50 protein-coding genes and 1 pseudogene (2 of these 51 running past the window's edge) are annotated in these 56,612 nt (G+C 75.1%); 22 read left to right on the top strand and 29 right to left on the bottom strand.

Going from position 1 to position 56,612, the window contains the following annotated elements:
• From E1O70_RS01770 to E1O70_RS01740, 7 genes are all read right to left on the bottom strand, one after another.
• Window positions 1–695 carry the 5' portion of an AAA family ATPase gene (locus E1O70_RS01770; protein ID WP_061267920.1) on the bottom strand. The gene continues 2,437 nt to the left of window position 1, outside the view, so only the first 695 of its 3,132 coding nucleotides appear in the window; its start codon is at window positions 693–695; its stop codon lies off the left edge, out of view.
• Window positions 695–1,981, bottom strand: a complete 1,287-nt coding sequence (locus E1O70_RS01765) for an exonuclease SbcCD subunit D (protein ID WP_061267921.1) — start codon at window positions 1,979–1,981, stop codon at window positions 695–697. Before E1O70_RS01765 ends, E1O70_RS01770 begins: the two co-directional genes overlap by 1 nt.
• A gap of 65 nt (window positions 1,982–2,046) precedes the next feature.
• The gene (locus E1O70_RS01760; protein ID WP_021483854.1) at window positions 2,047–2,421 is read right to left on the bottom strand and encodes an STAS domain-containing protein; all 375 of its coding nucleotides are present in this window, start codon (window positions 2,419–2,421) and stop codon (window positions 2,047–2,049) included.
• A gap of 337 nt (window positions 2,422–2,758) precedes the next feature.
• A complete protein-coding gene (locus tag E1O70_RS01755; protein WP_061267922.1) occupies window positions 2,759–3,292 on the bottom strand; it encodes an aminoacyl-tRNA deacylase in 534 nt (177 codons plus the stop codon).
• A gap of 60 nt (window positions 3,293–3,352) precedes the next feature.
• The gene (locus tag E1O70_RS20280) at window positions 3,353–3,886 is read right to left on the bottom strand and encodes a DUF2087 domain-containing protein (RefSeq protein ID WP_061267923.1); all 534 of its coding nucleotides are present in this window, start codon (window positions 3,884–3,886) and stop codon (window positions 3,353–3,355) included.
• A 128-nt stretch (window positions 3,887–4,014) separates the two neighbouring features.
• Entirely contained in the window at window positions 4,015–5,754 is a 1,740-nt protein-coding gene (locus E1O70_RS01745; RefSeq protein WP_061267924.1) for an ABC-F family ATP-binding cassette domain-containing protein, read from the bottom strand.
• A gap of 270 nt (window positions 5,755–6,024) precedes the next feature.
• Window positions 6,025–8,100 (bottom strand): D-alanyl-D-alanine carboxypeptidase family protein, encoded by a 2,076-nt coding sequence (locus E1O70_RS01740; RefSeq protein ID WP_061267925.1) that lies wholly within the window; start codon window positions 8,098–8,100, stop codon window positions 6,025–6,027.
• Window positions 8,101–8,297: 197 nt separating this feature from the next.
• Here E1O70_RS01740 and E1O70_RS01735 point away from each other — a divergent pair, with 197 nt between their 5' ends.
• Together E1O70_RS01735 and E1O70_RS01730 are read left to right on the top strand one after the other, a co-directional pair.
• On the top strand, window positions 8,298–8,816 hold the full coding sequence (locus E1O70_RS01735; RefSeq protein WP_167496869.1) for a DivIVA domain-containing protein: 519 nt from the start codon (window positions 8,298–8,300) through the stop codon (window positions 8,814–8,816).
• Window positions 8,817–8,991: 175 nt separating this feature from the next.
• A complete protein-coding gene (locus tag E1O70_RS01730; RefSeq protein ID WP_061267927.1) occupies window positions 8,992–9,564 on the top strand; it encodes a hypothetical protein in 573 nt (190 codons plus the stop codon).
• Window positions 9,565–9,807: 243 nt separating this feature from the next.
• On the opposite strand, the gene E1O70_RS01725 is transcribed toward E1O70_RS01730, so the two are convergent.
• Window positions 9,808–10,617, bottom strand: a complete 810-nt coding sequence (locus E1O70_RS01725; protein ID WP_061267928.1) for a tetratricopeptide repeat protein — start codon at window positions 10,615–10,617, stop codon at window positions 9,808–9,810.
• Between the two features lie 197 nt (window positions 10,618–10,814).
• Here E1O70_RS01725 and E1O70_RS01720 point away from each other — a divergent pair, with 197 nt between their 5' ends.
• Entirely contained in the window at window positions 10,815–11,990 is a 1,176-nt protein-coding gene (locus tag E1O70_RS01720) for a GAF domain-containing sensor histidine kinase (RefSeq protein ID WP_232322677.1), read from the top strand.
• Window positions 11,991–12,002: 12 nt separating this feature from the next.
• Here E1O70_RS01720 and E1O70_RS01715 read toward each other — a convergent pair whose 3' ends face one another.
• From E1O70_RS01715 to E1O70_RS01705, 3 genes are all read right to left on the bottom strand, one after another.
• Window positions 12,003–12,515 (bottom strand): GNAT family N-acetyltransferase, encoded by a 513-nt coding sequence (locus E1O70_RS01715; protein WP_061267929.1) that lies wholly within the window; start codon window positions 12,513–12,515, stop codon window positions 12,003–12,005.
• A 28-nt stretch (window positions 12,516–12,543) separates the two neighbouring features.
• Complete coding sequence (locus tag E1O70_RS01710; RefSeq protein ID WP_082774499.1) at window positions 12,544–13,017, bottom strand: pyridoxamine 5'-phosphate oxidase family protein; 474 nt, start codon at window positions 13,015–13,017, stop codon at window positions 12,544–12,546.
• A gap of 145 nt (window positions 13,018–13,162) precedes the next feature.
• A complete protein-coding gene (locus E1O70_RS01705; RefSeq protein ID WP_081599919.1) occupies window positions 13,163–13,891 on the bottom strand; it encodes a response regulator in 729 nt (242 codons plus the stop codon).
• Window positions 13,892–14,104: 213 nt separating this feature from the next.
• On the opposite strand from E1O70_RS01705, the gene E1O70_RS01700 reads away from it, so the two are divergent.
• Both E1O70_RS01700 and E1O70_RS01695 read left to right on the top strand, forming a co-directional pair.
• The gene (locus tag E1O70_RS01700) at window positions 14,105–15,004 is read left to right on the top strand and encodes a universal stress protein (protein ID WP_167496870.1); all 900 of its coding nucleotides are present in this window, start codon (window positions 14,105–14,107) and stop codon (window positions 15,002–15,004) included.
• A 51-nt stretch (window positions 15,005–15,055) separates the two neighbouring features.
• Window positions 15,056–16,075, top strand: coding sequence for an arginase family protein (locus tag E1O70_RS01695; protein WP_061267932.1), 1,020 nt, complete (start codon window positions 15,056–15,058; stop codon window positions 16,073–16,075).
• 106 nt (window positions 16,076–16,181) lie between these two features.
• On the opposite strand, the gene E1O70_RS01690 is transcribed toward E1O70_RS01695, so the two are convergent.
• The 6 genes and pseudogenes from E1O70_RS01690 to E1O70_RS20055 all read right to left on the bottom strand — a co-directional run.
• Window positions 16,182–17,501: an amidohydrolase family protein gene (locus E1O70_RS01690; RefSeq protein WP_061267933.1), complete on the bottom strand. Its 1,320-nt coding sequence runs from the start codon at window positions 17,499–17,501 to the stop codon at window positions 16,182–16,184.
• Window positions 17,502–17,521: 20 nt separating this feature from the next.
• Window positions 17,522–19,228, bottom strand: a complete 1,707-nt coding sequence (locus tag E1O70_RS01685) for a urocanate hydratase (RefSeq protein ID WP_061267934.1) — start codon at window positions 19,226–19,228, stop codon at window positions 17,522–17,524.
• A 31-nt stretch (window positions 19,229–19,259) separates the two neighbouring features.
• A complete protein-coding gene (hutH, locus tag E1O70_RS01680) occupies window positions 19,260–20,873 on the bottom strand; it encodes a histidine ammonia-lyase (RefSeq protein WP_061267935.1) in 1,614 nt (537 codons plus the stop codon).
• Window positions 20,874–21,156: 283 nt separating this feature from the next.
• On the bottom strand, window positions 21,157–23,541 hold the full coding sequence (locus E1O70_RS01675) for an ATP-binding cassette domain-containing protein (protein WP_061267936.1): 2,385 nt from the start codon (window positions 23,539–23,541) through the stop codon (window positions 21,157–21,159).
• A gap of 238 nt (window positions 23,542–23,779) precedes the next feature.
• Window positions 23,780–24,190, bottom strand: a complete 411-nt coding sequence (locus E1O70_RS01670; protein WP_031316030.1) for a VOC family protein — start codon at window positions 24,188–24,190, stop codon at window positions 23,780–23,782.
• 226 nt (window positions 24,191–24,416) lie between these two features.
• Window positions 24,417–24,815 (bottom strand): annotated as a pseudogene (locus E1O70_RS20055) (helix-turn-helix transcriptional regulator); the annotation flags it as partial.
• On the opposite strand from E1O70_RS20055, the gene E1O70_RS01660 reads away from it, so the two are divergent.
• From E1O70_RS01660 to E1O70_RS01625, 8 genes are all read left to right on the top strand, one after another.
• On the top strand, window positions 24,814–25,632 hold the full coding sequence (locus E1O70_RS01660) for an IclR family transcriptional regulator (RefSeq protein WP_061267937.1): 819 nt from the start codon (window positions 24,814–24,816) through the stop codon (window positions 25,630–25,632). The pseudogene E1O70_RS20055 and the gene E1O70_RS01660 sit on opposite strands and share 2 nt — an antisense overlap.
• Before the next feature lie 162 nt (window positions 25,633–25,794).
• Window positions 25,795–26,763 carry a metal ABC transporter substrate-binding protein gene (locus tag E1O70_RS01655; RefSeq protein ID WP_061267938.1) on the top strand — a complete coding sequence of 323 codons (969 nt, stop codon included), beginning with the start codon at window positions 25,795–25,797 and terminating at the stop codon, window positions 26,761–26,763.
• Window positions 26,760–27,524, top strand: coding sequence for a metal ABC transporter ATP-binding protein (locus tag E1O70_RS01650; RefSeq protein WP_061267939.1), 765 nt, complete (start codon window positions 26,760–26,762; stop codon window positions 27,522–27,524). Before E1O70_RS01655 ends, E1O70_RS01650 begins: the two co-directional genes overlap by 4 nt.
• Window positions 27,521–28,393 (top strand): metal ABC transporter permease, encoded by an 873-nt coding sequence (locus tag E1O70_RS01645; protein WP_061267940.1) that lies wholly within the window; start codon window positions 27,521–27,523, stop codon window positions 28,391–28,393. Before E1O70_RS01650 ends, E1O70_RS01645 begins: the two co-directional genes overlap by 4 nt.
• A gap of 134 nt (window positions 28,394–28,527) precedes the next feature.
• Entirely contained in the window at window positions 28,528–29,028 is a 501-nt protein-coding gene (locus E1O70_RS01640; RefSeq protein WP_043658772.1) for a hypothetical protein, read from the top strand.
• A gap of 76 nt (window positions 29,029–29,104) precedes the next feature.
• A complete protein-coding gene (locus E1O70_RS01635) occupies window positions 29,105–30,769 on the top strand; it encodes a bifunctional phosphatase PAP2/diacylglycerol kinase family protein (protein WP_061267941.1) in 1,665 nt (554 codons plus the stop codon).
• Between the two features lie 170 nt (window positions 30,770–30,939).
• Window positions 30,940–31,239 (top strand): hypothetical protein, encoded by a 300-nt coding sequence (locus E1O70_RS01630; protein WP_061267942.1) that lies wholly within the window; start codon window positions 30,940–30,942, stop codon window positions 31,237–31,239.
• Between the two features lie 193 nt (window positions 31,240–31,432).
• Window positions 31,433–32,524 (top strand): LLM class flavin-dependent oxidoreductase, encoded by a 1,092-nt coding sequence (locus tag E1O70_RS01625; RefSeq protein WP_082774500.1) that lies wholly within the window; start codon window positions 31,433–31,435, stop codon window positions 32,522–32,524.
• Window positions 32,525–32,579: 55 nt separating this feature from the next.
• Here E1O70_RS01625 and E1O70_RS01620 read toward each other — a convergent pair whose 3' ends face one another.
• Window positions 32,580–33,635 (bottom strand): NAD-dependent epimerase/dehydratase family protein, encoded by a 1,056-nt coding sequence (locus tag E1O70_RS01620; protein ID WP_061267943.1) that lies wholly within the window; start codon window positions 33,633–33,635, stop codon window positions 32,580–32,582.
• Window positions 33,636–33,784: 149 nt separating this feature from the next.
• On the opposite strand from E1O70_RS01620, the gene E1O70_RS01615 reads away from it, so the two are divergent.
• Window positions 33,785–34,039: a type II toxin-antitoxin system Phd/YefM family antitoxin gene (locus tag E1O70_RS01615; protein ID WP_021483636.1), complete on the top strand. Its 255-nt coding sequence runs from the start codon at window positions 33,785–33,787 to the stop codon at window positions 34,037–34,039.
• Window positions 34,036–34,428, top strand: a complete 393-nt coding sequence (locus tag E1O70_RS01610) for a type II toxin-antitoxin system VapC family toxin (protein WP_061267944.1) — start codon at window positions 34,036–34,038, stop codon at window positions 34,426–34,428. Before E1O70_RS01615 ends, E1O70_RS01610 begins: the two co-directional genes overlap by 4 nt.
• A gap of 13 nt (window positions 34,429–34,441) precedes the next feature.
• Here the strand turns inward: E1O70_RS01610 and E1O70_RS01605 are convergent, their stop codons facing one another.
• Window positions 34,442–35,305: a siderophore-interacting protein gene (locus E1O70_RS01605; RefSeq protein ID WP_167496871.1), complete on the bottom strand. Its 864-nt coding sequence runs from the start codon at window positions 35,303–35,305 to the stop codon at window positions 34,442–34,444.
• Between the two features lie 105 nt (window positions 35,306–35,410).
• Entirely contained in the window at window positions 35,411–36,550 is a 1,140-nt protein-coding gene (locus tag E1O70_RS01600) for an epoxide hydrolase family protein (RefSeq protein ID WP_061267946.1), read from the bottom strand.
• A 140-nt stretch (window positions 36,551–36,690) separates the two neighbouring features.
• Here E1O70_RS01600 and E1O70_RS01595 point away from each other — a divergent pair, with 140 nt between their 5' ends.
• Entirely contained in the window at window positions 36,691–37,641 is a 951-nt protein-coding gene (locus E1O70_RS01595; protein WP_061267947.1) for a helix-turn-helix transcriptional regulator, read from the top strand.
• Between the two features lie 171 nt (window positions 37,642–37,812).
• A complete protein-coding gene (hrpA, locus tag E1O70_RS01590) occupies window positions 37,813–42,660 on the top strand; it encodes an ATP-dependent RNA helicase HrpA (RefSeq protein WP_061269284.1) in 4,848 nt (1,615 codons plus the stop codon).
• A gap of 42 nt (window positions 42,661–42,702) precedes the next feature.
• On the opposite strand, the gene E1O70_RS01585 is transcribed toward hrpA, so the two are convergent.
• The 3 genes from E1O70_RS01585 to melA form a co-directional block, all read right to left on the bottom strand.
• Complete coding sequence (locus E1O70_RS01585) at window positions 42,703–43,638, bottom strand: endo alpha-1,4 polygalactosaminidase (protein WP_051876524.1); 936 nt, start codon at window positions 43,636–43,638, stop codon at window positions 42,703–42,705.
• A gap of 82 nt (window positions 43,639–43,720) precedes the next feature.
• Complete coding sequence (locus tag E1O70_RS01580) at window positions 43,721–44,569, bottom strand: class II fructose-bisphosphate aldolase (protein ID WP_061269285.1); 849 nt, start codon at window positions 44,567–44,569, stop codon at window positions 43,721–43,723.
• Window positions 44,566–45,882: an alpha-glucosidase/alpha-galactosidase gene (melA, locus tag E1O70_RS01575; protein WP_034651592.1), complete on the bottom strand. Its 1,317-nt coding sequence runs from the start codon at window positions 45,880–45,882 to the stop codon at window positions 44,566–44,568. The genes E1O70_RS01580 and melA overlap by 4 nt, the downstream gene beginning before the upstream one ends.
• 142 nt (window positions 45,883–46,024) lie before the next feature.
• Here melA and E1O70_RS01570 point away from each other — a divergent pair, with 142 nt between their 5' ends.
• On the top strand, window positions 46,025–46,882 hold the full coding sequence (locus E1O70_RS01570; protein ID WP_174526039.1) for a DeoR/GlpR family DNA-binding transcription regulator: 858 nt from the start codon (window positions 46,025–46,027) through the stop codon (window positions 46,880–46,882).
• 12 nt (window positions 46,883–46,894) lie between these two features.
• On the opposite strand, the gene E1O70_RS01565 is transcribed toward E1O70_RS01570, so the two are convergent.
• The 6 genes from E1O70_RS01565 to E1O70_RS01540 form a co-directional block, all read right to left on the bottom strand.
• Window positions 46,895–47,830 carry a 1-phosphofructokinase family hexose kinase gene (locus E1O70_RS01565; RefSeq protein WP_034651590.1) on the bottom strand — a complete coding sequence of 312 codons (936 nt, stop codon included), beginning with the start codon at window positions 47,828–47,830 and terminating at the stop codon, window positions 46,895–46,897.
• Window positions 47,827–48,834 carry a carbohydrate kinase family protein gene (locus E1O70_RS01560; RefSeq protein ID WP_061269286.1) on the bottom strand — a complete coding sequence of 336 codons (1,008 nt, stop codon included), beginning with the start codon at window positions 48,832–48,834 and terminating at the stop codon, window positions 47,827–47,829. Before E1O70_RS01560 ends, E1O70_RS01565 begins: the two co-directional genes overlap by 4 nt.
• On the bottom strand, window positions 48,831–49,772 hold the full coding sequence (locus E1O70_RS01555) for a carbohydrate ABC transporter permease (protein WP_082774824.1): 942 nt from the start codon (window positions 49,770–49,772) through the stop codon (window positions 48,831–48,833). The genes E1O70_RS01560 and E1O70_RS01555 overlap by 4 nt, the downstream gene beginning before the upstream one ends.
• Window positions 49,772–50,692, bottom strand: a complete 921-nt coding sequence (locus tag E1O70_RS01550) for a carbohydrate ABC transporter permease (RefSeq protein ID WP_061269287.1) — start codon at window positions 50,690–50,692, stop codon at window positions 49,772–49,774. Before E1O70_RS01550 ends, E1O70_RS01555 begins: the two co-directional genes overlap by 1 nt.
• Window positions 50,689–51,987, bottom strand: a complete 1,299-nt coding sequence (locus tag E1O70_RS01545; RefSeq protein WP_240696560.1) for an ABC transporter substrate-binding protein — start codon at window positions 51,985–51,987, stop codon at window positions 50,689–50,691. The genes E1O70_RS01550 and E1O70_RS01545 overlap by 4 nt, the downstream gene beginning before the upstream one ends.
• A 129-nt stretch (window positions 51,988–52,116) precedes the next feature.
• Window positions 52,117–53,004, bottom strand: coding sequence for an SIS domain-containing protein (locus E1O70_RS01540; RefSeq protein WP_061269289.1), 888 nt, complete (start codon window positions 53,002–53,004; stop codon window positions 52,117–52,119).
• A 194-nt stretch (window positions 53,005–53,198) separates the two neighbouring features.
• Between E1O70_RS01540 and E1O70_RS01535 the strand changes: the two genes are divergently transcribed.
• The 4 genes from E1O70_RS01535 to E1O70_RS01520 all read left to right on the top strand — a co-directional run.
• Window positions 53,199–54,293, top strand: coding sequence for an amidohydrolase family protein (locus E1O70_RS01535; RefSeq protein WP_240696559.1), 1,095 nt, complete (start codon window positions 53,199–53,201; stop codon window positions 54,291–54,293).
• Between the two features lie 236 nt (window positions 54,294–54,529).
• The gene (locus tag E1O70_RS01530; RefSeq protein ID WP_061269290.1) at window positions 54,530–55,735 is read left to right on the top strand and encodes a beta-ketoacyl-[acyl-carrier-protein] synthase family protein; all 1,206 of its coding nucleotides are present in this window, start codon (window positions 54,530–54,532) and stop codon (window positions 55,733–55,735) included.
• Between the two features lie 102 nt (window positions 55,736–55,837).
• A complete protein-coding gene (locus E1O70_RS01525) occupies window positions 55,838–56,416 on the top strand; it encodes an O-acetyl-ADP-ribose deacetylase (RefSeq protein WP_061269291.1) in 579 nt (192 codons plus the stop codon).
• 93 nt (window positions 56,417–56,509) lie between these two features.
• Window positions 56,510–56,612, top strand: the 5' portion of a protein-coding gene (locus tag E1O70_RS01520; RefSeq protein WP_021482897.1) for a PspC domain-containing protein. It continues 116 nt past the right edge of the window; 103 of the gene's 219 nt are visible here — the first part of the coding sequence; it begins with the start codon at window positions 56,510–56,512; its stop codon lies off the right edge, out of view.

Raw genomic sequence — 56,612 nt, 5'->3', positions numbered from 1 at the left:
GACCCCGCGAACCGCTCCGCCGCGCCCACGACGCCCTGCCGCGCGGCGTCCGTGCGCGAGCGCGCCGCGCGCGCGAGCTCCGCCAGGCGCGCCGCGGCGCGGTGGTAGAGCTCCGTGCCGAAGACCTTCTGGAGCAGCACGGCCCGGTCCTCGGGCTTCGCGCGCAGGAACGTCGCGAACTCGCCCTGCGGCAGCACGACCGTCTGCACGAGCTGGCGCCGGTCGAGGCCCACGAGCCGGCGGATCTCGTCGCCCGCCTCGTCGAGCCGTGCGGACAGCAGCTCGCCCGCGGCGTCCTCCACCGCATCCGGCGCGTCGGTGGGCGGCACCTCGGCGAGCCGCCAGAGCCGCACCGAGGCCTGCTGCGTCGTGGTGCCGGTGCCGCGCTTCTTGGGGCGGCGGTACTCGGGCGTGCGCCGGATGCGGAAGACACCCGCCGGGACCTCCAGCACGAGGTCGACGTACGACTCGACGTCCGGTCCCGCGAACGCCGAACGGAGACGGTCGTCGCTCGCGGCGTCGGAGGCGACCTTGCCGTAGAGCGCGAACACGATCGCGTCGATGATCGTGGACTTGCCGGCGCCCGTCGGCCCCTCGAGGAGGTAGATCCCGGACGCGCCGAGCGCCGCGAGGTCGACGTGGTGGCGGCCCGCGAACGGGCCGATCGCCTGGAAGGTCAGGGAGTGCAGGTGCATCAGGCGCTGCGCTCCTCGGCGAGCGCGAGCTCGAACGCCTCGCGCAGCACGACGACCTCGGCCCCGCTGGGGGCGTGGCCGGAGACGTGCTCGACGAAGTCGCGCGCGACGTCCAGCGGGTCGCGCCCCGGCCCGACGGCGGTCACGACCTCCCGCTCGGCGACGCGCGGCGGGCGGTGCGTCACCTGTAGCGCGTGCGGGAACCGGGACCGGACGCGGGCGTACAGCTCGCCGGGCCGGACCGGGTCCGTCACGACGACGCGCAGCCAGTCGTCGACGTGCGGCTCGCCCGCCTCCCCGAGCAGCTCGTCGAGCGAGCCGGTCACCTCCGCGAGGCGGCGCGGCACGGGAGCGGGGACCAGCTCGACCGCCGCGTCCGCGTCCGTGCGGACCCGGTCGACGTCGACGAGCGCGGTGGACTTGCGCTGGTGCAGCTCCGAGAAGGAGAACGCGAGGGGCGAGCCCGAGTAGCGGGCGACGGTCGCCACGCCGCCGTCGGCCTCTCCGCCGCCGACCTCCGGGACGGTGACGCGCTGCGGCCCGTGCAGGTGGCCGAGCGCCACGTAGTCCACCCCGCGGCCCGCGAACGCAGCGGCCGGGACGGCGTCCACGCCGCCCACGCGGATGTCGCGCTCGGAGTCCGACGCCAGACCACCCACGACGAACGCGTGCCCGACGACGACCGCCCGCACCCCCGGGTCCGCGGCGCGGCGCCGCGCGAGGTCGGTGCCCACCCGGCGCAGGGCCGCCCCCATGACGGCCTCGTGGGACCGCGCGAGCGGCCGAGGCCTCACCGGGTCGCCGCCCGCCCTCTCGGCGTCGGGAGCGTCGGCGTCCGGCGCGTCCGCGAGGACGTGCCGGGCCGTGTCCGGGTCGAGGTACGGGAGCGCGTAGACGAGCAGCGGCGAGGCGTCGCCGCTCGTCGCACCGGGGCGCGGGCCCAGGACGACGGGCGCACCGACGTCGGCCAGGCGTGCCCGCACGTGGACGCCCGGGCGCAGGAGGCGGTCGCCGAACCCGAGCCGGACGGCGGAGTCGTGGTTGCCCGGCGTGACGACGACGTGCGCGTGCTCGGCGAGCCGCGTCACCGCGTCCGAGAGGAGGGAGACGGCGTCGACCGGCGGGATCGCGCGGTCGTAGACGTCGCCCGCGACGACGACCGCGTCGACCGCCTCGGAGCGGGTCAGCTCGACGAGGTGGTCGAGGTGCGCGGCCTGGTGCTCCAGCAGGTCGACCCCGTGCAAGGTGCGCCCGAGGTGCCAGTCGGAGGTGTGCAGGATGCGCATGCCCGCACCGTACCGGCCGGTTCCCACAGCCCCGGGGACCCGGGGCGGCGGCGGGCGCGCGGGTGTCAGACGGCGCCGACGACCTCGATCGGGCCCGTGGAGGCGCCGCTGCGCTCGACGGGGATCCGCCCGCCCATGCCGATCATGTCGAGCAGCTCGACGATGCTCGGCGACGGGTCCCGGAGCACGACCTCACGGCCGTCCTCCTCGCCGAGCATGTAGAGCTGGATGATGAACGCGATGCCCGAGGAGTCGATGAAGGTGACGTCGGCGACGTCCACCACGACGCGCCCGCGGGTGTCGAGCACGTAGGACATCGCCTCGCTCGCGCGGTCGCGCAGCGCCGCGTCCACCTCTCCCCACATCGTCACGACCACGCCGCCGTCCGCCGGGGCGTAGACGATCCCGCTCGTCCGGTCGATCGCGCTGCCTGTGTCCACGGTTCCCGCTTCTCTCGAGTCGTCCTGCCTGCTGTCGGCCGCCCCTCCGGACAACGTCCGGCGGTGGTGGCCTGTTCCCTGCGCCTGCCTCACGGCTCCGTCCGGACGCCGGCCGTGACCGTCGGGCGGCGGGTCGGACGAGGCGACCGTGACCGGAGCACCCCAGAGTCTGCACCCGGCGCGGGGCGCACACCAGCCCGCGCGGCGGTCGACCGCGACCTTCCTCCGAACCCTCACAACCCGGACCGCGTCGGTGCCTCCGCGCGCCGCCCGGAGCCCCGCGAGCGCCACGAGGAGGCGCAGCCCGGGCGGCGTCGCGGTCTCGTTCCCTTACCCGCTACAGGGGCTCGGTGACGTCGGCGACCTGGGCCCCGAGGGCGGCCACGAGGGCCTGCCCGTCGACCGTCGCGGCCACGCCGTGCTCGCCCGCGCCGATGGAGACGAGGTGGTCGCCGTCACCCGGGGCTTCCGGGGTCGCCGGGTCGCCCGCGACGTCCACCTCGTCCTCGCCGCGCACGGCGACCACGCGCACGTCCGCCACGACGGGCCACGCGTGCGTGGCGCCGAACGGCGTGATGGTGCCGCGCTCGTACCCGGTGACGTCGCGCGCGACCTCCTTGTCCGGCATGGACAGGCGCGACACGCCGAGCAGCGCGCGCAGCTTGGGCCACGAGATCTGCCGGTCGCCCGGGACGAGCACGAACAGGTAGTCGTCCTCCGCGCGCCGCACGACGATCGTCTTGAGGACGCGCGCCGGGTGCACGCCGCGCGCGGCGGCCGCCTCCTCCAGCGACCCCACCCGGCCGTGCCGGGTGAGGGTGAAGTCGATGCCCGACGCCTCCAGCGCCGCCACGGCGCGCTCGCTGCTCATGAGAACCGACCCTAGCCCTCGCCCCCGACGTACGGGCTGCCGGACCGGGGCCGCCGCCCGTCAGACGTCGTCGAACTCCGTCACGACGGTGCGCCAGTACTCGGCGCCGTCGCGCGTGCGGTGCACGAGGCCCGCGTCGACCATCGCGCGCCGCAGCGACACCGGGTCCGCGGCGCGCGCCGCGAGCCGCTTGGTCAACGTGAGCTCGGTGACGGGCTCCTCCAGCGGGAGCACCTGCGCCGCGAGGTACCGCACGACGAGCTCGCGGTCGCGCCACCGCTTCGGCATGCGCAGCAGGCGTCCGTCCGTGAGGAAGCGGTCGGGGCCCGTGGGGCGCGGCGTGGGGGCGGTCACGAGCAGGGCCGCGAACCGCTCGGGCGCCGCCCGCAGGAAGCCCGTCTCCTCGCGCACCACGACGCCCGCGGCGAGGAGCGGCGCGAGCCGACGGCGCTCGTCGGCCGACAGCACCGCCTCCGCGGGCCCCTCGCTCACGACGCGCGCGAGCACCTCGAGCCGTCCCGCGTCGGCGAGCGACGCGACCACCTGCTTCCACGCGTTGTCGGGCACCGGGGCGCCCGTCCGGTCGTCGTCCACCGCCCGACCCTACGCACGCCGCGCGGCACACGGCCACCGCGTTCCAGGACCCTGCACCCCGCGCTCCACCTCCCCGCGCCCGACCCGCGCTCCGCCCGGCGGCCGGGCGGACGGGCGCGGCGGGGCCGTCAGGCGAGGTGCACGGCGTCGCCCTGCCAGCGGCGCCGCAGCCACCGGTCGTGCGACGCCACGACCACGGCGCCCGGCCACTCCTCCACGGCCTCCATGAGCTCGCCCGCGAGCGTGAGCGACACGTGGTTCGTCGGCTCGTCGAGGAGCAGCACGTCGGGCGCCTGCGTGACGAGCATCGCGAGCACCACGCGCCGGCGCTGCCCCACGGAGAGCTCCGCGAGCCGTCGCCCCAGGTCGCGCGGCGCGAGGAGGCCGTGCGCGTCCACGGCCGCGTCGCGCGCGTCCGCCGGGTCCACGCCCTGCGCGAGGGCGAGCAGCTCGCGCGGGGTGCGGTCGTCGTCGTGCAGGTGCACGTCCTGCTCGAGCAGCCCCACCCGGACCCCGCGCGCCCGGCCCACGGTGCCGGCGTCGGGCACGAGGTCGCCCGCGAGCACGTGCAGCAGCGTGGACTTTCCGGCACCGTTGGCCCCGGTGACGAGCAGCTGGCTCCCCCGCGCGACCTCGATCGACGGGACGCCCGACGCTGCCATGTCGAGCCGGTCCGGCCGCTCGCCCGGGGCCGCCCCGGGCCCTCCACGCCCGGGCCGATGCACGACGACGCCGCGCGCCCACGCGACCACGTCGCCACCGCCCGGCGCGAGGCGGGTCCCCCCGCTCGGCGGTGCGAAGCGCAGGGGCGGGGGCGGCTTGCGCACCTGGTCGCGCTCGAGCGCGTCGAGCCGCTGCTGCGCGTTGCGCACGCGCCGCGCGATCTGGCCCTGCACGCGCTCGCCCTTGAAGTCGTAGAGGATCTTCGCCTGGTTGCCCCGCTCACGGTTCTTCGCGACGTCCCGGGCCGTCACCGCGACCCCGCGCCGCAGCTCCGCGAGCTCGGCCTGCTCCGCCTCGAAGCGCTGCTCCCAGCGCTCGCGCTCGACGCGCTTGGCCTCGAGGTAGTCGCCGTACGTGCCGCCGTAGAGGGTCCCCGCTCCCCCGCCGCGTGCCGCGTCCCTGCCGCCCGCGCCGCGGAGCGGCTCCGCGACCGGGTCGAGGTCGAGGATCTCGGTGCACACCTCGTCGAGGAACACGCGGTCGTGGCTCGCGAGCACCACGGCGCCCGGGAGCGCGCGCAGCGCCGCGGCGAGGAACTCCGCCGCGGCGTCGTCGAGGTGGTTCGTCGGCTCGTCGAGCAGCATCGCGCCGGGCTGGCGCACGAGCAGCGCGGCGAGGCCGAGCCGCGTGCGCTGGCCCCCGGACAGCGACCCGACCTCGCGGCCGGCGACCCCCTCCACGTCGAGCCCGAGACCCGCGAGCGTGCGCGCGGCCCGCGCGTCGGCGTCCCAGACGTCGGCGAGCTCGGCGCGCGCGAGGGCGCGCGCGTACGCCTCCTCGGCACCGGGGACGGGTTCGCCGCCCGGGTCGCCGGCGAGGGCGAGCGCCGCCTCCTCGAGCTCGCGCTCGATCCCGCGGACGCGCGCGAGCGCGTCGTCGACGACCGCGCGGACCGACGTCGTCGGCGGGTACGGGAACTCCTGGTGCAGGAACCCGAGGTCGGCGGGCCGGCTCACCGTGCCGTCGTCTGGGGCGAGCGTGCCCGCGAGCACCCGCAGGAGCGTGGACTTGCCGACACCGTTCTCGCCGACGAGACCCGTGCGATGGCCGGGGTCGACGGCGAGGTCGACGCCGCGCAGGACCGCGCGGCCCGCGAAGGACACGCGGACGTCGGACGCGCGCAGGACAGGGGTGGGACGTGCCATGGGTGATCACCTACCAGGTGCCCGGGTGGCGCGCGCACGCCGCGGAGGGCGGCGGGGGCCACGGCGACGGGCTCGACGGGACGGAGCGGCCGGGGCGGGTGAGGTTCACATCCCGCCCGACGCTACGCCGTCGGTACGGAAGGCGCACGGCATTTTCGGCGGCGCCCTCGTGCCGGGCGCAACTGCGGACTTCCGCGCGCCCCGTCGCTGTTGCCCCCGTCGGCGCGTCACGACGATGCCCGCCGGCCAGGCCCGAAGGTGTCGCGCGGGTCAGGGAGCGGACGTCTCCGTCTCCTCGGGCCCACGCGTCGGCGTCGGCGTGGCCTCCGTAGGCGAGGGCGACGGCTCGGGTCCGGTCGGCTCCGGCTCCGGCTCGGGCGGACCGGACGAGACGACGATCGCGACCGTGCTGCCGACCGCGACCGTCGCGCCGGAGCCGGGGTCGACGGACAGCACGGTCCCCGCCGCGGCCGAGTTCTCCGTCGTCGTGACGCTGACCTTGAGCTGGGCCTTCGAGAGCGCGGCCTCGACCTCGGCCTGCGACCTGCCGACGAGCCCGCCCGGGACGGTCACCGTCGACGGCTCAGGGTTGGACGGCCCGGGGTTCGACGGCCCCGGGTTCGACGGCTCGGGCGTCGTCGGGGCCGGCGGCTTCGGCGTGGTCGGTGCCGGGGGCTGCGGCGCGGCCGGGGTCGTCGGCTTCGGCGCGGGCGCGGTCGGCGTCGCCGGCTTCTGCGGCGTGGACGGCGCGCTGCTCTCGGCAGGCGTGTACCGCGACGGCATCTTGCCCGCCGCGAAGAACTCGAAGTGCCACGGCTCCGGCTTGGACCCGTTGGGCCGCGCCCACGCGGGGTTGTCCCAGCCGTAGTCCGGGCCGTGCGTGCGGAGCCAGACGTACTCGAGCGACGTCCCCGACGGCACGTTCCCGCCGACGTCGATCGCGAGCCCCCACCCGTGCTGCGACGTGCCGGGCACGGCCGCGAGGTAGGGCTTGACCGCCTTGAGGCGCACCTGCTCGTCGTAGGGGCGGTACGCGTCGGTGATCTTCAGCGCGTACCCGAACTCCTTCTCGAACTCGGCGGCGAGGGCCTCGAGCTGCTCCGCGGCGTCGCAGCGCAGGGTCTTGCCCGGCGCGAAGTCGAGCGCGCACAGCGCCTCCGGCGGGATGCGGCCGTTCTGGTACTGCGCCGTCGAGCCCGCGTACCGCTCGACGACCTCGGCGAGCCGCTCCGCGAGGGTCGTGCCCGCGAGCGCCGTCGCCCCGGCTGCCGGGACGACCCCGACCGGCACGAGGTCGGTGCCGAGCAGCTCGGCGAGCGTCGTCGCGGAGGCGAGGACGTCCTCCAGCGTCACGTCGCCGTGCGCGTGGTCGTCGCCCTCGGCGTGGTCGCCGTCACCGCTGTCAGCCGAGCCGTCGGCCGGGTCCTGGGAACCGTCGATCTCGCCGGGTGCCACCCCGTCGGGCGCGGGCACCTCGTCCTCGGGCAGCGTCCGGTCGCCCGGGGATCCCGGGCCTCCCGGGGATCCCGTGCCGCCGGGGGCGGACGGGTCCAGGGGCGTGCTCGTGCCGGGCGCCGGGCTCGGCGCGCCGCCGGGGCTCGGGGTGACGCTCGGCGAGGGGTCGGTGGACGCGCCGGGGGACGGGCTGCTCGTCGGGCTCGGCGAGGGCGCCGTGGGCGTCGCCGCGGTGCGGACCGCATCCGCCGCCGCGTCCCCGGCGGCGTCGACCGTCGCGGGCTGCTGCGCCGGGCGGTCGGTCGCGGGGTCCTCGGTATCGCCGTCCGTGCCCGTCGTGGTGTCGTCGTCACCAGCGCCGGCGCCTGCGCCCGTACCCGGGCCGAGCGGCTCCGGCAGCTCGGGGACCTGCGCGCCGTCGAGCGACTCGTCCAGGTCGAGGTCGCCGTCGGGCACGAGGGGCGCGGGGACGCGGCGGGCCGCGTCCTGCTGCGCGAGGTAGGTGGCCAGGAGCATGCCGAGCTCGGCGCGAGCCTGCTCGACGGGCGGGGAGACGTGGCCGTCGTCGAGCGCGTTGGCCGTCGCGAGGACCTCGATGGCGCCGTCGAGCTGCTGGCCCTCGTCGAGGCCGGCCCCGAGCGTGCTCGAGAGCGCCGCGACCTGGGTCGCCGTGGTCGCCTCCTGCGCGAAGAACGACGCGCCCGGGCGGGGTTGGGCGCTGCCGGCGAGGGCCGCGGCGAGCGTGATGGCGAGCGCCGACGAGATGAGGACGTGCGACACGGCCCGCGCGCGCCGTCCGAACGACTCCGGGCCCACCGCGGCGGCGGCGGGCGCGGGCTCGGGCGTCACGGGCGCGTCGTCCGCGCCCTCGTGCTCCGCCGTGGTGCTCACCGCTCACTCCCGTGCTTCGTGCCCTGCCACGGACCTGCGGTCCCGCACGCCGGATGTGCGCGTCGTCGCGCCCGACGTCACGGCTGCGCGCGCACACGATCGGTGTGCTGCACGCCACAGTGCCCTCGTCCGCCTACCGTACACCGCGTCCACGAGGCTCTCACCCCGGTCTCATGTTCGCGGTGGACAATCGCCCCATGAGTTCACCGACACGTCACCGCAGGTCAACGTCCCGCGCGCTCGCGCTCGGGGCAGCCGTCGCCGCGACCGTCGCGCTGGGCGGGTGCGCCGAGGACGGCTCGGTGAGCGTGCCGGAATTCACCCTGACGGGCGACCAGGTCCAGCAGTTCCTCGACGACGCGGGCGCGCAGGTCGAGACGATCGGCGAGGACGTCCGGTCGCTCACGGACGACCTGGGCACCCTCCCGGACGACACGCGCACCCGCGCCGAGGAGGCCGTCGCGTCCGCGCAGGAGGCCGCCGACGAGGCCCGCGCCGCGGCGGACGAGGCGGCGTCCGCCACGGACGAGACGCGCGCCCAGGCCGAGCAGCGCCTGGCCGACGCCGAGGCCGCGCTCGAGGACGCGTCCACCGAGCTCGGCGACGTCGCGGGCACCCTCTCCGGCGCCGACGCCGCGGTGCGCGACGCGATCGAGAGCCTGCGCACCCGGGTCGACGAGCTCCGCGCGGACCTCGAGGACGCGTCCGGCTCCTGACCGCACGGGCCGGGCGCGGGCGGCCCGCGCCCGGTGTCGCCGGACCCTCGTCCGCACCGGGGACCTAGGTCCCCGGGCCCGGCGACTTTTGCCTGACGTCCACCCTTCCTTCACAGGGGTTTGCTTGGTCTCAGGAGCCCGACCGCACCGGACGGGTCGATGAGAGGGGACAGTGATGAAGGGGACGATCGAGCGGAACGCCAACGCGCCGCTCCCCACGGTCGAAGGCACCGAGCCGGAGACCCTCAGCCTCGCGGAGCGCGCCACGCGACCCACCCAGGTGGTGCTCGGCGTCCTGCGGATCACGATCGGGTTCTACTTTCTCTGGGCCTTCCTCGACAAGACGTTCGGGCTCGGGTTCGCCACCCCCGCCGAGCGGTCGTGGATCAACGGGAACAGCCCGACCACCGGCTTCCTGTCGAACCTCGAGGGCACGTTCTCGGGCTTCTTCGGCGGCCTCGCGGGGAACGCGTTCATCGACGTGCTCTTCATGGTCGGTCTGCTCGGCATCGGGCTCGCCCTGATCCTGGGCATCGGGATGCGGATCGCCGCGGTGAGCGGCACGCTCCTGCTCCTGCTCATGTACCTGGCCGAGCTCCCGCTCGTGACCAACCCGATCATCGACGACCACATCACGATGTCGCTCACGATCATCGCTCTCACGCTCCTCGGGGCGGGCAGCGTGCTCGGGCTCGGCAAGACGTGGAAGAGGATCCCGTTCGTCCAGCGCAACGCCTGGCTGGTCTGACGGTTCGACCGCCCGCCGTGTGCGGCGGGCCACGGGGCGACCGATACCGCGCGACGATCTGAGGCCGTCGCTGCAGGGAGTCGCTCCCGGGGGAAGAGGGGCGTGCGGGCGGTGGGGAGACCACCCGCACGTCCCGCCCTCCGCGCCCGGCAGGGCGACCGACAGCTCGACGGAGCCGGTCGCCCGCCGGGCGCCTTTCTGCGTGCCCGGCCTGGGCAGCCCGGTCCGGTGCGCCCCCCGGCGTCAGCCGAAGCGGGCCAGCAGCTCCGCCGCCTGGGGATCGCCCTGGGCGGCCGCCTCGTGCCACAGGGCCATCGCCTCGGCGACGCGGCCCGCCCGGAGGCGGAGCACCCCGAGGCTCGTGCGCGCGGTCGGCTCGCCGGCGAGCGCCGCCTGCTCGAGCAGGTCCTCGGCGTCCGGCCCGCGGCCCGCGCGCACGTAGAGGTCCGCGAGGGCCGCCGCGACGCGCGCCTCGCCCGACCCCGCCCACCCCTCGAGCAGCGCGACGGCGTCGTCCGGGGTCAGCGCGCCGCTGCGCACGAGCTCGACCGCCGCCTCCCAGCTCTCGCCCGACGTCGCCGCGAGGACGTCCTCGGCGGCGTCGCGCTCCCCCAGCTCGGCGAGCACCTGCGCGAGCCGCACGGCCGCGCCCTCGACTCCCTGCGCGAGCTCGTACCAGCGGCGGGCCGCGTGCAGGTCGCCGCGCTCCGCCGCGACCTGCGCGGCCATGAACGCCCCCAGCGCGTCGCCCGCCAGACCGGCGAGCTCGAAGCAGCGGAACGCCTCCACGGCGTCGCCCGCCTCGTGGTGCGCGACGCCCAGCCGGTACACGGCCCCCGGCACGCCCTGCTCGACGGCCGCCTCGTAGAACGGGACCGCGGCGGCCGGGCTGCCGAGCGCGCGCAGGTCGTCGGCGATCGCGACGAGCTCGGCCGGGTCGTCGGGGTGCAGGTGCCCGACGGCGGACCGCAGGTCCGCGAGGGCGCTCGCCGCGGCCTCGGCGGGCGCTCCGGAGCGCGGGGCGACGTCCGCGCCCTGGTCGGTGGTCGGCATGCGGCACCGCGTCCCTTCGGCCCCTGCGTCGACGGCCCGGTGGTCCGGGACCTGCGCGACGGCGACGTGCGGCCGGCGGCAGGACGGCGTCGGACGTCCCGAGATGTGGACGCACGATAGCGCGGCGGTGTCGCCCACGTCACACCCCGGGCGAGACGGGTGCCGCCCGGCCGCCGGGGTCTGGGAGACTGCATCGGGTGAGCGGAACGACCGACCTGCCGGCCAGCGCCGGGCAACGCGTGCTGGACGCCGTCGTGGCGGTGACGAGCGACCTCGACCTGCCGCAGGTGCTGCGGCGCATCGTCGACGCGGCGATGGAGCTCACGGGCGCCCGGTACGGCGCGCTCGGGGTGCTCGACGCCTCGGGGCGCGAGCGCCTCGCGCAGTTCATCCCCCTGGGCCTCTCGGACGACGAGGTCGCCGAGATCGACCACTGGCCGCACGGCGAGGGTCTGCTGGGCGAGCTCATCGACCACCCGGCGCCCATCCGCGTGCCGGAGATCGCCGACGACGTGCGCTCGGCCGGCTTCCCCGAGGGCCACCCGCCCATGCACACGTTCCTCGGCGTGCCGGTGCGGGTGCGCGACACGGTGTTCGGCAACCTCTACCTCACCGACAAGCAGGTCCCCGGGGGCGGGTGCGAGGAGTTCACCGCGGAGGACGAGGCGGCCGTGGTCGCGCTCGCCGCCGCCGCGGGCGTCGCCATCGAGAACGCGCGGCTCTACGGCCGGGCGAAGCAGGTGGGTGTGCTGGAGGACCGCGACCGGATCGCGCGCGACCTGCACGACGTCGTCATCCAGCGCCTCTTCGCGTCGGCCATGACGCTCATGAGCGTGCAGCCGCTCGTCAGCGACCCGAACGCGCGCACGCGCATCGAGGAGACCGTCTCCGACCTCGACGAGACGATCCGGCAGATCCGGTCCACGATCTTCGCGCTGCACACGGCCACGGACCCGGACGCGCCCTCGATCGAGGACCGGTTCCGCGCGCAGGCCGAGGCCGCGACGACCGTGCTCGGGTTCGCGCCCGAGGTCGACGTCGAGGTGGCGGCCGAGGGGTCGGGCGCGGGCGTGACCGACGGCGGCCCCAGCCTGCCGGCCGAGGTCGCGGACCAGCTCGTCGTCGTGCTCGGCGAGGCCCTGACCAACGTCGCCCGGCACGCGCAGGCGAGCCGCGTCGTCGTGCACCTGGCCGTGACCGCGCACGAGGCGCGCCTCACCGTCACGGACGACGGCGTGGGCATCCAGCCCGGCGGCCGGCGCTCCGGCCTGCGGAACATGCAGGCGCGCGCCGCCGCGCTCGGCGGGTCGAGCACCGCGACCGCCCGGCCCGACGGCGGCACCCGCCTCGAGTGGTGGGTGCCGCTCGGCTGACGCGTCGGGTGCTCAGAGCGTCCGGTGCATGACGTGCAGGCCGACGAGCCCGTGCACCGGGTGGTCGAACGCCTCGGGGACGGTCGCGAGGATCGTGAACCCCAGCGACTCCCAGAGCCGGACCGCGCGCTCGTTCGTCTCCACGACCGCGTTGAACTGCATCGCCCGGTAGCCGTCTGCGCGCGCACCGTCGAGCACGGCGCGCGCGAGCGCCCGGCCGACGCCACGCCCGGCTCCGTCGGGCCCGACGACGAAGCTCGCGTTCGCGACGTGCGCCCCGGCACCGGGGTGGTTGGGCAGATACTTCGCCGTGCCGAGCACGGTGCCACGGGCACCGTCCTCCGCCGGGACCGCGACGAGGACACGCGCGCCCGGGGCGTCGAGCCACGCGGCCCGGGCGTCGGCCTCCGTGATGTCACGCGGGTACGTGTACGTCTCGCCCGCGCGGAAGACCGGCTCGAGCGCCCGCCAGATGCCGGGCCAGTCCGCGGGCGTCCCGGCACGCACCTCGATCGTCGCAGTCACCGGTCGAGCGTAGTGCGCGGGCCGCGGGTCAGCGCAGGATCCTCCGGCCGGTCACGATGCGCGGCACGACCTTGATGACGCGGTCGCGCACGCCGGGCACGAACGTCACGAGCGGGAGCGAGAGCAGCCGCGCGCGCTCCACCGGCTCGGTGACCTCGAACGTGCGGCCGACGAGCACGACGGACCACCCGGAGCGGGCGTCGGCGTCGAACGAGTCGACCTCGAACGCCACGACGGCGCGGCTGGCGGCCACCGCGAGCTTCGAGCCCTCCGCGGTCCGGAACACGACGTCCGGGCCGTCGAGCACGAAGTTCACCGGCTGGATCGCCGGCAGCGCGTGGTCGGTGTAGACGATCCTGCCCACGGGGACGGTCGCGAGGAGCGCGTAGCTCTCCTCCGGCGTGAGCTCCGCGAGCCCTGCCGAGGCGCGCGGGCGCTCGGCCGTCGCGAGCCCCCCGCTCCCCACCGGTGCCCCTGTCCCGGTCCGCTCGACTGTGTCCATCTCCACATCGTCGCGCCGCGGTGTCAGATCCGGGAGTGCCGAAGGTCCCGACGCCGCGCGGTCGCCCGGTCCGTGGGCGTCGGCCCCCGGTCCGTGCGCGGGCGAGCCCTCGGGCCCCGTCCCGCCCTGCGGGTCGGGCCCGCCGTCAGGGACGCTGCGCCGGGCCACCGTGCTGCCGGTCCCCGGTGGGACCGCCCGCGCCCGGGGCGCCCTGGCGGGACGCCTCCTCCTGGCGCATCTCGGTCGCGAGGACCGCGACCTGGGTGCGGCGCTGCAGGCCGAGCGTCGCGAGGACGTGGGAGACGTAGTTCTTGACCGTCTTCTCCGCGAGGTAGAGGCGCTTGCCGATCTCGCGGTTCGTCAGGCCCTCGCCGATGAGCGCGACGATCTGGCGCTCCTGCTGGGACAGGCCCTCGAGGCGGTCCGGCGTCTCGTCCGCGGCGTGGCGCAGGCGCTCCAGCACGCGCGCGGTGCTCGCCGGGTCGAGCAGCGACCCGCCCGCCGCGACCGTGCGGACCGCGCCGACGAGGTCGGACCCGTGGATCTGCTTGAGCACGTACCCCGACGCCCCGGCGAGGACGGCCTGGAACAGCGCCTCGTCGTCGGCGAAGGACGTGAGCATGAGGCAGCCGACCTCGGGCAGCTCGGAGCGCACCTCGCGGCATACCTCGACGCCCGAGCCGTCGGGCAGGCGCACGTCGAGGATCGCGACGTCGGGGCGCGTCGCCTTGATGCGGGCGAGCGCGGAGGCGGCGGTGCCGGCCTCGCCGACGACGGTGATGTCACCGGCGGCCTCGAGCAGTGCGGCGACGCCGCGGCGGACCACCTCGTGGTCGTCGAGCAGGAACACGCGGATCGGGTGGGGAGAGCCCATGCCCTCAACGTAGCCGGTCGGAGGGGGATTCTCGCGCGCGCCCGCCCGTGGCGCCGCGGGTGCGGGACCTTCGTCCCGGTGGGTCGTGCCGAGCGTCCCGCGCGTCGGGGGCGGTCGCCGGGTGCGGCGGACCGCCCGCGCGCGGTATCCAGGAGGTGTGGCAGGTGGCGGGACGACCGCCACGAAGGGGACGACAGGACCGAGGTGGTCATGGTGAGCGGATCGACGCAGCAGGTCGTGCTGGTCGGTGTGGACGGCAGCACGACGAGCGGCAAGGCCCTGGACTGGGCGGTGCACGAGGCGGCGCGTCGGGGCGCGGAGCTGCGCGTGCTGCACGTCGCGTACGTGCCCGTCGTCGCGACGCCGTTCGTCGGCGGCGCGTACTACCCGAGCGTCGAGGAGCTCGGCGAGATCGCCGGCCCCATCCTCTCGGCCGCCACCGAGCGCGCCGCGCGCGTGGACGCGTCGGTGCCCGTGCGGACGCTGCTGCGCTCCGGCCCGCCCTCGGAGGCGCTGCTCGACGAGGCCAAGGATGCCGACCTCGTCGTCGTGGGGTCGCGCGGGCTCGGGTCCGTCGGGTCGATGTTCTTCGGGTCCGTCGGGACCCGGCTGGCCGCCCGCGCGCCCGTGCCGGTCGTCGTGGTGCCGCCGTCCGTGGACCACGTGGAGCGCACGACCGACGTCGTGGTCGGCGTCGACGGGTCCGTGCACGGCGACGCCGCGCTCCGGTTCGCGCTCGACGAGGCCGCGCGCACGCGCTCCCGCGTCGTCGCGGTGTGCGCCTGGCGCCTGCCCGCCGGGCCGCTGTGGGAGGAGAACCCCGCGTTCTACACCGCCGCCGAGCGCGACGCGCGCGCCGAGGCGTCGCGCACCGTCGAGGCCGCGCTCGGGCGCGTGCGCACCGCGGAGCACGACGACGTCCTCGTCGAGACGTTCGTCGTCGACCGCGAGCCGTCCGTCGCCCTCCGGGAGGCCGCGGCGGGGGCCGCGCTGACCGTCGTCGGCTCGCGCGGCCGCGGCGACCTGCGCGGCATGCTCCTCGGCTCGGTGAGCCAGGAGGTGCTGCACCACGCGACGCACCCCGTCGCCGTCGTGCACGCGGCGCGCGACTAGGGTGCCGTCCGCGCGGGGCGGGGACGCCGTCGGGCCGCTAGCGTCGAGACCGTGAGCGACGACGCGCAGGCCCTCCCGCACGACACCTCGTGGCCCCGGGCGGGCGACTGGCCTGGGCCGACGGGTGACGCCGTCGACGTCGCGCTGCTCGGCGTCCCGGCCTGGCGCACGTCGCTCTCGCCGACCGGCGCCCACGCGACACCCGCCGCGGTGCGCGCCGCGCTGCGCCGGTACAGCCCCGCGCTCGTCCCCGACCGCCCGCTGCCCGACGGCGGCCCCTCCGCCCGCGTGCGACCCGTCGCCGGCGTCGGTGCCCGAGGCCTCGGAGAACGGGCCGATCCCGTCGACCTCGCCGAGCTCACGTTCGCCGACCTGGGCGACGTCGACGAGCCCGACGGCGCCGAGGGCGAGGCCCGGACGCGCGCGGCGGCCCGGACCGCGCTGGAGGGCGCTCGGCTGCTCGTCGCGCTGGGCGGCGACAACTCCGTGACCGTCGCGACCGCGCTCGGCGCGTGGGGCGACGACCTCGCCACCGCGGGCCTCGTCACGCTCGACGCTCACCACGACCTGCGCGACGGCGTGTCCAACGGGTCGCCGGTACGGCGTCTGGTCGAGGCGGGGCTCGACCCGCGGCGGGTCGTGCAGGTCGGCATCGCGGACTTCGCGAACTCCGCCGAGTACGCGCGCCGCGCCGTCGAGCTGGGGATCACCGTCGTGCACGTCGACGAGCTGCGCCGGCGCGGGCCCGAGGAGGTGATGCGCGCGGCCATGGAGGTCGCGGGTGCCGCGGGCGGGCCGGTGCACCTCGACGTGGACGTCGACGTGTGCGACCGCTCCGTCGCCCCGGGCTGCCCCGCGAGCGTCCCCGGCGGGATCGCGGCGTGGGAGCTGCGCGCCCTCGTCCGGGCCGCGGCGCTCGACGGCCGGCTCCGCTCCGCCGACGTCGTCGAGGTCGACGCGACGGCCGACGCCCCCGACGGCCGCACGGTCCGCCTCGCCGCCCTTTGCGTCCTGGAGCTCGCGGCCGGCCTCACCCTCCACCCGCCGACCCCGGAACCGGCACTGACGTAGCCCCCCCCCCCCCCGCCGAGCAGGCGGTTCCGGCCGGTCCACCAGGTGGTCCTGGCACGACACGCGCCCTGGACGCACCAGGACCACCTGTTCGACGCCGGGTGAGTCAGGGGTGGGGATGGGGGTGGGGGTCTGGGGGGCCCGACCTCCACGTCTTCGCGACCAGGGGGACGCCGGGGCGGTAGGCGAGGTGGGTGCGACTCGGGGCGTCGAGCAGCACGACGTCGGCCCGGGCTCCGGGGGCGAGGTGCCCGACGTCGTCCCGCCGCAGCGCGAGCGCGCCGCCCGCGGTCGCGGACCACACGGCCTCGGCGACGGTCATCCGCATCTCGCGGACCGCGAGCGCCACGCACAGCGGCATCGACGACGTGTAGCTCGACCCGGGGTTGCAGTCGCTCGCGAGCGCGACGACGGCCCCCGCGTCGAGGAGTCGTCGCGCGTCGGGGTAGGGCTGGCGCGTCGAGAACTCGACGCCGGGGAGAAGGGTCGCGACGGTCCCGGCGCCCGCTCCCGACGTCGCGACGGTCCCGGCGACGGCTCGCGACGTCCCGTTCGGCCGCGTCCCGCTGTCGGTCCACGAGCCGGCGAGCGCCGCGACGTCGTCGTCGGTGAGGTACGTGCAGTGGTCCACCGCGGCGGCGCCCAGCCCGACGGCGAGGCGCACCCCCTCCCCCGGCCCGAGCTGGTTCGCGTGCACGCGCACGCCGAGCCCGGCGGCGGCCCCGGCCTCGAGCACGCGGCGGGACTGCTCGGGCGTGAACGCGCCGGTCTCGCAGAACACGTCGACCCACCGGGCGTGCGGTGCGCACGCGGCGAGCATCTCCCCGCACACGAGGTCGACGTAGGCGTCGGCCCGGCCCGCGTGCTCCACCGGCACGACGTGCGCCCCGAGGAACGTCACCTCGGGCGTCACCTCGCGCGCGAGCCGCACCGACCGCTCCTCGTCCGCGACGGTGAGGCCGTAGCCGCTCTTCACCTCGACCGTGGTCGTGCCCTGTCGGGCCGCCTCGTCGAGGTGCCGGGCCAGCCCGGCGCGGAGCACGTCGTCGGACGCGGCGCGCGTCGCGGCGACGGTCGACCGGATGCCGCCCGCCTCGTACGGGCGCCCGGCCATGCGCGCCTCGAACTCGGCGGCGCGGTCGCCCGCGAACACGAGGTGGGTGTGCGAGTCGACGAACCCCGGGAGCACCGCGCGCCCGCCCGCGTCGACCGTCACGTCCGGCTCCCGTCCGTCCAGCGCGTGCCCGACGGCGTCCCGCGCCTCCCGGGCCGGGCCCGCCCAGGCGACCCGGCCGCCGTCGAGCAGCAGGACGGCGTCCGTCACCAGGCCGGTCGGGTCGCCGTCGCGCGTGCCGGGGCCGCCCGGGGCGTTGGTCGTCAGCTCGCCGATGCCGGTGACGAGCGTCGACCCGGGCCCCGCGGACATGCCCGCCGCGCGTCGTCCCGTCACGGCGTCTCCCGCGCGGGGACGCGGAGCCCGCCGCGCTCGGCGGCGGCGACCGCGTCGTCGTACCCGGCGTCGACGTGGCGCAGCACCCCGAGGCCCGGGTCGTTCGACAGCACGCGCGCGAGCTTGGCCGCGGCGAGCGGCGTGCCGTCCGCGACGGACACCTGGCCCGCGTGGATCGAGCGGCCCATGCCGACGCCACCGCCCTGGTGGATCGAGACCCACGTCGCGCCCGACGACGCGGCCGTGAGCGCGTTGAGCAGGGGCCAGTCGGCGATCGCGTCGGAGCCGTCGGCCATGGCCTCCGTCTCGCGGTACGGGGACGCGACCGACCCGGCGTCGAGGTGGTCGCGGCCGATGACGACCGGGGCGCGCACCGCGCCCGACGCGACGAGGTCGTTGAACGCCAGTCCGGCGCGGTCGCGCTCGCCGTGCCCGAGCCAGCAGATGCGCGCGGGCAGGCCCTGGAACGCGACGCGCTCCTGGGCGGCGCGGATCCAGCGGTGGAGGTGGTCGTCGTCGAACAGGTCGAGCACGGCGGCGTCGGTCGCGGCGATGTCGCGCGGGTCGCCCGAGAGCGCGGCCCACCGGAACGGGCCCTTGCCCTGCGCGAACAGCGGCCGGATGTACGCGGGCACGAACCCCGGGAAGTCGAACGCCCGGTCGTACCCGCCGCGGCGCGCCTCGTCGCGGATCGAGTTGCCGTAGTCGAACACCTCGGCGCCCGCGTCGAGGAACCCGACCATGCCCTCGACGTGCCGGGCCATGGACTCGCGCGCGCGGTCGGTGAGCTCGTCGGGCTTCGCGGCGGCGTAGTCCGCCCAGTCCGCGAGGTCCACCCCGACCGGCAGGTAGGACAGCGGATCGTGCGCCGACGTCTGGTCCGTGACGACGTCGACCTCGACCCCGCGCCGCAGCAGCTCCGGCACGACCGTCGCGCTGTTCCCCTCGACCCCCACCGACAGCGCCCGCCGCTCGCGCCGCGCGTCCTCCACGAGCCGGACCGCGGCGTCGAGGTCGTCGGCCACGACGTCGAGGTACCGCTCGCGCACGCGCCGGTCGAGGCGCGACCGGTCGACGTCGACCACGAGGCACGCGCCGCCGTTGAGCGTCACCGCGAGCGGCTGCGCGCCGCCCATGCCGCCGCACCCGCCGGTGAGCGTGAGCGTCCCGGCGAGGGTCCCGCCACTGAGCCCCTGCCCGCCCTGGCGGGCGGCGAGCTTCGCGGCGACCGCGGCGAGCGTCTCGTACGTGCCCTGGAGGATGCCCTGCGCGCCGATGTAGATCCACGACCCCGCCGTCATCTGCCCGTACATCGTCAGGCCCGTCGCCTCGAGCCGCCGGAACTCGGGCCACGTCGCCCAGTCCCCCACGAGGTTGCTGTTCGCGAGCAGCACGCGCGGCGCCCACTCGTGCGTCCGCAGCACCCCGACCGGCTTGCCCGACTGCACGAGGAGCGTCTCGTCGTCCGCGAGCGTCGTGAGCGTGCGGACGATCGCGTGGTAGCTCGGCCAGTCGCGCGCCGCGCGGCCGGTGCCGCCGTAGACGACGAGGTCGTCGGGCCGCTCCGCGACCTCGGGGTCGAGGTTGTTCATGAGCATCCGCAGCGGCGCCTCGGTCTGCCACGACCGCGCGGTGAGGGTCGTGCCGCGCGGGGCGCGGACCGGGACGGGCGTGCCGAGGCGGTGGGTCGGCTCGTGGACCATGGTCGTCTCGCTCCTTCGGGTCGGGTGGGTCTCAGGCCAGGTGCCCGACGGCGGCGCTCGCCGCCGCGGTCACGGCACCCGTCGCGACGAGGCGGGTCACGGCCTCGATCTCGGGCGCGAGGTAGCGGTCCGGTCCGGGGCCCGCGGCGGCCGTGCGCACGAGGTCGCGCACGGCGCCGGTCCCCCGCGCGGGGTGCAGGGACCCGGCGTCGCAGCGGAGGTCGAGGGCGCGCGTCGCGGTGAGCAGCTCGATCGCGAGGACGCGGCCCAGCCCGTCGACGGCGCGGCGGAGCTTGCGCGCCCCGGCCCAGCCCATGGACACGTGGTCCTCCTGCATGGCCGACGACGGGATCGAGTCGACGCTCGACGGCACCGCGAGCCGCTTGAGCTCCGAGACGATCCCCGCCGCCGTGTACTGCGCGATCATCAGCCCGGAGTCGACGCCCGGGTCGTCGGCGAGGAACGGCGGCAGGCCCTCGTTGCGGGCCTTGTCGAGGAACCGGTCCGTGCGGCGCTCGCTCATGCTCGCGACGTCGGCCGCGGCGATCGCGAGGAAGTCGAGCACGTACGCGACCGGGGCCCCGTGGAAGTTGCCGTTCGACTCGACGCGCCCGTCCACGGTGACGACCGGGTTGTCGATCGCCGCCGCGAGCTCCCGGCGCGCGACGGCGGTCGCGTGGTCGAGCGTGTCGCGCGCGGCGCCGTGCACCTGGGGCGCGCACCGCAGCGAGTACGCGTCCTGGACGCGCGTGCACTCGGGCCGGCCGTCGGCGTCGAGCGTGCGGTGGCTCGCCACGACGGGCGAGCCGTCGAGCAGCGCGCGCAGGTTCGCGGCCGACACCGCCTGGCCGGGGTGCGGCCGCATCGCCACGAGGTCGGCCGCGAACGGCGCGTCCGAGCCGAGCAGCGCCTCGACGCTCGCCGCCGCCGCGACGTCGGCCGTCGTGAGCAGGGACCGCAGGTCGTGCAGCGCGAGCGCCAGCATGCCGAGCATGCCGTCCGTGCCGTTGATGAGCGCGAGGCCCTCCTTCTCGCGCAGCGCGAGCGGCGCGATCCCGGCCGCGGCGAGCGCGTCGGCAGCGGGCACGACGGCTCCCGTCGCGTCCCGGACCTCGCCCTCGCCGAGCGCCGCGAGCGCCACGTGGGCCAGCGGCGCGAGGTCGCCCGAGCACCCGAGCGAGCCGAACTCCCGCACCACCGGGGTGATCCCGGCGTCGAGCATCGCGGCGTACGTCTGCGCGACGACGGGGCGCGCCCCGGTGCGCCCGGTCGCCAGGGTCGCGAGCCGCAGGAACTGGAGCGCCCGCACGACCTCGCGCTCGACCTCCGGCCCCGACCCCGCCGCGTGCGACCGGACGAGGCTGAGCTGGAGCTGCGCGCGCCGCTCGACCGGGATGTGGCGCCGCGCGAGCGCCCCGAACCCGGTCGAGACGCCGTAGTGCGGGCGGTCGTCGTCCGCGAGCCCTTCGACGACGGCGCGGCTCGCCGCCATCGCCTCGACCGCCGCGTCCGCGAGCCGGACGCGCGCGCCGTGCCGCGCGACGTCGACCACGTCGCCGATCGTCAGCGGACCGTCGCCCACGACGACGACGCGCGCGGCGCGGGCCGGGTCGGAGACGGCCGGGGAGTGCGTCGTCGCTGCCATGCCCCCAGGACACACCGCGCCTCGACGCGCCGGGAGCCCGCTGCGACAGGTTCGGTCTGGGATGCCAGACAGGCCCCCTGTTCCCTCCCCGACCGCAGCAGCCAGCCCTCTACCGCAGCTACCGACGCCGCCGCCGACGCCGCCGCTGACCAGGTCATCCCGGCGAGCCGAGCAGGCGGTCGTGGCGCGTCAGCTGCCCGGGACGCGCCACGATCACCTGTTCGGCACCGGGTGGGGGCTGGAAGGGGGCGGGAGGGTCGGGCGGCGGCGGGGTGGCAGCGGGTCAGGCGTTCACGTAGGCCGCGAGGTGCTCGCCCGTCAGGGTGGAGCGGGCCGCCACGAGGTCGGCCGGGGTGCCCTCGAAGACGACGCGACCGCCGTCGTGCCCGGCGCCGGGGCCGAGGTCGATGATCCAGTCCGCGTGCGCCATGACCGCCTGGTGGTGCTCGATGACGATGACGGACTTGCCCGCGTCGACGATCCGGTCGAGGAGCCCGAGGAGGTTCTGCACGTCGGCGAGGTGGAGGCCGGTCGTCGGCTCGTCGAGCACGATCACGCCGCCCTTGTCGCCGAGGTGGGTCGCGAGCTTGAGGCGCTGGCGCTCGCCGCCGGACAGCGTCGTGAGGGGCTGGCCGAGGCTCACGTACCCGAGGCCGACGTCGTCGAGGCGTTCGAGGATCGCCGCGGCGGCCGGCACCTTGCCCTCGCCGGACGAGAAGAACGCGCGCGCCTTCGCGACCGGGAGGTCGAGCACGTCGGCGATGTTCAGCCCGCCGAGCGTGTAGTCGAGCACCGAGGCCTGGAACCGGCGGCCCCCGCAGTCCTCGCACGGGGTCGAGACGGTCTCCATGAAGCCGAGCTCGGTGTAGATGACGCCCGCGCCCTTGCACTCGGGGCACGCGCCCTCGGAGTTCGCGCTGAACAGGGCGGGCTTGACGCCGTTCGCCTTCGCGAACGCCTTGCGGATCGGCTCCAGCAGGCCCGTGTAGGTCGCGGGGTTGCTGCGGCGCGACCCCCGCACCGCGCTCTGGTCGATCGTCACGACGCCCTCGCGCCGCGACACCGACCCCTCGACGAGCGAGCTCTTGCCCGACCCGGCCACCCCGGTCAGCACGACGAGCACCCCGAGCGGGATGTCGACGTCCACGTCCTGCAGGTTGTGCGCGTCCGCGCCGCGGATCTCCAGCGCGCCCGACGGCGAGCGCACCTCCTCCTTGAGCGTCGCGCGGTCGTCGAGGTGGCGGCCGGTGACGGTGTCGCTCGCCCGCAGCCCCTCGACCGTGCCCTCGAACGTCACCCGGCCGCCCGCCGTGCCCGCACCCGGGCCGAGGTCGACGACGTGGTCCGCGACGACGATCGTCTCCGGCTTGTGCTCGACGACGAGGACCGTGTTGCCCTTGTCGCGCAGCTGGAGCAGGAGGCCGTTCATGCGGTCGATGTCGTGCGGGTGCAGGCCGATGGTCGGCTCGTCGAAGACGTAGGTGACGTCCGTGAGCGACGACCCGAGGTGGCGCAGCATCTTGATGCGCTGCGACTCGCCGCCCGACAGCGTGCCCGACGGCCGGTCGAGGCTGAGGTAGCCCAGCCCGAGCTCGACGAACGACGCCAGGTTCTCGCCGAGGGCGTTGACGACGGGCGCCATGTGGGGGTCGTCCAGGTCGCGGATCCACGCGGCGAGGTCGGTGATCTGCATCGCGCACAGGTCCGCGATGTTCACGCCGCGGATCTTCGACGAGCGCGCCGACTCGGACAGGCGCGTGCCACCGCAGTCGGGGCACGGCGCGAACGTCGCGGCGCGCTCGACGAACGCGCGGACGTGCGGCTGGAGCGAGTCGACGTCCTTGGAGAACATCGACTTCTGGATCTTGGGGATCAGGCCCTCGTAGGTGACGTTGATCCCCATCGCCTTGATCTTGGTGGGCTCCTTGTAGAGGAAGTCCTGCATCTGCTGGTCGGTGAACTCGCGGATGGGCCGGTCGCCCGGGAAGAACCCCGACTCGGCGAACCCGCGCACCATCCACCCGTCGGCGGTGTACCCCGGGATTTTGATCGCGCCGTCGCGCAGCGACTTGGAGTCGTCGAAGATCTCCGTGAGGTCGAGGTCCGAGACCGCGCCGCGCCCCTCGCACCGCGGGCACATGCCGCCGTGGTAGATCGCGTTGCGGACGATCGTCTTCTCGCCGGTGGCCGACGTCATGATGCCGCTCGCCTTGCGCGCGGGGATGTTGAAGGAGAACGCCGTGGGCGGGCCGACCTGCGGCTCGCCGAACCGGCTGAACAGCACCCGCAGGATCGCGTTCGCGTCGGTCACCGTGCCCACCGTGGAGCGCGGGTTGGCGCCCAGCCGCTCCTGGTCCACGACGATCGCCGTCGTGAGCCCTTCGAGCACGTCGACGTCGGGGCGGTCCAGCGTGGGCATGAAGCCCTGGAGGAACGCCGGGTAGGTCTCGTTGATGAGGCGCTGCGACTCGGCGGCGACGGTGTCGAACACGAGCGAGCTCTTGCCCGACCCGGAGACGCCCGTGAACACCGTGAGACGCCGCTTCGGGATCTCGACGCTCACGTCCTGCAGGTTGTTCGCCCGCGCCCCCTGGACCCGGATGACGTCGTGCGCGTCGGGGTCCTGGCGCTCCGAGGTCGGGGTTCCCGTCGTCGTGGCCGTGCTCATGCGTGTCTCCTCGTCGTCGAGCCTCGTCGCGCGGTCGGGCGACCGGTCGACGGCGCCGACCGCCCGCTCCCGGCAGCCCGGGAAGAGTCTGCCGGAGAGCCGGACGGTCGGCGCGTGGATGGGTGCGGTGCGTGGACGTCCCGGGGGTGAGGACCGGCCGGGCGGTCGGGACTCATCGCGCCGTGCGCGACGGCGGCGCGGAACCGGGCGACGGAGCGGGACCGCGGCGGGGCGGAGGTCAGGAGCGCTGCTGGATGCGGATCTCGTTGCCCGCCGGGTCGCGGAACGCGCAGTCGCGCACGCCGTAGGGCTGGTCGATCGGCTCCTGCACGACCTCCGCCCCCGCGGCCTCGATCCGGGCGAACGTCTCGTCGACGTCGGGCGTCGCGAGGTTGACGCCGAAGTACGCGCCCTTGGCAACGATCTCCAGGAGGGCGCGCTTGTCGTCGTCGTTGAGGCCCGGGGTCGCGGCCGGCGGGTGCAGCACGATCGCGGTGTCCGGCTGGTCGGCCGGGCCCACGGTGATCCACCGCATCCCCTCGTAGCCGACGTCGTTGCGGACCTCGAAGCCGAGCACGTCGCGGTAGAACGCGAGCGACGCGTCGGGGTCGGTCTGGGGCAGGAAGCTGGAGTTGATGGTGAGGTTCATGAGAACGACGCTAGGACCGCCGTCCGGCCTGCGCTTCTCGATTCCTGACCGGTCGCGTGACGCGCCGCGCGACGCACGCCGGCAGCCCGTCCAGCCGCTCCGCGCCGGGGACGGCGCCCGCCTCGGCGGCGGACGCGGCGCCCGACGCGGTGCCCGGTGCAGCACCGTGCGCGGTGCCCGGTGCCGCCGCCGCGGCCGTCCGCGACTCCGCGGGAGCCGGGGACCCGGCGTCGGACTCGGCCGCGCGCCGTCGGTACACGCTCGGCGGCACGCCGACGAGCTCGGTGAAGCGCGTGCTGAACGTCCCCAGGGACGAGCACCCCACCGCGAAGCACACGTCCGTGACGCTCAGGTCGCCGCGACGCAGCAGCGCCTTGGCGCGCTCGATCCGCCGCGTCATGAGGTACGCGTACACCGACTCCCCGTACGCCGCCTTGAACTCGCGGCTGAGGTGCCCGGCCGACACGTGCACGCCGGCCGCGAGCGCCGTGACGTCGAGCGGCTGCGCATACTCGCGGTCGATCCGGTCGCGCACGCGTCGCAGGCGCGCGAGGTCGCGCAGGCGCTGGTCGTCGGGCGTCGTCGTCACGCGTCGATCGTGCCACGGGCCTACCGTGGCCTCCATGCCGAGCGACGTCCCCGCCGCGCGCCAGGCCGTGCGCGTGCTCACGTTCCTCGCCGCGCAGGCGGGCCCGTCGCCCGCGGCCGCCGTCGCGCAGGGCCTCGGGCTGCCCCGCTCGACCGTCTACCACCTGCTGTCCGTCCTCGTCGACGAGGGGTTCGTGACCCACCTCCCCGAGGAGCACCGCTACGGGCTCGGGACGGCGTCGCTCGCGCTCGGGTCGGCGTACGCGCGGCAGGCGCCCCTCGCGCGGCTCGCGCGGCCCGTCGTCGCGCGCCTCGTCGAGTCGACGGGCGAGAGCGCGCACCTCGCCGTGCTCAACGGGCGCGAGGTCCTCTACCTCGTCGAGCAGCGCGCGCCGCGCCGCCCCACGCTCGTGACCGACGTCGACGTGCGCCTCCCCGCGCACCTCACCGCGAGCGGGCGCGCCGTCCTCGCCGGCCTCCCCGCGGCCCAGGTCCGCGCCCTCTTCCCCGGCGCTGCGGCGTTCGCCGACCGCACCGGCGTCGGGCCGCAGACCCTCGGCGCCCTGCGCGAGGTGCTGCGCGGCGTCCGACGGCGCGGCTGGGCCGAGGAGGACGGCGAGGTCACCCCGGGCCTCGCGTCCGTCGCGCACGCGGCCGTCGACCACACCGGGCTCCCCGTCGCCGGCATCGCCCTCACCTTCTGGTCCGACGACGCCCCGCCCGCCCGCCGCGCGGAGCTCGCCGCCGCCGTCGGGCGCGCCGCCGCCGAGGTGAGCCGCCGCCTGGGCGCCCGCGCCACCCCGACCCGCCCGGCGAGCCCGCCCGCCCCGTCCGCCCCGTCCGCGCCGAGGTAGAGCTCTGGTCTGCCGAGGTAGAGCCCTGGTCTCTTCCCTCGCTGAACCTGGGCTCTACCTCGCGGGACCTGGGCTCTACCTCGCGGGACCTGGGCTCTACCTCGGCTGACCGGGGTGGAAGCGGCGTTGCGTGCGGCCGACGTGACGACTAGATTTTTCGGTATGCCGAACTTTTTGACGCGGAGGTCCGCATCCCGCGCTGCCGCAGCCGTCGCGGTGCTCGCCGCAGCGACGCTGAGCGGCTGCTCGAGCGCCACGGACGCGGGGGCGACCCCGCCCGACGACGGCCGGCCCGTCGTGCTCACGACGTTCACCGTGCTCGCCGACATGGCGGAGAACGTGGCGGGCGACCACCTGCGCGTCGAGTCGATCACGAAGGTCGGGGCGGAGATCCACGGCTACGAGCCGACGCCCGGCGACGTCCGCAAGGCGGCGGACGCCGACCTCATCCTCGACAACGGCATGGGGCTCGAGGCGTGGTTCGGGCGGTTCGTCGACGGGCTCGACGTGCCGCACGTCGTCGTGAGCGAGGGCGTCGAGCCCATCGCGCTCGGCGACGACACCGCCGAGGAGTACCAGGGCAAGGAGAACCCGCACGCCTGGATGTCGCCCGTGAACGCGCAGGTCTACGTGCAGAACATGGCCGACGCGTTCGCGGAGCTCGACCCGGCCCACGCCGACGACTACGCGGCGAACGCCGCCGCCTATTCCGCCGAGCTCGCCGCCGTGCACGACGAGCTCACGACGGCGCTCGACGCGCTGCCCGAGGGCCACCGCGCGCTGGTCACGTGCGAGGGCGCGTTCCCGTACCTCGCGCGCGACGCCGGGCTCGCGGAGAAGTACCTGTGGGCGGTCAACGCCGAGCAGCAGGCGACGCCGCAGTCGGTCGTCGGCGCCATCGAGTTCGTCGAGCAGCACGACGTCCCGGCCGTGTTCTGCGAGTCCACCGTCTCCGACGACGCGATGCAGCAGGTCGCGCGCGAGTCCGGCGCGGCGTTCGGCGGGACGCTCTACGTCGACTCCCTCTCGGCGCCCGACGGACCCGTGCCGACCTATCTCGACCTCCTGCGCCACGACACCGAGACCATCGTCGCGGGCCTCACCGGCACCACCGCGGGCGGTGACGCGTGAGCGCGGGCGGGCGGGCGCCGTCGGGCACGCCCGCGATCGACGTGCGCGACCTCACCGTCCACTACGGCGACGTCCTCGCGCTCGACGGCGCGACGCTCACGCTCGGGGCGTCGAGCGGGCGCGGGACGGTGTGCGGGCTCGTCGGCATGAACGGCTCGGGCAAGTCGACGCTGTTCAAGGCGGTCATGGGCATGGTCCGGCCGGACCGCGGCACCGTCCTGGTCGACGGCGCACCCCCCGCGCGCGCCCGGCGCGCCCAGGCGGTGGGGTACGTGCCGCAGAGCGAGGACGTCGACTGGGCGTTCCCGCTGAGCGTGCGCGACGTCGTCATGACGGGCCGGTACGGCTACCAGGGCTTCACGCGGCGCACGCGGCCCGCGGACCGGGAGGCGGTCGAGCACGCGCTCGCGCGCGTCGAGCTCACCGACCTGGCCGACCGGCAGATCGGCGCGCTCTCGGGCGGGCAGCGCAAGCGCGCGTTCGTCGCCCGGGGGCTCGCGCAGGGCGCGACGATCCTCCTGCTCGACGAGCCGTTCGCCGGCGTGGACAAGCGCACGGAGGCGACCATCACCACGCTGCTGCGCGAGCTCGCGACCGGCGGGGCGACCGTCCTCGTCTCGACCCACGACCTGCACGCGCTGCCCGAGCTCGCCGACGAGGCGGTGCTGCTCCACCGCCGCGTCCTGCTGCACTCGACGCCCGCGGAGGTGCTGCGGCCCGAGAACCTCGCGCTCGCGTTCGGCGTGGAGGTGGCCCCGTGACCGACCTCCTCGCCACCCTCCTGGAGCCCCTGTCGTTCGAGTTCCTGCGCACCGCGCTCGCCGTCACGGTGACCGCCGGGATCGTGTGCGGTGTGCTGTCGTGCTGGCTCGTGCTCGTGGGCTGGTCCCTCATGGGAGACGCCGTCTCGCACGCCGTGCTGCCCGGCGTCGTGCTCGCGTACGTGGTGGGGGCGCCGTTCGCGCTCGGCGCGCTCGTCTTCGGGCTGCTCGCGGTGCTGCTCATCGGCGCGGTGCGCGACACGTCCCGCGTCAAGGAGGACGCCGCGATCGGGGTCGTGTTCACGACGCTGTTCGCGCTCGGCCTCGTCCTCATCTCCGTGACGCCGAGCCAGACGGACCTCAACCACATCCTGTTCGGCAACCTGCTCGGGGTCTCGCGCGCGGACCTGCTCCAGGTGCTCGCGCTCGGCGCGGTGACGCTCGCGGTCGTCGTGCTCAAGCGGCGCGACCTCACGCTCTACGCGTTCGACCCGACGCACGCGCACGCGATCGGGCTCTCGCCCCGACGGCTCGGCGCGCTGCTGCTCGGCCTGCTCGCGCTGACGGTCGTCGTCGCGCTCCAGGCCGTCGGCGTGGTCCTCGTCGTCGCCCTGCTCATCACGCCCGGCGCGACGGCGTACCTCCTCACCGACCGCTTCTCGCGGATGCTGTGGATCTCGCCGCTCGTCGCGGCGGTGTGCGGGGTCGTGGGCATCTACGTCAGCTACTACCTCGACACGGCGTCGGGCGGGACGGTCGTCGTCGCGCTGGGCGTGGCGTTCGCGCTCGCGTACCTGTTCAGCCCGCGGCACGGGCTCGTCGGGACGCGGGTCGCGGCGGCCCGACGCCGTCGGCTCGCGCGCGTCTGACCGTCCGCTCCGGCGGCCCGGAACCCGGTCCGGGCCGCCGGACCACGCCTCCTGCGTGCGCTGTGTGCGAAATCTCCATGAATTCGCCCTCGATTCCCTGGTGCTTCTCAGGTTCGCCCGGGAGACTTGTCGCCATGTCAGCGAGGACGAGCGAGCCCACGACGCCGCAGCGCACGCGCACGTCTGCCCGGTTCGCCGCGGCGAGCCTGCTCGCGCTGTCCATGATGCTGCCGATGTGCTCGACGGCGAGCGCCGCCGAGGTCCAGCAGCTCATCGCCGACGCGCAGGTCCAGACGGAGACGATCGGGAACGACCTCGACCGCGTGCACGCCCAGCTCCCCGCCCTGCACCCCGTGCTCCGCAACGACGTGCTCGACGCCGTCGAGTCGGTCGAGGCCGCGACGGACGAGGCGCGCTCCGCGCTCGAGCGCGCGACCGACGACGACGAGGCGGCCGACGGTCGCGCCGCCGTCGCGCTCGCCGACGCCCAGGTCGCGCTCGACGCGGCGTCCGCCCAGCTCCGCTACGTGACCGACCTCGCGCACGACGCGGGCGAGGGCGTGGCCGTCGCGCTCGAGCGCCTGCAGGCGCACATCGACACGCTCCGCGGCGAGACGAGCCGCGCGGGGGCCTGAGCCCGACCACCTGGCTCACGCGGGCCCGGAGCGCCGTCGCCGCGCGGTCCTCGACCGCCCTTCCTACGATGGCGAGATGCCTCGTGTCACCGGGATCGTCAAGCCGCACGAGGCGCTCCCCGGCGTCGCCCGTCTCGACCGCGCGGTGAACCGCTGGACGAACCGCCGCGCGCTGGGGGCCGCGGCCGACACCGCGCTCTCCCGGCTCTCGACGTGGGCCGACCACAGCGTGCTGTGGGCCGGGGCCGCGGTCGGGATCGCCGCCACCGGGCGGCGCGGGCGCGACGCCGCCCTGCGCGGCTACGGCTCGCTGCTCGTGTCGAGCGTCCTCGCGAACGTCGTCGGCAAGACCGTGTTCGGGGGCGTGCGCCCGTCGCTCGACGGCCTCCCGCTGTGGCGGCGCGTGGCGGACCCGCCGACGTCGCCCTCGTTCCCCTCGGGTCACTCGGCGTCGGCCGCCGCGTTCGTCACGGGCGTCGCGATCGAGTGGCCGACGGTCGGGCTGGCGCTCACGCCGCTCGCCGGGGCCGTGCTGTACTCGCGCCTGCACACGGGCTCGCACTGGTTCTCGGACGTCGCCGCGGGGGCGGCGCTGGGCGTCGGGGTCGCGCTCGCGGGTCGGGTGCTCGTCCCCGGCCGTGCCGAGCAGCGCCCCGACGTCCCGGCGGGGCCGCCCGCGGACGTCCCCGCGCTCGACGACGGCGCGGGCCTCTTCGTCGTCGTCAACCCGGCGGCGGGCTCGGGCCGGCTGCTCAAGGAGGACCCGCTCGCGGCGGTCCGCGACGGGCTCCCCCGCGCCGACCTCCACGTGCTCGCCGAGGGCGACGACCTGCGCCGTCTGTACGACGACGCCGTCGCGCGGGGCGCCCGCGCGCTCGGCATCAGCGGTGGTGACGGCACGGTGTCGACCGCGGCCGCGGCGGCGCGCGCGCACGACCTCCCGCTCGCCGTGCTCCCCGGCGGCACCCTCAACCACTTCGCGCGCGCGGCCGACCTCACGTCGATGCGCGCGACGATCGAGGCGGTGCGGACGGGCTCGGGCGTGACGATCGACGTCGCGGACCTCGAGGTCGACGAGGTCGACGGGCCGCCCCGCACCGTGCTCAACACCTTCTCGGCCGGCGTCTACCCGGAGCTCGTCACCGAGCGCGAGAAGCACGAGCACCGGCTCGGCAAGTGGCCGGCCGCCGTCCTCGCGGCGGCGCGCGTGCTGCGGCGCGCGCACCGGGTGCGCATGGAGGTGGACGGGCACGAGGGCGAGTACTGGTCGCTGTTCGCGGGCGTCAACCGCTACTACCCGCAGAGCCTCGCACCGGTCGAGCGGCACCGCCTCGACGACGGCGTGCTCGACGTCCGCACGGCCCAGGCCGAGCGGCGCGCGAGCCGGCTGCGCACGTTCCTCGAGGTCGCGGCGGGCGACACGGGGACGCGCGTCGCGCGGCGCGTGCCCGGGGTGCGCGGCCACCTCGTGGTCGACGCGACGTCGGTCCCCGCGCTCGAGCTCCGCTTCCCCGCACGCGGCGCGGTCGTCGGGCCCGACGGCGAGGCGGTCACCGCGGACCGCGCCCCCGACACCGACACCGAGCACGGGCACCCCGGGTCGCCGCCCGTGGTGCTCGCGCACGACGGCGAGACGCTCTCCCTCGACGACGTCGCGCCCGACGAGCCGGTCACCGTCCGTCTCACCATGCGGCGCGGAGCACTGCGCCTGTACGCCCCGAGCGACCCGACGGCGGGTTGATCCGCCCGGCCTGTCCGGTATGTCCCGTGTTCACGGCACCTGGAGAGAACTCCCCCTGTTCACGCACAGGCGTCATGCCCCACAATGAGCCCCGCAGTCGCGCGGACGGCACCCCGTCCGCGCCCCGTCCGGACTCGACCACGTCGGCCCCGCCAGAAAGCAGAAGAACCATGGCCCAGCAGTACCCCGCCGCCCCGCAGGCCCACGCCGGCTACTCGGCCCCGATCGAGGACCCGGGCAAGACCCTCGGCATCGTCGGCTTCGTCCTCGCGTTCGTCTTCGCGGTCGCGGGCATCGTCGTCAGCGCGATCGCGCGCAAGAAGAGCAAGGAGGCGGGCTTCGACAACCAGCTCGCCAAGTGGGGCCTCATCCTCAGCATCGTCTTCACCGTGCTCGGCGCCATCGGCTTCATCATCTACATCGTCGCCATCGCGGCGCTCGTCGCGAGCGGCGACGTCGCGACGTACTGACGTCCCCGCCGGTCCGCCGGCGCGGCACCGACGGCCGCCGTCCCACCCGGGGCGGCGGCCGTCGTCGTCCCTGCCGGCCGCCCGCGGACGGGTCGCGGAAGATCCGCGGACCGGGCACGGTTGTGACGCGCACGACCGCGCCACCGGTGAGAGCACCGGTCCCCCGACGGTCGCCCGACCGCAGGAGCAGATCATGACCGACGAGACGACCTCCCCGATCCCCACCGAGCGCGCGACGGCCGCACCGGACCCCGCGACGGTCGAGCTCGGGCTCGACACCTTCGGCGACGTGACCGCCGGGCCGGACGGCGTGCTGCTCAGCGGGGCGCGCACGATCCGCGACGTCGTCGAGGAGGCGGAGCTCGCGGACCAGGTCGGCGTCGACTTCTTCGGCGTCGGGGAGCACCACCGCGCGGACTTCGCCATCAGCGCGCCCGAGGTGGTGCTCGCCGGGATCGCGACGCGGACGTCGCGCATCCGCCTCGGCTCCGCGGTGACCGTGCTCAGCTCCGACGACCCGGTGCGCGTCTTCGAGCGGTTCTCGACGCTCGACGCGCTGTCCGGCGGGCGCGCGGAGGTCATCCTGGGGCGCGGGTCGTTCATCGAGTCGTTCCCGCTGTTCGGCTACGACCTCGCCGACTACGAGGTGCTGTTCGAGGAGAAGCTCGACCTGTTCGTCCACCTGCTCGACGAGGGCCCGGTCACGTGGTCGGGCACGACGCGCGGCGGGCTCGCCGACCAGGAGGTCTGGCCCAAGACCGAGAGCGGGCGCCTGCGCACGTGGGTCGGGGTCGGCGGCTCGCCCGAGTCGGTCGTGCGGACCGCGCGGCACGGGCTGGGCCTCATGCTCGCGATCATCGGCGGCGAGCCCGAGCGGTTCCGCCCCTACGTGGACCTCTACCACCGCGCGGTCGAGGAGCTCGGCACGCCGGTGCTGCCGATCGGCGTGCACTCGCCCGGCCACGTCGCCGAGACCGACGAGCAGGCGCAGGAAGAGGTCTACGAGCACTTCGCGGCGATGAACAACCGGATCGGGCGTGAGCGCGGCTGGCCCGCGTACCACCGCGGGCGGTTCGCCCATGACGTGCGCGACGGCTCGCTCTACGTCGGCTCGCCCGAGACCGTGGCCCGCAAGATCGCCCGCACCGTCCGCCTCCTGGGCGCGGGCCGGTTCGACCTCAAGTACTCGACCGGCACGCTCCCCCACTCCACGATGCTGCGCAGCATCGAGCTCTACGGCACCCAGGTCATCCCCCGCGTCCGCGAGCTCCTCGCGGAGCACTGACCCCCACTGATCGCTGCGCGGCCCAGCCCCCTCGCCGACGAGCCGCGTCGGCGGGTCAGCCGCGGCCGGCGGCGCGCAGCGCGGCGGCCTCGAGATCCGGCGGGAGCCCGACGGCGGGGCGGTCCGCCCGCTGCGGCGTCGCCTCTCCCGCGGCCTCGAGGGCGCGGAGCCACGCCCACGTGTCGCGCACCGTCTCGCGCACGTCGCGCGTGCGCAGGCCGAGCGTCGCCGCGCGCGACGTGTCGGAGCCGTGGAGCGCGTCGTGCAGCTCGCCCGGCGGCAGCCAGACCGGGAGCTGGGTCCACGGCTCGATCCCGGCCGCGAGGACGGCCTCCGGCTCGACCCACACGAGCTCGGCGGGCGGTTTGCCCACTGCTGCCGCGTCGGCGGCGGTCGCCTCGACGCACGCGGCGAGCAGCTCGCCCATGGTCGTGTGCCTGGGCGCGCTGACGACGTCGACCGGCCCGGACGCGCCCGCGAGCGCCACGTCGAGCGCGAACGCCGCGAGGTCGCGCGCGTCGACGTACTGCAGCGGCAGGTCGGCGGGCCCGGGGGCGAGCACCGGGCCGCCGCGCGCGACGCGACGCAGCCACCACGGCAGGCGGCCCACGTTCTCCCGCGGCCCGAGGATGAGGCCCGCGCGCAGCAGGATCGCCCGGTCGCCGAGCGCGTCGGTCACGGCGATCTCCGCGCCGCGCTTGGCGCGGGCGTAGTCGTCGGAGGTCGTGTCGTCCGGGTCGCCGTCGACGAGCTCCGACGTCTCGTCGGCCCCGCGCGGCCGCGGGAACGGGTACACCGAGCGCGACGACACGTAGACGTACCGGTCGTCGCCCGGCACCCGGCCGGCGAGGAGCCGGGCGGCGTCGCGCGCCGCCGCGGGCGCCCAGGACCACGTGTCGACGACGACGTCCCACTTCTGCGGGACGTCGTCCGCGCGCAGCGCGTCCAGGCCGTCCGGCCGGGTGCGGTCGCCCACGAGCTGCCGGACGCCGTCGGGCACGGGGGTGGTGCCCCGGTTGAGGACGGTGACGTCCCAGCCGCGGGCGAGGGCGTCGTCGACGACGGCGCGCCCCACGAAGTCGGAACCGCCGAGCACGAGGAGTCGGGTCATGGGCCCACTGTGGCGCGCCGTCGGTCCGCCTGCAGCCCGTTACGCCGCCCGCAGACGCCCGCGGGAGGGGACCTCACGGCCCTCGCGAGCCTTCCGCAGAGCACCCTGGCCAGGTATCCTGGCCAGGATACCCGACCCGAGGAGCGGCGATGCAGGTCAACGTGCTGGAGGCCAAGAACAACCTCTCTCAGCTCGTCAATCGAGCCGCAGCCGGCGAGGACGTGGTCATCGCGCGGCGTGGCGTCCCGCTCGTGCGGCTCGTGCCGGTCCGGGCCGACCTCGCGCACGGGACCGGGGCGGCGATCGTCGAGTGGCTCGACGACCACCCGCCGTCGCGACGGACCGCCCGCTCGGCGAGCCAGATCGACGCCGACATCGAGGCCGCGCGCGAGGGCTGGGAGTGATCTACCTCGACACGTGCCTCGTCATCTACCTGGTCGAGGACGCCGAGCGCGGCCCGCACGTGCGCGAGCTGCTGGCCCGGCACGGGCACGAGGAGTTCGCGATCAGCCCGCTCGTCCGGCTGGAGTGCCTCGTGGGACCGTTGCGGTCCGGAGACCCGGAGCTCGAGGACCGGTACCGGGGCGCGCTCGACCTGTTCGTCGGGCTTCCCCTCGACACGGCGGCCTTCGAGCGGGCGGCACGCCTGCGCGCCTCCTCGTCGCTCCGGACGCCCGACGCGCTGCACCTCGCCGCCGCGCAGGTCCACGGGTGCTCCGCCCTGTGGACGAACGACTCGCGGCTCGCCGTCGCCGGACGCGGGCTCGCCGTCGACGTCCTGCACGGCAGGTGACCCGGGCGCGGGGTCAGTCGGGGTCGGTCGGGTCCAAAGGAGCCTCAGGGTCGAGGTTGACGACGCCGCGGCGCCAGTAGCCGTGGACGGCGAGCTGGTCGGGCCGTGCCCCGGAGCCGCGCAGCGCGTGGCGCACCGCGACGAGGTCGGTCGCCTCGCCCGCGGCGAACACGTACTCGTCGGCGTCGAGCGGACCGAGCGCGCGGACGGCCTCGGCGAGCTGCCCGGGCCCGTCGGTGCGGTAGAGGAGCTCGGTCGTCGCGCGCCCGAGCTCGTCCTCGACGAACGCCTCGTCGACGTCGTCGCCGATCTCCACGATCGCGGTCACGGGCACGTCGGCCCCGACCGCCTCCACCCAGCGCGCGAGCGCAGACAGGCCCGTCTCGTCCCCGACGAGCAGGAGCCGCCCGACGCCGTCCGGCGCGGCGCGGCTCGTCGTCGGGCCGGCGAGCACGACCTCGTCGCCCACCGCCGCCCGTGCGGCCCACGCCGACGCCGGGCCACCCTGGCCGGTGGGCGGCGCACCCGGGCCGGTGCCGCCGTGGAGCACCCAGTCGACGTCGACCTCCGGAACCCCGTCGACGGTCCGCGTCGCCCGGACGGTCAGCTCGCGCGAGATCGACACGACGCCTGCCGGGCGCTGGAGGGCGCCGTCGTCGGTGAGCGTCGGGGCGTGCAGGACGCCGGTGGCCGGGTCCGGGAGGAACACCTTGACGTGGTCGTCGGGGCCGGGCGCGCGCAGCGTCGCGAGCGAGGCGTCGCCCGGGGCGGCGTCGCGGAAGGTGAGGCGGCGCAGCGCGCCGGACGTCTCCCGGACGGCGTGCACGCGGACGCGGCGCGGGACGAGGTCGAGGCGGGTCACGGGTCGGGAGAACACCGCCCCATTCTGCGCCGAGCACGACGTCGCCGTCGTCATCGGTCGGATGACGACGACGACGTCGTGGTCGAGCGCGCGGTACCCCGTTCTCGACGGCCGCGGGCCTCAGGCGAAGAAGATCCGGAGGTCGGCGACGACGTCGAGCGGGACCTCGAGCGCCGCGTAGTGACCGCCGCGCGGGTGCTCGGACCAGTGCTCGATCCGGGCGTTGTCGCGCTCGGCGAACGCGCGGATCGTCTGGAAGTCGTCGGCGAAGACCGCCACGCCGATCCGACCCCGGCTCACGACCGGCTCGGCGCCCGAGCGCTGCTCCGCGTAGTGGTAGCGCGCGGCGGTCGCGTAGGAGTTGGTCAGCCAGTAGAGCGTCGCCTGGGCGAGCACCTGGTCGGCGCTCACGAGGCTCGTCCCGTTGCCGAAGCTCTCGAACAGCTCGTGGTAGGCGAGGACGGCGACGGGCGAGTCGGCGAGCCCCGCGGCCATCGTCTGCGGCCGCGACGCGTTCATCATGTTGTAGGCACCCACGGACTGGAACCACTGGAGGTGCCCGAGCGCGGCGAACTCCTTCTCGCCGAAGCCGTCCATCTCGCCGGGAGCGCCCGACGGGAAGGAGAAGAGCTGGAGCACGTGGGCGCCGAGGAAGCCCTCGGGGTCGAGGACCGCGAGCTCGCGGCCGACCATCGCGCCGCCGTCGCTGCCGTGGATCCCGTAGGAGTCGTACCCGAGGTCGCGCATGAGGACGTCGTAGGCGCGGGCGACGCGCGCCATCGTCCAGTCCGTGTCCCCGACGACGGGCGTCGAGAATCCGAAGCCCGGCATGGAGGGGATGACGAGGTGGAACGCGTCCTCGGGCCGGCCGCCGTGGGCGACGGGGTCGACGAGCGGGTCGATCATGTCGAGGAAGTCGAGGAACGAGCCCGGGTAGGTGTGCGCGAGCAGCAGCGGCGTCGCGTCGTCGTGCCGGGAGCGCACGTGGAGGTAGTGGATCGGCTGGCCGTCGATCTCGGTGCGGAAGCCCGGGTACGCGTTGACCCGGTCCTCGACGGCCCTCCAGTCGAAGTTCGTCCAGCGCCCGACCATGTCGCGCAGGTAGGACTCGGGCGTCCCGTAGTCCCAGGAGTCCCCGGGGGCGGCGGGCGCGAACCGGGTCCGTCCGAGGCGCGACCGGAGGTCGTCGAGGTCGGCCTGCGGGACGGCGACGGAGAACGGGCGGTGCTCGAGGGACGGGGAGAGGTGTGACGCGGTCATGGTGGTCTCCTCGGTCGGGCGGGGCCTCGTGCCCTGCTCTGCTCCCGACTCTAGGAAAGGTTCAGGAACGGTTCATTCCGTTATTCTGGCGGTGCTCCGAGAAGTTCTCCCGCGTCGTCCGTCGACCCCAGGAGGGACCCGTGGCCTCCACCTCGGCCCGCATGCTCGCGCTGCTCGGCCTGCTCCAGTCGCGCCCCGACTGGTCGGGCGCCGAGCTCGCCGAGCGCCTCGACGTCAGCGACCGCACGGTCCGCAACGACGTCGCCCGCCTGCGCGAGCTCGGCTACCCCGTCGACGCGGTGCGCGGCCCGGGCGGCCGGTACCGGCTCGGCGCCGGGGCGCGGCTGCCCCCGCTCCTGCTCGACGACGCCGAGGCCGTCGCGGTCGCCGTCGGGCTGCGGGCCGCGACCGGCACGGCGGGCTTCGAGGAGTCCGGGGCGTCCGCGCTCGCCAAGCTGGAGCAGGTCATGCCGGACCGCCTGCGCCGTCGTCTCGCCGCGCTCCGGTCCGCGAGCGCCGCCGGCCCCGCGAACACGGACTCGAACGTCGAGGACCCGGTCGTCGACCCGGACACGCTCACCGCCCTGGCCGACGCCGTGCGCGACCACCAGGGCCTGCGCTGCTTCTACCGCGACGAGCCGCTCGAGCTCGAGCCCTACCGCCTCGTCGCGTGGCAGCGCCGCTGGTTCCTCGTGGCCCGCGACCCGGCGACGGGCGCGTGGGCCCCCTACCGCGTCGACTGGCTCGTGCTGCGCGTGCCGGGTGGGCGGCGGTTCGCGCCGGTGGACTTCCCCGGCGACCTGACCGACTTCGTCGTGCGCGAGGTCGCGCGCGCCGGCTGGGCCGTGCACGCCCGGATCGTCGTCGACGCGCCCGCCGACGAGGTGCTGCGGCGCATCAACCCGACGGTCGGCACGGTCGAGCCGCTCGCCGATGACCGCTGCGTCCTCGTCACCGGCGGCGACAGCGTGGAGGTCGTCGCGGTGTGGGTCGGGATGCTGGGCCTCGACTTCCACGTGACGGAACCGCAGGCCCTCGTCGACCACGTGCGCACCCTGGCCACCCGCTACGCCCGCGCGACCCCGCCGTGACCCACCCCACCCCCGCTCCCCTCCCCCCTCCCCCCGACCGGCATCGAACACGGGGTTGGAGACCTGTTCTCGACGAGAACGGTCGCTGATCCCGTGCTCGGCGCCAGTGGGCACCGTTCGGTCAGCACCCCGGAGCAATGAAGTTGCGACGGGTTGAGAGAATGGACCGTCGTGAGTACCGAGCCCGCAGCGAACCAGCCTGACGCGCGCCCTCCCCAGCGGGACGGCGCCGCCGAGGGCACCCCGCGCGAGGGCCGCCGACGCCGAGGGAACCGCCGCGGGCGCGGTCGGGGCGAGCGGACGGCGTCGGGCACCTCGACGACCACGGAGCCGACGCGTCGCGGGCGGGGCGCGCGGACGACGTCGGGCCCGCGGCAGGTGAGCCGGGCGCAGCTCGACCGGGCCGCGCAGGCGCGCGAGAACGTGACGGTCCCGCCCATCACGTACCCCGAGCAGCTCCCGGTCAGCGCCCGACGCGCGGACATCGCCGCCGCGATCCGCGACCACCAGGTCGTCATCGTGGCGGGCGAGACGGGCTCCGGGAAGACGACGCAGCTCCCCAAGATCGCGCTCGAGCTCGGCCGAGGCCGCTCGGGTCAGGTCGGGCACACGCAGCCCCGCCGCATCGCCGCGCGCACGGTCGCCGAGCGCATCGCGGAGGAGCTCGGCACGGAGCTGGGCGGCGTCGTCGGGTACCAGGTGCGGTTCACCGACACCTCCAGCGAGGACACGCTCGTCAAGGTCATGACGGACGGCATCCTGCTCGCGCAGATCCAGCGCGACCCGGAGCTCCTCGCGTACGACACGATCATCGTCGACGAGGCGCACGAGCGGTCCCTCAACATCGACTTCCTGCTCGGCTACCTCGCGCGGCTCCTGCCGCGCCGCCCCGACCTCAAGCTGATCATCACGTCGGCGACGATCGACTCCGAGCGCTTCGCGCAGCACTTCTCCCCCGCGCACCTCGCCCAGCTCGGCGGCGCGCCGGACTACGTGGTCGACGCGCTGCCCGACGCCGCGCCCGTCGTCGAGGTGTCCGGCCGCACCTACCCGGTCGAGATCCGGTACAGGCCGCTGTCCCCGGACGTCGACCCCGGCGCCTCCACCGGCAGCGCCACGAAGGCGAAGGGCCGCGCGAGCGCCGAGGAGAAGGACCTCGTGACCGGCATCGTCGACGCGTGCGACGAGCTCATGCGCGAGGGGCACGGCGACATCCTCGTGTTCCTCTCCGGCGAGCGCGAGATCCACGACGCCGCCGACGCGCTCACCGGCCACCTCAAGGACCGCGTCACCGACCCGAAGCACCCGCAGCGCGTCGAGATCCTGCCGCTGTACGCGCGGCTGTCGTCAGCCGAGCAGCACCGCGTGTTCCAGGCGCACTCCTCGCGGCGCATCGTGCTCGCGACGAACGTCGCCGAGACGTCGCTCACCGTGCCGGGGATCCACTACGTCGTCGACCCCGGCACGGCCCGCATCTCGCGCTACTCCAAGGCGACCAAGGTCCAGCGCCTGCCCATCGAGCCCGTCTCGCAGGCGAGCGCGAACCAGCGCTCCGGCCGCTCCGGGCGCGTCGCCGACGGCATCGCGGTGCGCCTCTACTCCGAGGACGACTTCCTCTCCCGGCCCGAGTTCACCGAGCCGGAGATCCTGCGCACCTCCCTCGCGTCGGTGCTGCTCCAGATGATCTCCGTCGGCGTCGTCGAGACCCCCGACGAGGTCGCGCGCTTCCCGTTCGTCGAGCCCCCGGACACGCGCGCCGTGCGCGACGGCGTCCAGCTCCTCACCGAGCTCGGCGCCCTCGCCACGTCCGACGGCGTCACGCGCCTCACCGAGGTCGGGCGCGTCCTCGCCCAGCTCCCCATGGACCCGCGCCTCGCCCGCATGATCTGGGAGGGCTCGAGGCTCGGCGTCGCGCGCGAGGTCGCGATCATCGCCGCCGTCATGTCGATCCAGGACCCGCGCGAGCGCCCCGCCGAGGTCCGCGCCCAGGCCGACCAGGCGCACGCGCGCTTCACCGACCCGCACTCCGACTTCCTCACCTACCTCAACGTCTGGGAGTACGTCCGCGAGCAGCAGCACGAGCTCTCGTCGTCGGCCTTCCGCCGCCTGTGCAAGGCCGAGTACCTCAACTTCCTGCGCATCCGCGAGTGGCAGGACGTCGTCGCCCAGCTCCGCGAGATGTCCAAGCCCCTGGGCATCGACATGTCGTACCGCCCCCGCGCGCGTCACGGGTCGGGCGCCGCGGGGGACGCGGCGTCGACGCCCGGGCGCCGAGCAGGACGAGCGGTGGGGGCGGCGTCGGATGCGAGAGAGCGTCAAGCCGCGCTCGTGAACTTCCGGCCGGACGACCAGGGCGACGGCGCGGCAGCTCCGAGCACCGACGCCGCCCCCACCGCGGACGCCACCCCCGACACCCAGGCGTACAAGCGCGCCTGGGACGGCGACACGATCCACAAGGCGCTCCTGTCCGGCCTGCTGTCGCAGATCGGGATGCAGGACACGGGCGAGGTGAAGGCGTCGTCGGTCGCGCACCTCAAGGGCGAGGCCCGCGCCAAGGCGTTGCGGCGCGCGCAGAAGCAGGCCCGCAACGAGTACACCGGCGCGCGCGGCGCGCGGTTCGCGATCTTCCCCGGCTCGCCGCTGAGCAAGAAGCCGCCGGCGTGGATCATGGCGGGCGAGCTCGTCGAGACGTCGCGGCTGTGGGCGCGCGACGTCGCCCGGATCCAGCCCGAGTGGGCCGAGGACCTCGCGGGCGACCTCGCGCGGCGCACGTACTCCGAGCCGCACTGGTCGACCAAGCGCGGCGCGGCGATCGCGACCGAGAAGGTGCTGCTGTACGGCGTGCCGATCGTCGCGGACCGCAAGGTCCTCTACGCGAAGGTCGACCCCGAGGCCGCGCGCGAGATGTTCGTGCGGCACGCGCTCGTGCAGGGCGAGTGGACGACGCACCACCGGTTCTTCCACGACAACCGCAAGCTCCTCGCCGAGGCGGAGGAGCTCGAGGCGCGCTCGCGCCAGCGCGGGCTCGTCGTCGACGACGACGTGCTGTTCGACTTCTACGACGAGCGCGTGCCCGACGACGTCGTGTCCGCCGCGCACTTCGACCGCTGGTGGAAGACGGCGCAGCGCCGCGACCCCGACCTCCTCACCTTCACGCTCGAACAGCTCGTGCCCGACGCCGAGCAGGTCGACACGTCGCAGTTCCCGGAGACCTGGCCGCAGGGCGAGCTGACGCTCCCGCTCACGTACCAGTTCCAGCCCGGGACCGAGGCCGACGGCGTGACCGTGCACGTCCCGATCTCCGTGCTCAACCGCGTCGTCCCCGACGGGTTCGACTGGATGGTGCCGGGCCTGCTCGACGAGCTCGCCACGGCGACGATCCGCTCGCTGCCCAAGCCGGTCCGCGTCCAGCTCGTGCCGGCACCGGACGTCGCGCGCGACGTCGTCGCCTGGCTCCGCGAGCACACGCCCGCCTGGGAGGACATGGCCCGCGCGGGCGACATGGCCGAGCCGTTCCACGTCGCGTTCAGCCGCGCCGTCCGGGCGCTGCGCGACGTCGTCATCCCCGACGACGCGTGGGGCCCCGAGCAGGAGGCGCGCCTGCCCGCGCACCTGCGCATGACGTTCCGGGTCGAGGACACCCGCGGGCGCGGCGGCTCCGTCGTGCTCGACGAGTCGAAGGACCTCCTCGCGCTCCAGCGCCGTCTCGCCGCCCAGAACCAGGCGGCGGTGCGGGCAGCGGTGAAGGGCGCGGTGGGGGCGGCGCTGCGCGAGGCTGCCGCGGGGTCCGGATCGGAGCTCGCGGGGTCGGGTCCGGCGGCGGAGGGGGCGTCGGTGCTCGGGCTACCATCCGCGCCGCTCGTTCCTCACGGCGCTCCCGCCAGGCCCGCCACGCCCTTCGCATCCGACGCCCCCTCCCCCGCCTCTGCGTCCGGCTCACCCGGGCGAGGTGCAGGACGAGCGGGCGGCGCGTCGTCGGGCGCGACGGGCGTCGAGGCCGCGCACGGACACCGACGGCCGACCGCACCAGGTGACGGCGCGGTCGGTCCGAGCACCGACGGCGCACCGCCCGCGGGCTCGACCACGAGCCTGGTGAGCGAGCGCACCGACCTGACCACCTGGCCCGACGACCTCACCGACGGGCGGCTGCCCGCGACGGTGTCGACCGACCTCGGGGGTGGGGTCGTGGTGCGCGGGTACCCGGCGGTCGTCGAGGAGCAGGACGCGAAGGGGAAGCCGGTCGTCGCGCTGCGCGTGCTGGCCGACGCGACCGCGCAGGCGCGGGAGCACGCGCGGGGCGTGCGGCGTCTGCTGCTGACGGAGACGGCGCTGCAGACCGGGCGCATCACGAGCCGGTGGAACGGGACGCAGTCGCTCACGTTGGCGGCCAGCCCGTACCGGAACACGGACGCGCTCGTCGCGGACCTGCAGCTCGCCGCGGTGATCGCGCTGACGAGCGGCGGCAGTGGGCAGCCGGACGCGGCGACGGTCCGCGACGCCGAGGCCTACGCGGCCGCGCGCACGTTCGTCCGCGCGCACCTGGAGGAGCACGTGCACCAGGTGGTCGGGCACGTGGTCGCCGCGCTCACCGCGTCGCGCAACCTCGACGCGGAGATCCGCGCGTCGAACAGTCTCGCGCTGCTCAACACGCTCACCGACCTGCGCGACCAGGCGGCGGGCCTCATCCACGACGGCTTCGTCTCGCAGACCCCGCCCCGACGCCTGCCGCACCTGACGCGCTACCTGCGGGCGGGGTCGTACCGGCTGGAGAAGGCGCAGTCGAACCCGAACCGCGACGCCGAGCTCGCGTGGCGCGTGCACGACGTCGAGGACGCCTACCAGCGCGCCCGCGCCGCGTACGCCCAGGGCCCGGCCGACCCGGTCCGCGCCGCCGACCTGGCCGAGGTGCGGTGGCTGATCGAGGAGCTGCGCGTGTCGCTGTTCGCACAGCAGCTCGGCACCGACGGCCCGGTGAGCGAGAAGCGCATCCGCAAGCTCCTCACGCCCGACGGCTGGTGACGCGACGCGGCGAACGGCGTGGGCACCGCCCGCCGCCCCGTGTCAGCAGGTCGCGAACACGTACGAGTACGGCTCGCCGGTCTCCTCGACCGGGTCGAAGCCGCTGACGTCGGTGTCCGGTCGGACCAGGTAGAGGTCGCGCAGCACCGTGAGCGGCGCACGGTCGGGCAGGGCGCACGCGTCGGCGAAGGTGAGTCCCTCGGCCGCGAGCGGGCCCGGGTACTCGACCTGGAGCACGTGGTCGCCGTACACGCCGGTGTACGCGGCGCACTCGTCCCAGACGGCGCACTCCTCCGTGACGGCGAAGTCGAACCCGAGGTCGTCGTGCGCGACCTGCGTGATCTCCGCGGCGTTCTTCTGCGCGATCGCGAGCCCGGCGTCGTGAGCGAGGTCCACGTACGCCGTGGCGAGCGCGTGCGCGCCGGCCTCGTCGATCTCGGCGAAACGGGTCCAGGTATCGAGGTTGTCGATCTCGACCGCGTCGAACCCGTCGTCCGCGCAGCCGGTGACCACCGGACCCAGGATGTCGAGGATCCCCTCGCGCTGCGCCGCGGACGACGGGTCGAGCACGAACTCGTCCGGCCAGTCCGGGTCGACGACGAGCACGCCGTCGGCGTCGTGCAGCAGCAGGTCCTCGTGCGTGCGCCACAGGGCGGCGTCGTCGGGCTGCGTCTGGAAGCCGTTCACGTAGCAGACGTTGTACGCGCCGGAGAGCGGCGTCGCCGTCGCGTCGCGCACCACGACGTCGGGGGTCACCGGACCGGAACCGGCATCGACGTCGTCGTACGCACCACCGAGCTGGTAGTCGAGGATCCCGCTCGTGGGCGGCAGTTCGACCGCCGCCGCGGCCGACGCGTCGGTCCCGGCCGCGCGGGGCGTGTCCGGGACGGGGCTCGTGCCACCGACGGCGGGGCTGCCCGCGCACGCGGCCAGCACCAGCGCCGAGCCGAGTGCCAGGCCGGTCGTCGTTCGTCTCATGTGCTCGTTCCTCTCGTCGTGACACGCTGCCCGCGCGCCATGGTGGGGGTGCCGATCAGGAGATGCCGGACGATTCGTGGTGTCAGGCGAACACCTGCGTGCAGAGCCGGTCGACGGCGTCGCGCACGGCTCCCCGCGCCGGTGCGAGGTACGTGCGGGGGTCGGTGACGGCGTCGTGCGCGTCGAGGAAGTCTCGCACCTGACGCGTGTAGCCGACATTGAGCGCGGTCCCGACGTTGATCTTGCGGATCCCGCGTGCGACGGCGTCGCGCAACATCGCGGCAGGGACACCGGACGACCCGTGCAGCACCAGCGGGACGGGTACCTCGGCGGCGATCCGCTCGACGAGGTCGAGGTCGAGCTCCGCGGTCGCGCTCGTCATCGCGTGGGAGCTGCCGACGGCGACTGCGAGCCCGTCGACGCCGGTCGCGGCGACGAACGACACAGCCTCGTGGGGGTCGGTGCGCACGCCGGGCGCGTGCGCACCGTCCTTGCCGCCGATCTCGCCGAGCTCGGCCTCGACCCACAGCGTGGTGTCGTGCGCGGACCGGGTGAGGTCGCGGGTCGTGGCGACGTTGTCCGCGTAGTCGAGGTGGGCGGCGTCGACCATGATCGACGTGATCCCGAGTCGCCACGCCTGGTCGACGACCTGGCGCGCGAGGTCGACGTCCTGGACGTGGTCGAGGTGCAGCGAGACGGGGACGCGTGCCGCGACGGCGATCTCGCGGCAGGCCGCGACCAGCGCCGTCATGCGGCCCTCGTGGTAGCGGACGGCGTTCTCGCTGATCTGCAGGATGCCGGGAGCCCCGGCGCCCTCGAGGCCGGCGACGATGCCCTCGGCGTGCTCGAGCGTGATGACGTTGAACGCGAGCACGGCGCCGCCGTCGCGCGCCGCCGCAGCGACGAGGTTGCCCGTCGCGGCCAGGGTCACAGCGCACCCGCCGGCACGAGGGCGCGCAGCGGCTCGGGGAGCAGGTCGCCGTGCGCGCTGACGAGCTCGTCGCACAGGGCCCAGATCTGCGCGGGCGTCAGGGTCGAGGACGCGTTCGGGTCCATGAGCACGGCCTGGCGCACGAGCCGGGGGTCGCCGGTGCGCGCCGCCTCGACGGTCAGCGCCGCGACGGAGACGTACGGCTGGTTGAGCGCCGCGCACTGTGCCGGGAGCGAGCCCATCGGCACGGGGCGCAGGCCGTCGCCGTCGACCTCCGCCGGGACCTCGACGACCGCATCCTGGGGCAGGTTGTCGACCAGGCCGTGGTTGGGGACGTTGACGTGCACCTCGCGCCGCGTGCCGGTCACGAGGGAGTGGATGATCTGGGGCGCGTACTCGCTCGCGCCGTCCTCGAGCGCGAGGTCCTCGCCGGCGGCGAGCGCGCGCCGCGCCGCCTCGAACTCCGCGACGTTCCCCCGGCTGATGCCGACGTACTCGAGCGGCTGCAGGCGGTAGCGCTCGATCTGCTCGTCGGAGCGGAGGAACCACGACACGTACTCGGAGGAGTGCTCGCTCGTCTCCGTCGGGTAGTAGCCGAGCCGGCGGAAGATCTCGACCCGGACGCGACGCTCGAGCCCGGGGTCGCGGCGGATCGTCTCGCGCAGCCGGGGGTACAGCGACTCGCCCTCGTGGTCCCACTCGAGCAGCCACGCCTGGTGGTTGACGCCCGCGGCACGGTACCGCGTCTCCCCCACCGGGACGCCCACGAGCTCTGCGAGGTCGTGGGCGGTCCAGTAGACGGAGTGGCAGAGCCCGGCGACCTTGAGGTCGGGAGCGACGGTGGAGACCCACCACACGTTCATCGCCATCGGGTTCGTGTAGTTGAGCAGCCATGCCTGCGGGCACAGCTCGCGCATGTCGGTCGCGACGCCCTCGAGCACCGGGAACGTACGCAGCGCGCGGAACACGCCACCGACGCCGGTCGTGTCGCCGATGGTCTGGCGCAGGCCGTGGCGCGCGGGGATCTCGAGGTCCTTCAACGTCGCGTCGATGCCGCCGACCTGGATCATGTTGACGACGAAGTCGACCCCGTCGAGAGCCCGGCGACGGTCGGCGTACGCCTCGACGGTGGCCGACGCCCCGAGCTGGCGGCTCACCTGACGCGCGGTGCCCTCGGCGACGCGGAGCCGCTCGGGGTCGATGTCGTGCAGCACGAGGCGCGCGTCGGCGAGCTCCGGGTAGCGCAGGATGTCGGCGACGAGCTGGCGGGTGAAGACGACGCTCCCGGCGCCGACGAACGCGATGCTGACCATGTCGACGATCCTCGGCGTCGTCGAGCGCACTGTGCAAGAATACGATCAGATTCCGCCGATAACACTCACTCTGATTGAGCGATTTGCCTCGTCCGGGAGAGAGAGACCCACACTTCACCCAGCAACCGCCGGAAGGAAGCGCATGCCTGTCGCACCGGACGCCGCGCCCCGCGCGATCTCCCACAAGCGCAGCGACCGCATGATGCGGGCGCTCACGTACGTCAACGAGCACGGCACGGCGCGCCTCACGGAGCTGGTCCGTGAGCTCGGCGTCTCCTCGGCCACGATGCGGCGCGACCTCGCGGACATGGAGGAGCAGGGCCTGGTGCTGCGCACGCACGGCGGGGTGCGTGCCCTCGACCCCACGACGGAGGTCCCGGTGCTGCTGCGCGACTCCCGGTTCCGCGAGGCGAAGCTGCGCATCGCCCAGCACGCCGCCGGGCTGCTCCCGCCGGGGCGCTACTCCGTCGCGATCAGCGGCGGCACGACGGCGGCCGCCGTCGCGCGCGCCCTCGCGACGCGACCCGACCTCGCGATCGCCACGAACGCCCTGACGACGGCGACCGAGCTCGCCGCGCGCAGCAACCTGCAGGTCATCATGACGGGTGGGTTCGTCCGGTCGAGCTCGCTTGAGGCCGTCGGCGTGCTCGCCGAGCACACGTTCAACGCGATCAACGTCGGCACGGCGTTCCTGGGCACCGACGGCATCAGCGTGCGCGGCGGTGCGACGACGCACGACGAGACCGAGGCGCGCACCAACCACGCGATGGTCGCGCACGCCGAGCGCGTCGTCGTGGTCGCGGACGGGTCGAAGGTGGGGCGCGTGACGCTCGCCAAGATGGCGGATCTCGAGGAGATCGACGTGCTCGTGACGGACTCGTCCGCCGACCCGGCGGCCCTCGACGCGATCGCGGCTACCGGCGTCGACGTCCAGGTCGTGGCCGACGACGGTCCGGTCGCCGCGGTGCGGCCGGCCGAGGGACCGGCCGCACCGCGCTGACCCCGCAGGGTTCTAGGGCACCGGGAGCGCCACGGTCTCGACCGCGGCCTCGCCGACGAGACGGCGAGCCAGGGCCGCGTCGAGGACTGCCGCACCGGGGACCTGGGCGTTGGCCGTGCCCGCGGCGGCACCGAGCGCCACCGCCTCGGCGAGGGACGCCCCGCCGTCGAGCGCGACGAGCATCCCGCCCAGGAAGGAGTCGCCGCTCCCCACCGGGAAGCGGCCGACGTGGCCCTCGAGCCGGACGCGCAGCACGCTCGTGCCGTCGCTCGCCCACGCCCCCTCCGCGCCGTCCGTGACGACCACGAGTCCGCGCGACCGGTCGCGGAGCCCGGTGACGAGCCCCGCACCCGGGGTGTCCGCGGGGACGCCCAGCAGCTCTGCCGCCTCGACCCGGTTCACCTTGACCAGGTCCGGCCCCTCCCCCACGGCTCCCGCGAGCGCCGGACCGTGGCTGTCCACGGCGACGCGGGCACCCGCCGCCCGCAGCCGACCGACGACGGTGCCGACCACGCTCGGCGCGATGGTGCCGGGGAGCCCGCCGGACAGCAGCCACCACCCGCCCTGGCGCGCGGCGAGGTCGAGCGCGAGCCCGACGGCACGGTCGAGCGTGCCCGCCCCCACCGGGACGGCACGCTCGTAGATCTCGGTGAGCGCACCGGTCGCCGCGGCCAGCACCGAGACGCACGTGCGCGTCGGGTGCTCTCCCGGCACGACGCGCAGGTCCACGCCGTCGGCTCTCGCCCCCGCCGCGACGTCCTCGCCCGACCCTCCGGCGAGGACCGCGACGGCGGTCGTGCGGGCACCGAGCGACGCTGCGGCGCGGACCGCGTTGAGCGCCTTCCCCCCGCCGACGCGACGGACCTCGCGCGGGCGCTGGATCCCCTCGAGGGCGTCGACGACGTACGTGACGTCGAGCGACGGGCTGAGGGCGAGCGCGGAGATCATGCGAGCGCGGCCCGCAGCGCGGCCAGCGTGGCCTGCGCCCCGGTGCCCCCCGGGCCGAGCGTCGACAACGAGCCGGCGCAGGCCGCCCAGCGCACCCGCTCGGCCTCGTCCTCGATCCCGTGCGCGAGGGCCGCGAGGTAGCCGGCGTCGAAGCTGTCTCCGGCGCCGGTCGTGTCGACCACGTCCACGGCGAGCCCCGGGGCGTGCACGGCGGCTCCCGCCGGTCCCACGGACCACCCGCCGCGCGCGCCGTCCTTGACCACGACGCGGGGGCCGCGCGCGGCGACCGCCCGGGCGAGCGCGACGTCGGGGTCGCCGGTGCTCGGCGCGTCGCGCGGACCTGCGCCGAGCGCGCCCGCGACTGCGCGCAGCTCGTTGCGGTTCGGCAGCAGCACGTCCACGTGGGGCAGCAGGTCCGCGAGCCCGGTCCAGCGCTCGGCAGGGTCCCAGTTCGTGTCGAGGCTCGTGGTCCACCCGCGCGCACGAGCAGACGCCAGGACTGCGGGCAGGTCCGCGGCGAGACGCGGCTGGAGGAAGTACGACGCGACGTGCACGACGCCGGGCGGCCCGTCCCAGCCGTCGAGCACGGCGAGCGCGTGGGAGCCGGTGAGGGTCGGGATCGTGCCCGCGACCGTGAGGATCGCCCGGTCGCCCGGCGTGGAGAGGACGACCGAGAGCCCTGTCGGCTCGTCGTGGGAGACCTCGACCGCGGACACGTCCACCCCGGCAGCGCGCAGCGCGTCGAGGGTGAAGGTCCCGAAGGCGTCCGCACCGACGCGCGCGACGAGCCGCGTCGGCACTCCGAGGCGCGCGACGCCGGCGGCCGCGATGCTGGCCGAGCCACCGAGGACGAGGTCGCCGGAGTCGGCGAGCTGCTCGGCCTGGCCGAATCGCGGGATCACGTCGCCGCGCAGCACGAGGTCGACGTTCGCGTCCCCGACCACGACGACGGGTCGTGCAGCGGTCCGGTCGGCTGCTGCCGGCAGGGCGTGGGGCGTGGTCATCCCTTGACTCCCGTGAAGGTCATGGTGGCGATGAACTGGCGCTGGGCGAACAGGAAGAACAGCACCAGCGGGAGGGTCGCGACGACGTTGCTCGCCATGAGCAGCGACCAGTCGGTCCGGCGCGCGCCCTGGAAGTTCGTGATCCCGAGCTGGAGCGTGAAGGACGACGGGTCGTTGATCGCGATGAGCGGCCAGACGAGGTCGTTCCACGAGCCGAGCAGCGTGAAGATCGCGAGCGTCGCGAGCGCGGGCCGCGCGAGCGGGAGGATGATCCGCCAGAACGTGGAGAGCCGCGAGCACCCGTCGAGGACGGCCGCCTCCTCGAGCTCGGGCGGGAGCGACAGGAAGAACTGGCGCATGAGGAAGATCCCGAACGCCGACGCGAGCCACGGGACCATCGCGGCGGCGAGGGTGTCGATGATGCCGATGCGCGCGAAGAGGACGTACGTGGGCACCATGAGGAGCTGGGTCGGGATCATGATCGTCGCCATGATCGCGAGGAACCCGAACGTGCGGCCCGGGAACTTCAGGCGCGCGAACCCGTACCCGGCGAGCGAGCACAGCACGATGTGCGACGCGACGGCGACCACCGAGACGAGGACGGTGTTCGTCGTCCAGCGCAGCACGTCCGTCTCGGTGAAGAGCTTGACGTAGCCGTCGAGCGTGAGCTGCGAGGGCCAGAACCGCGGAGGGAAACGGTTGATCTCCGCCTCGGGCGTGAGCGACGTGAGGAACATCTGCACGAACGGCGTCGCGAACAGCGCGGCGACGGGCACGAGCAGCAGGTGCCACAGCCAGGCGCGTCGACGCCGGCGCCGCGGCGCGGGGGTGGCGGTGGTGGTGGCCGGGAGCGGACCGTCCGGGGCGCCGGGCGGCGCCACCTGCGGCCCGCCGGGCGCCGCGGCGTGAGCAGCGGGGCCGGGAGCGGTCGTCGGCATCAGAGTCCACCAACCTTCGTGCGGCGGGAGTAGAGCGTCACGGCGATGGTGATGAGCAGGGTCACGGCGAACAGCCCGTACGCCACGGCGGAGGCGTACCCGAACTCGAGCTCCTTGAACGCCGCCTTCCACAGGTAGTACACGATCGTCTCGGTCGACCCGAGCGGGCCGCCGCGCGTCGTCGTGTAGACGAGGTCGAAGAGCTGGATCGCCTGGATCGTCTGCCAGATGGCGACGAACACCGTGACCGGGGCGAGCTGGGGGAACGTCACGTGCCAGAACGACTGCCACCGGTTCGCGCCGTCCACGCGGGCGGCCTCCGCGAGCTCGACCGGGATGTCCTGGAGCGCGGCAAGGTAGATGACGGTCGTGAACGCGGCCTGCCCCCACAACGACATGATCGTGATGACGACCATCGCCTGCGACGGGTTCTCGAGCCAGCCCTGCTGGGGGAGGCCGAGGACGCGCAGCACGTTGTTCACGAACCCGAACTGCGGGTTGAACAGGTAGGTCGTGAGGATGCCGGTGGCCGCTGCGGAGACCACGAACGGCAGGAACACGAGGGTGCGGTAGACCCCGACCAGGACGAGTCGGCGGTTGAGCGCGACCGCGAGGCCGAGCCCGAGGAAGAGCGACGCCGGGACGAACAGCGCGGTGTACAGGAGCGTGTGCCCGACGGCGGCGCCCAGCTCGGCGTCGGTCAGCATGCGGCGGTAGTTGTCCACGCCCACCGGCTCCGGCGTGGAGAAGCCGTTCCAGTCCTGCAACGACAGCAGGAACGCCCAGACCGCGGGGAAGATCGACAGGCCGACGACGAGGAGCGTCGCGGGGGTGACGAAGCCCCACCCGGCGAGCGCCTCCGCCGTCCGGCGGCGCCGTGGCGCCCGCCGGACGGGGGCGGGCGCGATCGCCGTCGTCACTGGTCCGCCAGCGCTTCGTCCGACCGGTCGGCGGCCCGCTCCAGCGCCTCGCGCGGTTCTCCCTTGCCCTGGAGGACCTCCGAGACCGCTGTGCCGACCGCCTCGGAGAGGTTCACGTATCCCGGCACGGTCGGGCGGGGGATCGTCGCGTTCTCGCTGTTCTGCGCCATGACGTCCAGGCCGGGCATCGCCGCGACCTGTGCCTGGAACTCCGGCGAGCCGATCTCGCTCTCGCGCAGCGGGAGGTTGCCGTAGACGACGTTCCAGCGCACGTCCTGCTCGGGGTCCGTCAGCCACTTCGTGAACTCGTACGACCAGTGCTCGCGGTTCGCGTCCTGGTGGTCGAACAGGACCCAGAGGTCGGCCCCGGAGATCGTCGTGTGCTCGTCGTCGTAGGCCGGCAGCGGGACGACGCCGTACTGCGTGCCCGCGACCTGGAGGTCGTACAGCGTCCACGGCCCTGACGTGACCATGCCGATCTGGTCGCTCGCGAAGATCTGCGTGAACTTGGTGTCGGTCTGGTCGAGGTAGACCGACCCGTCCTCGACGGCCATGTCGCGCAGGAACGTCAACGCGTCCACGCCGGCGTCGGAGTCGAACGTCGCGGTCGTGCCGGAGTCGTCGAGGACCTCCCCGCCCCGCTGCCACAGGTGCGGCCAGAACTGCCACGTCGTCTCCTCGGAGCCGGAGACACCGTAGGCGTAGCCGTACGTGCTCGTCGCGGGGTCCGTGAGCTCCTTCGCCGCGGCGCGGAAGTCGTCCCAGGTCCAGTCCTCGGTCGGGTAGTCCACGCCGGCGGCGTCGAACACCGTCTTGTTGTACAGGAGGGAGAGGTTGTCCACGACGGCCGGGAAGCCGATCGTCGTCTCGCCGTCCGGCTGGGCGGTGGCGCGGGCGGCCCCGGAGAACTCGTCCCAGCCGACGTCGGGGTCACTCACCTCGTCGGTGATGTCGAGCGTGCGCTCCGACTCGGCGAGCTCGCTCGCCCAGGAGCCGAACGCGTAGGAGATGTCCGGGTAGGTGCCTCCCGCGAACGAGGACGACAGCTTCTGCAGCAGGTCCTCCGTCGACGGCGCGCCCGAGGACACCTCGATCGTCACGTTGGGGTGGAGCTCCTCGAACTCCTCGGCGAGGCCCGTGAGGATGGTCTGGGCCTGGTCTGCCTGGCCGGTCCACCACGTGAGCGTGACGTCGGCCTCGGGGTCGAGGGTCGTGGCGCCCTGCGTCCCGGACGAGCACGCCGCGAGCAGCAGCGCGCCGGAGACGACGACCGCTCCGGCGGCTCCCCGGGCCACGGTGAGAGGACGGTCGGGACGGCGGCGGGTGGGATGACGGAACATTGTCGGCCTTGTCTCTTGGGCGGTCTCTTCGTCGAGTGTCCGGGTACTGCGTCCCCGTCGGTGACGGGCTGTCGCGGGTCGCCCTCAGCCGAGGACGACGGAGCGGGTGAGGTGTCGCGGCGCGTCCGCGTCGAGGCCGCGGTCGGTGGCGAGGGCGACCGCGAGGCGCTGGCACTGCACGAGCTGGACGAGCGGGTCCCCGTCGAGGTGCACGACGGTCGCGCCGGTGCGCCGGACGTCCTCGGCGAGCGCCGGGTCGTCGTCGCCGAGCAGGGTCACGAGCGTCGCGTCGGTCGCGACGGCGACCGGTCCGTGCCGGTAGTCGAGCGCCGGGTAGGACTCGGACCACGCCTGCGCGGCCTCACGGATCTTCAGCGCCGCCTCCTGCGCGAGGCCGTAGGCCCACGAACGGCCGAGGAACACGAAGTGCTCGAACGCGCCCGGATCGACGGGAAGCGGTGCCGCGAGCGCCTGCTCGGCCTGCGCGACGAGGCCGGAGAGGTTCTCCCCGAACGCCTGGCGGGCGACGGCGAGCACGGTGGTCGGGAACCGCGTCTGGACCACCGACTCCTCGTCGGCGAGGTCGAGCACGAGCACGTCGTCCGCCGCGAGGGCGACGGGCGTTCCGGCGACACCGACGACCGCGGCGGTGCGTGTCCCGGAGGGGACGGCCGCGAGCGCTTCGAGGCACTCGCTCGTGGTCCCGGAGCGGCTGATGACGACGACACGGTCGTAGGGACGCGTGGGGTGCCACTCCGACGCGTACGCGGCATCGGTCTCGCCGAGGCCGGCGTCCTCCCGGAGGACGGCGATCGCCTCGGCGACGAACGCGCTCGTCCCGCACCCGAGCACGAGGACGCGCTCGCCGGGTGCGCCGAGCACGGAGCCGGTGGTGGGCCCGCCCGCGAGGGCCTTGGCCCACACCTCGGGCTGGCTGTGGATCTCTCGCTCGGTGACGGTGCTCGGGCTCACGTGCTTGTCCTGTCGTCGGCGGGGCCGTGACCCCGGTCCAGCGGTGGTCAGGTGCCGCGAGGTGCGGACCCGATGCGAGAGATCCTGCTCAGCATCTGCGCGATAGTCACGCAGAATGGTATGTTCACTCACTCTCGATGATCGATTCGCGTAACATCCGCGAAATCTGGGCGTGGACGACCGATGCTCGTGACGTGATCGATCCCCTCCACCACGCCGGCCCGCCCCCGGCGCCGCCCGCACCCGACCTGCGGCTCGTCGACTGGGAGCCCCGCGCCCGCGTGCGGCTCCCCCGGACCGACGTCCCCCGGGCCGCGGTGCCCGCCGTCGACGTCCACAACCACCTGGGCCGCTGGCTCACCGCCGACTGGTGCGCGCCCGACGTCCCCGCGTTGCTCGACCTGCTGGACCGCACGAACGTGCGCGCGGTCGTGAACCTCGACGGCCTGTGGGACGACGAGCTCGAGGCCAACCTCGACCGGTACGACCGCGCGCACCCGGGCCGTTTCCTCACGTTCTGCCAGGTCGACTGGACGGCGCTCGCCCACGTGGGGGGCGAGCGCGAGGTGCAGCGGCAGCTCCGCGACGCCGCGGCGCGCGGGGCGCGCGGCCTCAAGGTGTGGAAGAACCTCGGCCTGACCGTCACCGGCCCCGACGGCGCGCTCGTCGCGCCCGACGACCCTCGTGTCGTCGAGACGCTCGCGCTCGCGGGCGAGCTCGGGCTGCCCGTCCTGATCCACGTCGCCGACCCGAAGGCGTTCTTCGACCCGCCGGACCGGTACAACGAACGCGTCGACGAGCTCACCGCGCAACCGTCGTGGTCGTTCGCCGACCGCTCCCGCTTTCCGTCGTTCGAGCACCTGCTCGACGCGTTCGGACGTCTGCTCGCCGCGACTCCGGGGACCACCTACGTAGGCGCGCACGTCGGCTGCGTCGCCGAGGACCTGGATCACGTCTCGCGGCTCCTGCGGGCCGCACCGAATCTCGTCGTCGACATCGCGGGCAGGCTGGGCGAGCTCGGGCGGCAGCCGCGACGCTTCCGTCGGCTCGTCGAGGACTTCCCGAACCGGGTCCTGTTCGGCACCGACGCGTTCCCGTTGTCGCGTGAGCAGCTCGAGACGCACTTCCGGTTCCTCGAGACGGCCGACGAGCACTTCGCCTACTCCCCCGGTGACCCCGTGCCGCCGCAGGGTCGGTGGGCCATCTCGGGAGCCGACCTCCCGGCGCACCTCCTGCCGGCGCTCTACGCGGGGAACGCGTGCCGGGTGCTCGGGCTCGACGCGGACTGACCCGCCGCCTCACGGCAGCGCGGCCTCCCGCGGCGAGGCGCCGCGTGGGCGAGGGGTAGAGGTTCACGGCGTCGACCGCGGGCATCTCGTGGGTCCGGACGTGGGCGTAAGCGTGGGCGTGGGCGTGCGCACCGTCACAGCTGCGAGGGCGACAAAGGCCGCTGCGATGACTTGGAATAAGACCCATCGACCACACCCGTCGCCGTTCTCGGCGACTCGGCTGCAAGGGGCACACCATGACACGAGTCGTCGTCAGCGGGTACGGGGCGGTGACCCCGGTCGGGCGCTCCGCCCCCGAGACGTGGGACGCGCTGCTGCGCGGGGAGCCGGGCGTGCGGGCGATCGACGACGACTGGGCGGCCGAGCTGCCCGTGCGCATCGCCGCGCGCGTCGACGACGCCTTCGCCGAGGCGCTGTCCGTCCGGGAGCGGCGCCGCACCGACCGGGCGGAGCAGCTCACGCTCGTCGCGGGCCGGGAGGCGTGGGCGTCCGCCGGGTCGCCCGACGTCGACCCGACGCGTCTCGCCGTCGTCGTCGGCTCCGCGAACGGCGGGATCGCGACGACGCTCGACCAGTCGCGCGTCCTGCACGAGCAGGGCCACCGGCGCGTCTCCCCGCACACCGTGACGATGCTCATGGCCAACGGCCCGGCCGCGTGGCTGTCGATCGACCTCGGCGCCAAGGCCGGCGCGCGCGCCCCGATCAGCGCGTGCGCGGCGGGCTCGGAGGCGATCACGATGGGCCGCGAGATGATCCTCGCCGGCTCGGCGGACGTCGTCGTGTGCGGGGGCGTCGAGGCGGGCGTCCAGCCGTTCTCGCTCGCGGCCTTCGCCGCGGCCCGCGCGATGTCGACCCGCAACGACGAGCCGGAGCGCGCGTCCCGGCCGTTCGACGTGGACCGGGACGGGTTCGTCATGGGCGAGGGCTCGACGCTCCTCGTGCTCGAGCGCGAGGACCACGCCCGGGCCCGCGGGGCGGTCGTGCACGGCGTCGTCTCGGGCGCGGCCCTGACGTCGGACGCGTTCGACATCGTCGGCGGCGACCCCGAGAACCAGGCCCGCACCATCACGATGGCGCTGCGCTCGGCGGGCCTCTCCCCCGAGGACGTCGGGCTCGTCCACGCGCACGCGACGGCGACCCCCGTCGGGGACGTCAACGAGGCGGACGCGCTGCGCGCCGCCCTCGGGATGCCGCCGCCCGTCACGAGCACGAAGGGCGCGACGGGCCACCTCCTCGGCGCGTCGGGCGCGCTGGGCGTCCTCGTCGCGCTCCTCGCCCTGCGCGACGGCCGCGTGCCGCCCACGCTCAACGTCGACACGCTCGACCCCGCGATCGACCTCGACGTCGTGCGGGAGGCGGCCACGACGTCGGCCCGGCACGCGCTCGTCGACGCGTTCGGGTTCGGCGGGCACAGCTCGAGCGTCGTGGTCTCGCGCGACTGACCGGGATCGCCGAGCACGAGGTCGCCGTCGAGAAAGGCGGCCAGGCCGCCACGGACCCCGTGGTCGACGGCGAGCAACCCCGTCCCCGGGCACGATGGAGCGATGGACCTCGACGCACGCCTCGCCGACATCACGACGCTCGACGTCGACGCGATCGTCAACGCCGCGAACTCGTCCCTGCTGGGCGGCGGCGGGGTGGACGGCGCGATCCACGCCGCGGCCGGGCCGCGGCTCCTGGAGGAGTGCCGTCGGCTACGGCGCACGACCCTCCCCGACGGCCTGCCCGTGGGCGACGCCGTCGCCACCGACGCCTACGACCTCCCCGCCCGCTGGGTCGTGCACACCGTCGGGCCGAACCGCTACCGCGGCGAGACGGACCCCGCGCTCCTCGCGTCGTGCTTCGCCCGCTCGCTGGACGTCGCGGACGACCTCGGGGCCACGACCGTCGCCTTCCCCGCGATCAGCGCGGGCGCGTACGGCTGGGACGTCGAGGAGGTCGCCCGCGTGGCGGTGGACGCCGTGCGCGGCTGGTCCGCACCCGACCTCTTCGACGAGCCCGCCGGCCCGACGGCGGCCCAGGACCGGGGCGGGTCGCGCCCCGGGCCGGGCGTCGCGGCCGTGACGTTCGCCCTCGCGACGCCGCGGGCGCTCGCGGCGTTCCAGGCCGCCCTCGCCCGCTGAGCCCCGACCCTCGGGGTCGCCGCCCCGAGGATCAGGGTCGGGTCGGGGGATCTCCGGATACCGGGGCGCCCGGGACGCTCGTACCGTCGAGGCATGAGCACCTCAGACGCCTCCACCGCCGCGTACCGCCCGACGCTGTCCCGCCCGCGCCACGGCCGGATGATCGCCGGCGTGTGCGCCGGGATCGCCCGCCGGT

Origin of the sequence: Cellulosimicrobium funkei (assembly GCF_004519295.1) — a bacterium.
Lineage (GTDB): Bacteria > Actinomycetota > Actinomycetes > Actinomycetales > Cellulomonadaceae > Cellulosimicrobium > Cellulosimicrobium funkei.
Note: the sequence above shows the minus strand (reverse complement) of the source record. Positions and strands in the feature narration are given on the sequence as shown.

Excerpts from the sequence above, each read along its gene's own strand:
- E1O70_RS01765 (WP_061267921.1), bottom strand. The coding sequence starts at position 1,981 with ATGCGCATCCTGCACACCTCCGACTGGCACCTCGGGCGCACCTTGCAC.
- E1O70_RS01755 (WP_061267922.1), bottom strand. The coding sequence starts at position 3,292 with ATGAGCAGCGAGCGCGCCGTGGCGGCGCTGGAGGCGTCGGGCATCGAC.
- E1O70_RS01745 (WP_061267924.1), bottom strand. The coding sequence starts at position 5,754 with ATGGCACGTCCCACCCCTGTCCTGCGCGCGTCCGACGTCCGCGTGTCC.
- E1O70_RS01735 (WP_167496869.1), top strand. The coding sequence starts at position 8,298 with ATGAGTTCACCGACACGTCACCGCAGGTCAACGTCCCGCGCGCTCGCG.
- E1O70_RS01730 (WP_061267927.1), top strand. The coding sequence starts at position 8,992 with ATGAAGGGGACGATCGAGCGGAACGCCAACGCGCCGCTCCCCACGGTC.
- E1O70_RS01725 (WP_061267928.1), bottom strand. The coding sequence starts at position 10,617 with ATGCCGACCACCGACCAGGGCGCGGACGTCGCCCCGCGCTCCGGAGCG.
- E1O70_RS01710 (WP_082774499.1), bottom strand. The coding sequence starts at position 13,017 with ATGGACACAGTCGAGCGGACCGGGACAGGGGCACCGGTGGGGAGCGGG.
- E1O70_RS01705 (WP_081599919.1), bottom strand. The coding sequence starts at position 13,891 with ATGGGCTCTCCCCACCCGATCCGCGTGTTCCTGCTCGACGACCACGAG.
- E1O70_RS01690 (WP_061267933.1), bottom strand. The coding sequence starts at position 17,501 with ATGTCCGCGGGGCCCGGGTCGACGCTCGTCACCGGCATCGGCGAGCTG.
- E1O70_RS01685 (WP_061267934.1), bottom strand. The coding sequence starts at position 19,228 with ATGGTCCACGAGCCGACCCACCGCCTCGGCACGCCCGTCCCGGTCCGC.
- hutH (WP_061267935.1), bottom strand. The coding sequence starts at position 20,873 with ATGGCAGCGACGACGCACTCCCCGGCCGTCTCCGACCCGGCCCGCGCC.
- E1O70_RS01675 (WP_061267936.1), bottom strand. The coding sequence starts at position 23,541 with ATGAGCACGGCCACGACGACGGGAACCCCGACCTCGGAGCGCCAGGAC.
- E1O70_RS01670 (WP_031316030.1), bottom strand. The coding sequence starts at position 24,190 with ATGAACCTCACCATCAACTCCAGCTTCCTGCCCCAGACCGACCCCGAC.
- E1O70_RS01660 (WP_061267937.1), top strand. The coding sequence starts at position 24,814 with ATGCCGAGCGACGTCCCCGCCGCGCGCCAGGCCGTGCGCGTGCTCACG.
- E1O70_RS01655 (WP_061267938.1), top strand. The coding sequence starts at position 25,795 with ATGCCGAACTTTTTGACGCGGAGGTCCGCATCCCGCGCTGCCGCAGCC.
- E1O70_RS01640 (WP_043658772.1), top strand. The coding sequence starts at position 28,528 with ATGTCAGCGAGGACGAGCGAGCCCACGACGCCGCAGCGCACGCGCACG.
- E1O70_RS01635 (WP_061267941.1), top strand. The coding sequence starts at position 29,105 with ATGCCTCGTGTCACCGGGATCGTCAAGCCGCACGAGGCGCTCCCCGGC.
- E1O70_RS01630 (WP_061267942.1), top strand. The coding sequence starts at position 30,940 with ATGGCCCAGCAGTACCCCGCCGCCCCGCAGGCCCACGCCGGCTACTCG.
- E1O70_RS01625 (WP_082774500.1), top strand. The coding sequence starts at position 31,433 with ATGACCGACGAGACGACCTCCCCGATCCCCACCGAGCGCGCGACGGCC.
- E1O70_RS01620 (WP_061267943.1), bottom strand. The coding sequence starts at position 33,635 with ATGACCCGACTCCTCGTGCTCGGCGGTTCCGACTTCGTGGGGCGCGCC.
- E1O70_RS01615 (WP_021483636.1), top strand. The coding sequence starts at position 33,785 with ATGCAGGTCAACGTGCTGGAGGCCAAGAACAACCTCTCTCAGCTCGTC.
- E1O70_RS01600 (WP_061267946.1), bottom strand. The coding sequence starts at position 36,550 with ATGACCGCGTCACACCTCTCCCCGTCCCTCGAGCACCGCCCGTTCTCC.
- E1O70_RS01585 (WP_051876524.1), bottom strand. The coding sequence starts at position 43,638 with ATGAGACGAACGACGACCGGCCTGGCACTCGGCTCGGCGCTGGTGCTG.
- melA (WP_034651592.1), bottom strand. The coding sequence starts at position 45,882 with ATGGTCAGCATCGCGTTCGTCGGCGCCGGGAGCGTCGTCTTCACCCGC.
- E1O70_RS01570 (WP_174526039.1), top strand. The coding sequence starts at position 46,025 with ATGCCTGTCGCACCGGACGCCGCGCCCCGCGCGATCTCCCACAAGCGC.
- E1O70_RS01565 (WP_034651590.1), bottom strand. The coding sequence starts at position 47,830 with ATGATCTCCGCGCTCGCCCTCAGCCCGTCGCTCGACGTCACGTACGTC.
- E1O70_RS01560 (WP_061269286.1), bottom strand. The coding sequence starts at position 48,834 with ATGACCACGCCCCACGCCCTGCCGGCAGCAGCCGACCGGACCGCTGCA.
- E1O70_RS01555 (WP_082774824.1), bottom strand. The coding sequence starts at position 49,772 with ATGCCGACGACCGCTCCCGGCCCCGCTGCTCACGCCGCGGCGCCCGGC.
- E1O70_RS01530 (WP_061269290.1), top strand. The coding sequence starts at position 54,530 with ATGACACGAGTCGTCGTCAGCGGGTACGGGGCGGTGACCCCGGTCGGG.
- E1O70_RS01525 (WP_061269291.1), top strand. The coding sequence starts at position 55,838 with ATGGACCTCGACGCACGCCTCGCCGACATCACGACGCTCGACGTCGAC.